The 57,252-nt window shown below is 72.1% G+C and carries 52 protein-coding genes, 1 tRNA gene and 1 riboswitch (1 of these 54 only partly in view); of the genes, 18 read left to right on the top strand and 35 right to left on the bottom strand.

Annotated elements, in window-relative coordinates; genetic code table 11:
- From ABCR83_RS01455 to ABCR83_RS01445, 3 genes are all read right to left on the bottom strand, one after another.
- On the bottom strand, positions 1-231 hold the 5' portion of the coding sequence (locus ABCR83_RS01455; protein WP_462692437.1) for an alpha/beta fold hydrolase. Its footprint begins 654 nt before the window's first position; 231 of the gene's 885 nt are visible here — the first part of the coding sequence; it begins with the start codon at positions 229-231; the stop codon falls past the left edge of the window.
- Positions 232-982: 751 nt separating this feature from the next.
- The gene (locus ABCR83_RS01450) at positions 983-1,240 is read right to left on the bottom strand and encodes a type II toxin-antitoxin system RelE family toxin (protein WP_462692435.1); all 258 of its coding nucleotides are present in this window, start codon (positions 1,238-1,240) and stop codon (positions 983-985) included.
- Entirely contained in the window at positions 1,237-1,545 is a 309-nt protein-coding gene (locus tag ABCR83_RS01445; RefSeq protein WP_462692433.1) for a hypothetical protein, read from the bottom strand. Before ABCR83_RS01445 ends, ABCR83_RS01450 begins: the two co-directional genes overlap by 4 nt.
- Before the next feature lie 190 nt (positions 1,546-1,735).
- Between ABCR83_RS01445 and ABCR83_RS01440 the strand changes: the two genes are divergently transcribed.
- Positions 1,736-3,409 carry an alkaline phosphatase D family protein gene (locus ABCR83_RS01440; protein ID WP_462692431.1) on the top strand — a complete coding sequence of 558 codons (1,674 nt, stop codon included), beginning with the start codon at positions 1,736-1,738 and terminating at the stop codon, positions 3,407-3,409.
- Here the strand turns inward: ABCR83_RS01440 and ABCR83_RS01435 are convergent.
- Positions 3,406-3,987: a dienelactone hydrolase family protein gene (locus tag ABCR83_RS01435; protein WP_462692429.1), complete on the bottom strand. Its 582-nt coding sequence runs from the start codon at positions 3,985-3,987 to the stop codon at positions 3,406-3,408. The two genes, ABCR83_RS01440 and ABCR83_RS01435, sit on opposite strands and share 4 nt — an antisense overlap.
- A gap of 113 nt (positions 3,988-4,100) precedes the next feature.
- On the opposite strand from ABCR83_RS01435, the gene ABCR83_RS01430 reads away from it, so the two are divergent.
- A complete protein-coding gene (locus tag ABCR83_RS01430) occupies positions 4,101-5,159 on the top strand; it encodes a mechanosensitive ion channel family protein (RefSeq protein ID WP_462692427.1) in 1,059 nt (352 codons plus the stop codon).
- A 6-nt stretch (positions 5,160-5,165) separates the two neighbouring features.
- Here the strand turns inward: ABCR83_RS01430 and ABCR83_RS01425 are convergent, their stop codons facing one another.
- The 4 genes from ABCR83_RS01425 to ABCR83_RS01410 all read right to left on the bottom strand — a co-directional run bounded on the left by ABCR83_RS01425 (position 5,166) and on the right by ABCR83_RS01410 (position 9,620).
- The gene (locus tag ABCR83_RS01425) at positions 5,166-6,758 is read right to left on the bottom strand and encodes a Na+/H+ antiporter (protein ID WP_462692425.1); all 1,593 of its coding nucleotides are present in this window, start codon (positions 6,756-6,758) and stop codon (positions 5,166-5,168) included.
- A gap of 166 nt (positions 6,759-6,924) precedes the next feature.
- The gene (locus ABCR83_RS01420; protein WP_462692423.1) at positions 6,925-7,866 is read right to left on the bottom strand and encodes an RluA family pseudouridine synthase; all 942 of its coding nucleotides are present in this window, start codon (positions 7,864-7,866) and stop codon (positions 6,925-6,927) included.
- Between the two features lie 48 nt (positions 7,867-7,914).
- The gene (gene lspA / locus ABCR83_RS01415; protein WP_462692421.1) at positions 7,915-8,511 is read right to left on the bottom strand and encodes a signal peptidase II; all 597 of its coding nucleotides are present in this window, start codon (positions 8,509-8,511) and stop codon (positions 7,915-7,917) included.
- 146 nt (positions 8,512-8,657) lie between these two features.
- On the bottom strand, positions 8,658-9,620 hold the full coding sequence (locus ABCR83_RS01410) for a TraR/DksA family transcriptional regulator (RefSeq protein WP_462692419.1): 963 nt from the start codon (positions 9,618-9,620) through the stop codon (positions 8,658-8,660).
- 445 nt (positions 9,621-10,065) lie between these two features.
- Here ABCR83_RS01410 and ileS point away from each other — a divergent pair, with 445 nt between their 5' ends.
- Positions 10,066-13,212 (top strand): isoleucine--tRNA ligase, encoded by a 3,147-nt coding sequence (gene ileS / locus ABCR83_RS01405; RefSeq protein ID WP_462692417.1) that lies wholly within the window; start codon positions 10,066-10,068, stop codon positions 13,210-13,212.
- 99 nt (positions 13,213-13,311) lie between these two features.
- Here the strand turns inward: ileS and ABCR83_RS01400 are convergent.
- From ABCR83_RS01400 to rsmH, 17 genes are all read right to left on the bottom strand, one after another.
- Positions 13,312-13,385: transfer RNA gene (locus tag ABCR83_RS01400), tRNA-Ala, on the bottom strand.
- Between the two features lie 92 nt (positions 13,386-13,477).
- Positions 13,478-14,683: a DivIVA domain-containing protein gene (locus tag ABCR83_RS01395; RefSeq protein WP_462692415.1), complete on the bottom strand. Its 1,206-nt coding sequence runs from the start codon at positions 14,681-14,683 to the stop codon at positions 13,478-13,480.
- 61 nt (positions 14,684-14,744) lie between these two features.
- Positions 14,745-15,029, bottom strand: coding sequence for a YggT family protein (locus ABCR83_RS01390; protein ID WP_462692413.1), 285 nt, complete (start codon positions 15,027-15,029; stop codon positions 14,745-14,747).
- 85 nt (positions 15,030-15,114) lie between these two features.
- Positions 15,115-15,717 (bottom strand): cell division protein SepF, encoded by a 603-nt coding sequence (locus ABCR83_RS01385; protein ID WP_462692411.1) that lies wholly within the window; start codon positions 15,715-15,717, stop codon positions 15,115-15,117.
- Between the two features lie 118 nt (positions 15,718-15,835).
- On the bottom strand, positions 15,836-16,555 hold the full coding sequence (locus ABCR83_RS01380) for a YggS family pyridoxal phosphate-dependent enzyme (protein ID WP_462692409.1): 720 nt from the start codon (positions 16,553-16,555) through the stop codon (positions 15,836-15,838).
- Positions 16,552-17,319: a peptidoglycan editing factor PgeF gene (pgeF, locus tag ABCR83_RS01375; RefSeq protein ID WP_462692407.1), complete on the bottom strand. Its 768-nt coding sequence runs from the start codon at positions 17,317-17,319 to the stop codon at positions 16,552-16,554. Before pgeF ends, ABCR83_RS01380 begins: the two co-directional genes overlap by 4 nt.
- 9 nt (positions 17,320-17,328) lie before the next feature.
- The gene (ftsZ, locus tag ABCR83_RS01370) at positions 17,329-18,564 is read right to left on the bottom strand and encodes a cell division protein FtsZ (protein ID WP_462692405.1); all 1,236 of its coding nucleotides are present in this window, start codon (positions 18,562-18,564) and stop codon (positions 17,329-17,331) included.
- Positions 18,565-18,804: 240 nt separating this feature from the next.
- Positions 18,805-19,668, bottom strand: coding sequence for a cell division protein FtsQ/DivIB (locus tag ABCR83_RS01365; RefSeq protein ID WP_462692403.1), 864 nt, complete (start codon positions 19,666-19,668; stop codon positions 18,805-18,807).
- 30 nt (positions 19,669-19,698) lie between these two features.
- Positions 19,699-20,793 carry an undecaprenyldiphospho-muramoylpentapeptide beta-N-acetylglucosaminyltransferase gene (gene murG / locus ABCR83_RS01360; protein WP_462692401.1) on the bottom strand — a complete coding sequence of 365 codons (1,095 nt, stop codon included), beginning with the start codon at positions 20,791-20,793 and terminating at the stop codon, positions 19,699-19,701.
- Positions 20,794-20,799: 6 nt separating this feature from the next.
- Positions 20,800-22,182, bottom strand: coding sequence for a putative lipid II flippase FtsW (ftsW, locus tag ABCR83_RS01355; RefSeq protein WP_462692399.1), 1,383 nt, complete (start codon positions 22,180-22,182; stop codon positions 20,800-20,802).
- A gap of 60 nt (positions 22,183-22,242) precedes the next feature.
- Positions 22,243-23,691 carry a UDP-N-acetylmuramoyl-L-alanine--D-glutamate ligase gene (gene murD / locus ABCR83_RS01350; protein ID WP_462692397.1) on the bottom strand — a complete coding sequence of 483 codons (1,449 nt, stop codon included), beginning with the start codon at positions 23,689-23,691 and terminating at the stop codon, positions 22,243-22,245.
- A complete protein-coding gene (mraY, locus tag ABCR83_RS01345; protein ID WP_462692395.1) occupies positions 23,673-24,737 on the bottom strand; it encodes a phospho-N-acetylmuramoyl-pentapeptide-transferase in 1,065 nt (354 codons plus the stop codon). The genes murD and mraY overlap by 19 nt, the downstream gene beginning before the upstream one ends.
- Positions 24,737-26,146, bottom strand: a complete 1,410-nt coding sequence (locus tag ABCR83_RS01340; RefSeq protein WP_462692393.1) for a UDP-N-acetylmuramoyl-tripeptide--D-alanyl-D-alanine ligase — start codon at positions 26,144-26,146, stop codon at positions 24,737-24,739. Before ABCR83_RS01340 ends, mraY begins: the two co-directional genes overlap by 1 nt.
- Before the next feature lie 65 nt (positions 26,147-26,211).
- Positions 26,212-27,900, bottom strand: a complete 1,689-nt coding sequence (locus ABCR83_RS01335; RefSeq protein WP_462692391.1) for a UDP-N-acetylmuramoyl-L-alanyl-D-glutamate--2,6-diaminopimelate ligase — start codon at positions 27,898-27,900, stop codon at positions 26,212-26,214.
- 3 nt (positions 27,901-27,903) lie between these two features.
- Complete coding sequence (locus ABCR83_RS01330) at positions 27,904-29,793, bottom strand: peptidoglycan D,D-transpeptidase FtsI family protein (RefSeq protein WP_462692389.1); 1,890 nt, start codon at positions 29,791-29,793, stop codon at positions 27,904-27,906.
- A 5-nt stretch (positions 29,794-29,798) separates the two neighbouring features.
- A complete protein-coding gene (gene ftsL, locus ABCR83_RS01325; protein WP_462692387.1) occupies positions 29,799-30,317 on the bottom strand; it encodes a cell division protein FtsL in 519 nt (172 codons plus the stop codon).
- Entirely contained in the window at positions 30,317-31,306 is a 990-nt protein-coding gene (rsmH, locus tag ABCR83_RS01320; protein WP_462692385.1) for a 16S rRNA (cytosine(1402)-N(4))-methyltransferase RsmH, read from the bottom strand. Before rsmH ends, ftsL begins: the two co-directional genes overlap by 1 nt.
- Positions 31,307-31,726: 420 nt before the next feature.
- Between rsmH and ABCR83_RS01315 the strand changes: the two genes are divergently transcribed.
- The 4 genes from ABCR83_RS01315 to ABCR83_RS01300 all read left to right on the top strand — a co-directional run bounded on the left by ABCR83_RS01315 (position 31,727) and on the right by ABCR83_RS01300 (position 37,265).
- Entirely contained in the window at positions 31,727-32,284 is a 558-nt protein-coding gene (locus tag ABCR83_RS01315) for a beta-class carbonic anhydrase (RefSeq protein WP_462692383.1), read from the top strand.
- A 148-nt stretch (positions 32,285-32,432) separates the two neighbouring features.
- Positions 32,433-33,431 (top strand): AAA family ATPase, encoded by a 999-nt coding sequence (locus tag ABCR83_RS01310; protein WP_462692381.1) that lies wholly within the window; start codon positions 32,433-32,435, stop codon positions 33,429-33,431.
- Positions 33,431-34,750, top strand: a complete 1,320-nt coding sequence (locus tag ABCR83_RS01305; RefSeq protein WP_462692379.1) for a DUF58 domain-containing protein — start codon at positions 33,431-33,433, stop codon at positions 34,748-34,750. Before ABCR83_RS01310 ends, ABCR83_RS01305 begins: the two co-directional genes overlap by 1 nt.
- A gap of 100 nt (positions 34,751-34,850) precedes the next feature.
- Positions 34,851-37,265, top strand: a complete 2,415-nt coding sequence (locus tag ABCR83_RS01300; protein ID WP_462692377.1) for a transglutaminase TgpA family protein — start codon at positions 34,851-34,853, stop codon at positions 37,263-37,265.
- 97 nt (positions 37,266-37,362) lie between these two features.
- On the opposite strand, the gene ABCR83_RS01295 is transcribed toward ABCR83_RS01300, so the two are convergent.
- The 3 genes from ABCR83_RS01295 to ABCR83_RS01285 form a co-directional block, all read right to left on the bottom strand.
- On the bottom strand, positions 37,363-37,761 hold the full coding sequence (locus ABCR83_RS01295; RefSeq protein WP_462692375.1) for a DUF3040 domain-containing protein: 399 nt from the start codon (positions 37,759-37,761) through the stop codon (positions 37,363-37,365).
- Positions 37,762-38,028: 267 nt separating this feature from the next.
- On the bottom strand, positions 38,029-38,820 hold the full coding sequence (locus ABCR83_RS01290; RefSeq protein WP_462692373.1) for a methyltransferase: 792 nt from the start codon (positions 38,818-38,820) through the stop codon (positions 38,029-38,031).
- A 175-nt stretch (positions 38,821-38,995) separates the two neighbouring features.
- Positions 38,996-39,484: an SAV_6107 family HEPN domain-containing protein gene (locus tag ABCR83_RS01285; protein ID WP_462692371.1), complete on the bottom strand. Its 489-nt coding sequence runs from the start codon at positions 39,482-39,484 to the stop codon at positions 38,996-38,998.
- A gap of 268 nt (positions 39,485-39,752) precedes the next feature.
- On the opposite strand from ABCR83_RS01285, the gene ABCR83_RS01280 reads away from it, so the two are divergent.
- From ABCR83_RS01280 to ABCR83_RS01260, 5 genes are read left to right on the top strand one after another with little or no spacing between them, the layout of a single operon-like run.
- A complete protein-coding gene (locus ABCR83_RS01280) occupies positions 39,753-40,541 on the top strand; it encodes an ATP-binding cassette domain-containing protein (RefSeq protein WP_462692369.1) in 789 nt (262 codons plus the stop codon).
- Positions 40,513-42,648: a YhgE/Pip family protein gene (locus ABCR83_RS01275; protein ID WP_462692367.1), complete on the top strand. Its 2,136-nt coding sequence runs from the start codon at positions 40,513-40,515 to the stop codon at positions 42,646-42,648. The genes ABCR83_RS01280 and ABCR83_RS01275 overlap by 29 nt, the downstream gene beginning before the upstream one ends.
- Positions 42,649-42,683: 35 nt before the next feature.
- On the top strand, positions 42,684-43,295 hold the full coding sequence (locus ABCR83_RS01270; RefSeq protein ID WP_462692365.1) for a TetR/AcrR family transcriptional regulator: 612 nt from the start codon (positions 42,684-42,686) through the stop codon (positions 43,293-43,295).
- Positions 43,296-43,323: 28 nt separating this feature from the next.
- Positions 43,324-43,962, top strand: a complete 639-nt coding sequence (locus ABCR83_RS01265; RefSeq protein ID WP_462692363.1) for a DUF4126 domain-containing protein — start codon at positions 43,324-43,326, stop codon at positions 43,960-43,962.
- The gene (locus ABCR83_RS01260) at positions 43,959-45,470 is read left to right on the top strand and encodes a phytoene desaturase family protein (protein ID WP_462692361.1); all 1,512 of its coding nucleotides are present in this window, start codon (positions 43,959-43,961) and stop codon (positions 45,468-45,470) included. The genes ABCR83_RS01265 and ABCR83_RS01260 overlap by 4 nt, the downstream gene beginning before the upstream one ends.
- 22 nt (positions 45,471-45,492) lie before the next feature.
- On the opposite strand, the gene ABCR83_RS01255 is transcribed toward ABCR83_RS01260, so the two are convergent.
- The 5 genes from ABCR83_RS01255 to ABCR83_RS01235 all read right to left on the bottom strand — a co-directional run bounded on the left by ABCR83_RS01255 (position 45,493) and on the right by ABCR83_RS01235 (position 49,873).
- A complete protein-coding gene (locus ABCR83_RS01255) occupies positions 45,493-46,338 on the bottom strand; it encodes a hypothetical protein (RefSeq protein WP_462692359.1) in 846 nt (281 codons plus the stop codon).
- 39 nt (positions 46,339-46,377) lie between these two features.
- A complete protein-coding gene (gene metF, locus ABCR83_RS01250; protein ID WP_462692357.1) occupies positions 46,378-47,295 on the bottom strand; it encodes a methylenetetrahydrofolate reductase [NAD(P)H] in 918 nt (305 codons plus the stop codon).
- Between the two features lie 126 nt (positions 47,296-47,421).
- Positions 47,422-48,075: a thiamine phosphate synthase gene (gene thiE / locus ABCR83_RS01245; protein WP_462692355.1), complete on the bottom strand. Its 654-nt coding sequence runs from the start codon at positions 48,073-48,075 to the stop codon at positions 47,422-47,424.
- 75 nt (positions 48,076-48,150) lie between these two features.
- On the bottom strand, positions 48,151-48,516 hold the full coding sequence (locus tag ABCR83_RS01240; RefSeq protein ID WP_462692353.1) for an Rv2175c family DNA-binding protein: 366 nt from the start codon (positions 48,514-48,516) through the stop codon (positions 48,151-48,153).
- 79 nt (positions 48,517-48,595) lie between these two features.
- Positions 48,596-49,873 carry an NAD(P)/FAD-dependent oxidoreductase gene (locus ABCR83_RS01235; RefSeq protein ID WP_462692351.1) on the bottom strand — a complete coding sequence of 426 codons (1,278 nt, stop codon included), beginning with the start codon at positions 49,871-49,873 and terminating at the stop codon, positions 48,596-48,598.
- Positions 49,874-50,024: 151 nt separating this feature from the next.
- A riboswitch (TPP riboswitch) is annotated at positions 50,025-50,137 on the top strand.
- Between ABCR83_RS01235 and thiO the strand changes: the two genes are divergently transcribed.
- From thiO to ABCR83_RS01210, 5 genes are all read left to right on the top strand, one after another.
- Positions 50,135-51,358, top strand: a complete 1,224-nt coding sequence (thiO, locus tag ABCR83_RS01230; RefSeq protein WP_462692690.1) for a glycine oxidase ThiO — start codon at positions 50,135-50,137, stop codon at positions 51,356-51,358. Its footprint overlaps the riboswitch before it by 3 nt.
- Positions 51,355-51,576, top strand: coding sequence for a sulfur carrier protein ThiS (thiS, locus tag ABCR83_RS01225; protein ID WP_462692349.1), 222 nt, complete (start codon positions 51,355-51,357; stop codon positions 51,574-51,576). The genes thiO and thiS overlap by 4 nt, the downstream gene beginning before the upstream one ends.
- A 9-nt stretch (positions 51,577-51,585) precedes the next feature.
- Positions 51,586-52,392, top strand: a complete 807-nt coding sequence (locus tag ABCR83_RS01220) for a thiazole synthase (RefSeq protein WP_462692347.1) — start codon at positions 51,586-51,588, stop codon at positions 52,390-52,392.
- Positions 52,393-52,450: 58 nt separating this feature from the next.
- Complete coding sequence (gene pknB / locus ABCR83_RS01215; RefSeq protein ID WP_462692345.1) at positions 52,451-54,412, top strand: Stk1 family PASTA domain-containing Ser/Thr kinase; 1,962 nt, start codon at positions 52,451-52,453, stop codon at positions 54,410-54,412.
- A gap of 32 nt (positions 54,413-54,444) precedes the next feature.
- The gene (locus tag ABCR83_RS01210; protein WP_462692343.1) at positions 54,445-55,314 is read left to right on the top strand and encodes a deoxyribonuclease IV; all 870 of its coding nucleotides are present in this window, start codon (positions 54,445-54,447) and stop codon (positions 55,312-55,314) included.
- 20 nt (positions 55,315-55,334) lie between these two features.
- On the opposite strand, the gene ABCR83_RS01205 is transcribed toward ABCR83_RS01210, so the two are convergent.
- On the bottom strand, positions 55,335-55,967 hold the full coding sequence (locus ABCR83_RS01205) for a sulfite oxidase-like oxidoreductase (RefSeq protein WP_462692341.1): 633 nt from the start codon (positions 55,965-55,967) through the stop codon (positions 55,335-55,337).
- Between the two features lie 186 nt (positions 55,968-56,153).
- Between ABCR83_RS01205 and bfr the strand changes: the two genes are divergently transcribed.
- Positions 56,154-56,642: a bacterioferritin gene (gene bfr / locus ABCR83_RS01200; protein ID WP_462692339.1), complete on the top strand. Its 489-nt coding sequence runs from the start codon at positions 56,154-56,156 to the stop codon at positions 56,640-56,642.
- A 1-nt stretch (position 56,643) separates the two neighbouring features.
- Here the strand turns inward: bfr and ABCR83_RS01195 are convergent, their stop codons facing one another.
- Entirely contained in the window at positions 56,644-56,904 is a 261-nt protein-coding gene (locus tag ABCR83_RS01195) for a (2Fe-2S)-binding protein (protein WP_462692337.1), read from the bottom strand.
- Positions 56,905-57,252 lie beyond the last annotated feature (348 nt).

The raw sequence follows: 57,252 nt of genomic DNA, 5'->3' as shown, positions 1-57,252 counted from the left end.
CTGCGGCGCCGGCGTGGAAACCCCCAACCCAGGCCGGTCCAAGCCGATCAACCGCACCCCGAGCGCATCCACCACCCCCGCCCCGAACCCAAGATGCCGACTGGTGGCCGCCCCCGGAGAAAACAACACCGGCACCCCATCCACCGGCCCCCACTCCGCCCAGCCCAGCCGCCTCCCATCGGGAAGCTCTTCCTCACCCACCCGAACCGGGTCAGCAATGCGCACATTCATGGGCGCATCCTGCCAGCCCGGCCCTCTGCACTGCGAACCCTTTTCCAGTTCCAGTGAGCGACGGTGCCCTGTTGTGCATTGTGCGGGTCAGAACAGATACGAAGTGTTTCTGCACCGCTTCGCGGTTTGGGGGGGGAGGGCAGGAGGGGCTGCGCCCCCTGGGCCCGCCCGCTGCGCGGCCGGAGCGGGGTGGGCCGGAGCGGGGCGGGAGCCCTGGTCCGTTTGCGGTGCGGAGTGCCGGGCTGCGCCCGGTCCCGCTCCGCTGCGCTGCGCGGGGCGAGGTGAGTCTTGGGTTGGGGTGGGTGGGGAGTGCGGGGGCGTGGTGCTTGGTGAGGTGGTTCAGGGTTTAACTGGGATCGATTCCCTGCAGTCAAAGCGGCGTGTCGAGGAGGGTAATGACTCCTTACCGGAAGGTAACTGGGGCAAACCGGGCGAGCGAACACCCTGGCGCCCCCGCCCACACCCCCCGCGCAGCGCAGCGGAGCGGCCCCGGGCGCAGCCCGGCGCTCCGCGCCGCAAACGGACCAGGGCTCCCGCCCCGCTCCGGCCCACCCCGCTCCGGCCGCGCAGCGGGCGGGCCCAGGGGGCGCAGCCCCTCCTGCCCTCTCCCCCCCCCAAACCGCGAAGCGGTGCAGAAACACTCCACACTGATTGAAGCCCAGCCCCCACCACACCCACACCCACACCACACTCACACCCGGCACCGCGTCCTCATTGGTGAGGGGCGGCCCGTGCGGTAACGGTAAGGACGTCACCGCACGGGGGTGCTCCCGATGAGCAAGAGCGTGACGGCGATATTGGTTCCATCGATCTCGTACAGGGCTCGGTATCGGCCGACATGGAGGCGCCAACTGTCCGTACCGCCCAGGCGTACAGCACCAGACGGGTATGGGTCCATCGCGAGGGCGTTGATCGCGTCGGCGAAGGGCTTGACCGTGTCTCCGTCACGCTGCCGGAGGGCACGCAGATCCCGGGCGGTGCTGTTGGCCCAGATCAGCGTGTACCTCACGATGCCGCCTGCTGGTCGAGCATGGCCATGGCCTCGGCGTGAGTCACCGTGCGGCCGTCACTTTCGGCCCGGGCGAGTTCGATGAGATGCAGATCGGCGGCGTCTTCCAGGGCGGCACGAGCAGCAGGGTCGTCACCGGCAGTCTCCACAACAGCCTGCCGCCACCAGTCATTGAGCAGGAGGTCAAGAGCACCGGGGCTGTCGACGCGACGCACATCGTCCCAGAACCGGGTATGCCAGCTTTGGTCAAGGGCGTCGGCGATACCACCGATGGTCCGGGGGATGTCCGGTAGTTCCATGCTCATGCTGCGGCCCTCCTGCCGGATGCCTTCGTGGGCGTGCCCGGCTTCAAATCCTATGGGAAGAGGCCATGGGAATGCGGGCGTCCGAGAGCGCGAGATCATGGCAGCCCGAAGTGCTTTCCAAATTGCCAACCCCTGCATGGGAAGGGCCATCAAAAGGACTGGTTTTGCCAAGCCATTAAGCTGCTCCCCCGTGAGTGATCATCCTCAAACCCCCCAGACCCCCCGCGCACCCCGCATATCCCGCCGCGTCGCCGTCACGGCCGCTGCCGCCACCGCCGCGCTGCTGCCCTTCGCCGGAGCGGCCACCGGAGCGGCCACCGCCCGGGCGGCGGGCAACCCCTTCCTGCACGGCGTCGCCTCCGGCGACCCGCTGCCCGACGGCGTCCTGCTGTGGACCCGTGTCACCCCGGCCCCCGATGCCGTGCCCGGCTCCGGGCGTGGGCCGGCCGTCGAGGTCACCTGGCAGGTGGCGGAGGACGAGGCCTTCGCCCGGGTGGTCGCCAAGGGCACCGTCACCGCCTCGGCCGCCTCCGACCACACGGTGAAGGCGGACGTACGCGGACTGCGCCCGGCCACCGACTACTTCTTCCGCTTCAGCACCGGCGACGGCGTCAACTCCCCCACCGCACGCACCCGTACCGCGCCGGCGGCCGATGCCGCCGCCGACGGCATCCGCTTTGGTGTGGTCTCCTGCGCCAACTGGGAGTCGGGGCACTTCTCGGCGTACCGCCACCTCGCGGGCCGCCGCGACCTGGATGCGGTGCTGCATCTCGGGGACTACATCTACGAGTACAAGTCGGGTGAGTATCCCGCTGCCAAGTATGTCGTGCGGCCGCACAACCCCGCCCATGAGATCGTCACCCTCGCCGACTACCGCACCCGGCACGGCCATTACAAGACCGACCCCGATCTACAGGCCCTGCACCACGCGCTGCCGCTGATCGCCATCTGGGACGACCATGAGTTCGCGGACAACGCCTGGTCGGGCGGGGCGGTGAACCACACGCCGGGTGCCGAGGGCGAGTGGGTGGCGCGGATGGCGGCGGCGAAGCAGGCGTACTTCGAGTGGATGCCGGTACGTCCGTCTGTTGAGGGCACCGCCTACCGGCGGTTGCGGTTCGGCCGCCTCGCCGATCTGCACCTGCTGGACCTGCGATCCTTCCGCTCACAGCAGGCCAAGACCGGCAGCGGGGCGGTCGATTCGGCGAACCGGACGATCACCGGGCGGGCGCAGCTCGACTGGCTCAAGGACGGGCTGGCGGCCTCCGACACCACCTGGCGGCTGGTCGGCAACCCGGTGATGATGGCCCCGGTGGCCTTCGGCGCCCTGCCCGCGCAGTTCCTCAAGCCGCTGACCAAGCTGCTGGGGCTGCCCGGCAGCGGGATCACGGCCAACACCGACCAGTGGGACGGCTATACGCACGACCGGCGCGAACTGCTGGACCACCTCAGTGGGCGCGGCATCCGCAACACCGTCTTCCTGACCGGCGATATCCATATGGCCTGGGCCAACGATGTGCCGAGGCAGGCGGCCACCTATCCGCTGCTGTCCAAGTCCGTCGCCACCGAGTTCGTGGTCACCTCGGTGACCGCCGACAATCTGGACGACACCCTGCACGTCCATCCGCGCACGGTATCCGTGACTGCCGAGACGGCGGTCAAGACCGCCAACCGCCATGTGAAATGGGTGGACATGGACTCACATGGCTATGGCGTCCTCGATGTCACCGCCGAGCGGGCACAGATGGACTACTACGTGCTGTCCGACAAGCGCGATCCGAGGGCGACGTCGTCGTGGACCCGTTCGTACCGGACCCGGTCCGGGAGCCAGCGGGTGGAGCGGGTCAAGTCACCCGTCCGCTAATGGGTTCCGAGGGATTCGAGGAAGCCGAGCGCCGCCGTCCAGGCGGCCTCGGTGGCCTCCGCGTCGTAGTCCAGCAGCTGCTCGTCCGTGAACAGGTGCCCGGCCCCCGGGTAGCGGTAGATCTCCACGTCCGCCCCGGCCCGCCCCATCCGCAGGTACCAGGCGTTGAGCCAGTCGTGCGGTTCGAAGGGGTCGGGGTCGGCGACATGCAGTTGCACGGGCAGCTCGTCCACGGCCACGTTCTCCGGCAGGTCCGAGGTGCCGTGCAGAAGCAGGAGCCCGCGCGCCTTCTCATCGACCAGCGCCAGGTTCTGGGCGATCGCCCCACCCAGCGAGAACCCGGCATAGACCAGACCCCGGTCGGACAGCGGGGCGGCCGCCTTCACCGCCCGTCGCAGCAGCTCCTCCCGGCCGATCTCGTCCTTGATGGACATGCCGTCCTCGACGCCGTCCGCCGTACGCCCGTCGTAGAGGTCCGGTACGAGCACCTCGTGCCCGGCGGCACGCAGCCGCTCGGCGGCGGTGTGCACGGCGGGCCGCAGCCCGTAGGCGGAATGGAACAGAACAACCGACGCCACTGGAGTCACTTCCTTAAAACCGCTGGATCGCGTGGCCCCATCGTGCCAGCTACGGTCGGCAAGGGGAGGCCCGGCAGCGGACCGTCGGAAGGGCTGGAAGGGGCTGAGCAGCTGTGGCAGACGCGCTGCGCCCCCTCGCGGTCCTCGGCGGGGCGGTGATCGTCACCCTCGCGGTCGGCTGGACCGTCGACCTGGCGTTGCGCCGGATGGGTGCCCGGCACCCCGAAACCCCGCTGTGGGATCTGCTGCGCCGCTGCCGGTGGCCACTGCGGCTGACGCTGTGCGCGGCGCTGCTGCTCGGCGGTTACCAGGTCGTCCGGCCGGCCCGGGGGCATAACGGGGCCATCGGGCAGGTGCTGGCCCTGCTGCTGATCGGGTTCTGTGGCTGGCTCGCGGTCCGGGTGGCGGACGCGGTGATCGAGTCCGGCTATGCGCGCTATGCCTCCGGCGACCGGGACCCGGCCCGGCTGCGCCGGGTGCGCACCCAGCTGACGCTCATTCAGCGGATCGTCACGGCGGCCATCGCCGTGCTGGCGGTGGCGGCGATGCTGCTGACCTTCCCCGCCATGCGGGCCGCGGGGGCCTCGCTGCTGGCCTCGGCCGGGCTGATCGGCATCGTCGCGGGCATCGCCGCCCAGTCGACGCTGGGCAATCTCTTCGCGGGGCTGCAGATCGCCTTCGGCGACGTGGTGCGCATCGGTGACACGGTGGTGGTCGCGGGCGAGCGGGGCACCGTCGAGGAGATCACGCTGACCTATCTGGTGGTGGCGACCTGGGACGAACGGCGCATCACCATGCCGGTGTCGTACTTCACCAGCCGCCCGTTCGAGAACTGGTCGCGCGGTACCCCGACGATGACCGGCACCGTCTTCCTCCATCTGGACCACTCCGCCCCGCTGGGCCCGCTGCGCGAGCAGCTGCACACGGTGCTGCGGGGCTGCCCCGAGTGGGACGGGCGGGACTGGAGCCTGACGGTCACCGACACCACGCCCTCGACGATCCAAGTGCGGGCGCTGATGACCGCCCAGGATCCGGACGGCATCTGGGCCCTGCGCTGCGCGGTCCGCGAAGAACTCATCGCCTGGCTGCGCAGCGAACATCCGTATGCACTGCCGCGCATCACCACGGCACCCGCGCCACCCGGTCCGGCGGACACCTCGGACTCCCCCTAAGGATCCCTAAGGACCCCGCAGGCTCCGTACGTCCAGGTGGCGCAGCACCCGGTCCACCACCTCGGGATCCATCCACGGCTCGCTGCGCGCGTCGAGTACCGCGTGCCGCGCGGCCGAGAGCAGATCGCCCTGGATGCGCTGGATGGTGCGCAGCCGCTGGACGCGCTGGGCGTGGGCCTCGCGCCGCTCCTCGTCGACCATCTCGGGGCTGATGCGGGCGCCGATGTCGTAGGCGCGCCGGTACAGCATCTCCATCAGGTCCTCGGAGAGGTCCTCCGCCCGCTCGATCTCCAGCAGCCGGTGCTTGGCCGCCTTGGCGGCGCGGACGGCCAGCTGCCGCTCCAGATCCCGGGTCCAGTCGGAGTCGGCGCGCACCCCGAGCAGCCTGACCAGCCGGGGCAGCGTCAGGCCCTGGACGACGAGCGTGGCGATGATGACGGCGAAGGCGATGAAGAGGATTTCGTCCCGGGCCGGGAAGGGTGATTTATCGTCCGTGGTCAGCGGGATGGCCAGGGCGAGCGCCACGGAGGCCACGCCGCGCATCCCGGACCACCACATCACCAGGGTCTCCCGCCAGCTCGTCGGGATCTCCTCGTCGATGTCGCGGCCCTTGTGCAGCCTCTTGGCCAGCCAGGTGGCGGGCAGCAGCCACATCAGACGCACGCCGACCACGACGGCGATGACGATGCCGCCGATGCCGAGCATCTCGCCCCAGCGGCCCGAGGCAGTGCCGAGGGCGGTGTGCAGCTCGAGGCCGACGAGGCCGAAGGCGACGCCGGTGACAAGGGTGTCGACGATCTCCCAGAAGGTGTGCCCGGCCAGCCGCCCCAGCACATCGTCGGCGTCCGATGCGTACTCGGCGAGGAAGAGCGCGGTGGTCAGCACCGCGAGCACCCCGGAGCCCTTGAACTCCTCGGCCAGGACATAGGAGACGAACGGCACCAGCAGGGTGAGCCCGATCTGGAGCGTCGCGTCGCCGAGGACGTCCATCAGCCGCTTGGTGACCCAGCCGAGCAGCAGGCCGACCACGATGGCCAGCACGGCGGAGAACACCAGCTCGGCGACCGCCTTCGGCAGCGAGAAGCTGCCGCTGACGGCCGCCGCGATGGCCACGTGGTAGAGCACGATGGCGGTGACGTCGTTGAAGAGCCCCTCGCCCTCGAGGATGGAGACCAGGCGGCGCGGCAGCCCCAGGGAGCCCGCGACGGCCGTCGCGGCGACGGGGTCGGGCGGGGCGACGAGCGCGCCCAGCGCCACGGCCGCCGCGAGCGAGATGCCCGGCACGATCGCGTTGGCGACGGCGGCGACCGCAGCGGTGGTGACGAAGACGAGCGCCACCGCCAGCAGGAAGATCGGCCGCCGGTTGGCCGCGAACTGCCGCCAGGAGGTGCGCTGGGCGGATGCGTAGAGCAGCGGCGGCAGCACCAGCGGGAGGATGAACTCCGGCGGGATGGCGATGTTCGGTACGAACGGCAGCAGGGCGAGGACGATCCCGCCCAGCGTCATCAGCACCGGTGAGGGCAGCCCCAGCCGGTCCCCCAGCGGCACCGTGACGAGCGCCCCGAGGAGCAGCACGAACAGCAGGGCCAGCTGGTCCACGGGGCTCTCCGGGCGGCTGGGTGGACGGCAGATCCACTTCAGCCTGACACGGAGCGGCCGGGCGGGCCTGCCGAAGTCCGGTGCGTGCTGCCGCGTGGGCACAACCGGCCGCGGACGGCCCGCGGCTGGCCGGCCGCGCCTCCGGCGGAGCGCTCGGCTCAGCCGCTCACGCGCTGTCCGCGCGCACCGTGTCCAGCGCGTGTCGGAGGTCGTCCGGGTAGGCGCTCTCGAACTCCACCCAGCGTCCGTCCGCCGGGTGTTCGAAGCCGAGCCGGACGGCGTGCAGCCACTGCCGGGTCAGCCGCAGCCGCTTGGCGAGGGTGGGGTCGGCGCCATAGGTGAGGTCGCCGACGCAGGGGTGCCGGTGGGCGGCCATGTGTACCCGGATCTGGTGCGTACGGCCGGTCTCCAGCTTGATGTCGAGCAGGCTGGCGGCCCGGAACGCCTCGATGAGGTCGTAGTGCGTGACGGACGGCTTGCCGTCGGCGGTGACCGCCCACTTGTAGTCGTGGTTGGGGTGCCGGCCGATGGGGGCGTCGATGGTGCCGCTCAGCGGATCCGGGTGGCCCTGCACCAGCGCGTGGTAGCGCTTGTCGACCGTACGTTCCCGGAACTGCGCCTTGAGCAGGGTGTAGGCGCGCTCGGACTTGGCGACGACCATCAGCCCGGAGGTGCCGACGTCCAGCCGGTGGACGATGCCCTGGCGCTCGGCGGCTCCCGAGGTGGAGATGCGGTAGCCCGCGGCGGCGAGCCCGCCGATGACGGTGGGTCCGGTCCAGCCGGGGCTGGGGTGCGCGGCGACGCCGACCGGCTTGACGATCACGACGATGTCCTCGTCGTCGTGGACGATCTCCATGCCTTCCACGGGCTCCGCGACGATCTGCACCGGCGCGGGCGGCGCGGGCAGCTCGACCTCCAGCCAGGCGCCACCGCTCACCCGGTCGGACTTCCCGGCCTCCGCCCCGTCGAGCTGGACCTTGCCCGCGGCCGCCAGCTCGGCCGCCTTGGTGCGGGAAAAGCCGAACATTCGGGCGATCGCGGCATCGACGCGCTCGCCCTCGAGGCCATCGGGGACGGGAAGGGCGCGGATCTCGGGAATGGTGCTCACCCGTCGAGTATGCCGGACGGGTGACCTCGGTCCTTACGCCAGTCCGGGTCAGTCCCGGTGGACGGTGCCGTCCGGGTCCAGACCGCGGAACGAGAGGATCACGATCAGGAGGCCGCCGCAGACGATCGCCGAGTCCGCGAGGTTGAAGACCGGGTAGTGCGCGGGCGCGATCCAGTCCACCACGCCGCCCTCGAGGCCGCCGGGGTCCCGGAAGAGCCGGTCGGTGAGGTTGCCGAAGGCGCCGCCCAGCAGCAGGCCGAGCGCGATCGCCCAGGGCAGGCTGTGGAGCTTGCGCGCGATGCGGATGATCACCACGATCACCGCGGTGGCGATGCAGGTGAAGACGATCGTCAGCGCCTCGCCTATCCCAAAGGCGGCGCCACGGTTGCGGATCACATGGAGCTGGAGCCAGGTGCCGAACACCTCGACGGGGTCGTGGTGTTCCAGCTTGGCCACCACGGCCAGCTTGCTCCCCAGGTCGAGCAGGTAGGCGAAGGCGGCGACCCCGAGCAGCACTCCGATCCGGCGCCTGCCCGTGGTTGCGTCCTTCTCGCCGGCGGCCTGCTCACCGGCCGCCGGTCCGTTCGCCCCATCGGCGCCCTTCGGCGTGCCGGTGGACCTTCCGGTCTGCTCCGCCTCTGTCACGTGAGTCCTTCGCGTTGCTCGGCGTTCTGTACCGCTACCGCTCCCCACCATCATCCGGCATGACAGTGCCGTGCACTCCTGCGACTGATGGGTGCCAGGTGTTCTGCCCGGCTGAGGATGAGGGTACGGCACACCGTGCGGCGAGGTCAGCGGCGTTCCTGCCGCTGCTTGCACTCGACGCACAGGGCTGCCCGGGGGAACGCCTGCATCCGGGCCTTGCCGATGGGCTTGCCGCAGTTCTCGCAGAAACCGTAGGTACCCGCGTCCAGCCGGTGCAGTGCCCGCTCGGTCTGGAGCAGCATCTCGCGGGCGTTGGCGGCCAGGGCCAGCTCGTGCTCGCGGGCGATGTTCTTGGTGCCGGTGTCCGCCTGATCGTCGCCCGCCCCGTCACCCGAGTCGCGCATCAGCCCGCTGACCGCGTCCTCCGCGGCCTGGATCTCGGACCGCAGCCGGAGCACCTCGCTCTGCAGCTCGGTGCGGGCCTCGACCACCTCGGCAGGCGACCAGGGCTCCTCCCCCGGCCGTACCGGGAGCTCTCCGGGGCCGCCCGCGCGGGCTCCCGGCACCTTCTTCGCGGCCTCACCCAGGGTCTTCTTCGCAGCCACCGTCCTGGCTCCCGTCTTCTTCGCGGTTTCCGCCGACGCCGGTCCCTCCGCCACGGCCTTCCTCGCCGGTGCGCGCTTGGCGGGCGCGGCCTTCTTCACGGCCGGTGCGCTTTTCTTCGCAGCAGCTTCCTCCACCCCGGCGGTTTTGGTCACCGTGGCCTTTCCGGCCGCGGCGGCCTTCTTCGGCGGTGCCGCCCGCTGTGCCGTCTTCTTGACCGCCGGTGCCTTCTTCGCCGGTGCGGTCTTCTTGACCGTGCTCTTCTTCGCCGCCGTGCTCTTCTTCGCGGCCGCTCTTTCGGCCACCGTGGCCTTCACCGCCGGCGTGGTGGCTGCCTCGGCCGCCGCGGCCTTACGGCCGGTGGCGGTCTGCTTGGCGGCCGCCGTCTTCTTGGCCGCTTTCTTGGCCGCGGCCTTTTTCGCCGGGGCGGCCTTCCCCGGACCGGCCCCCTTTTTCACCGGCGCGGCCCCCGCGGACGCGACCTTCCTCGAGGACTTCTCCGCCATGGCCGCGATCCCTTCACATTTTACGATCTTGCGCGCGAATCGTGCGGGAACGATAAATCGGCTCAGGGCACTCGGCAACGGGGCACGCCGGTCTCCTGCCTTGTGCCCCGCCCCCGGCCCCGTAACCCGAACCGGATAATCGGGTCGTCCACCGCCGAGTGCGCCCCGTACACTGGCCGGAGCGAAAGGCGTGGATGGGACCAGTAGCGTCGTACGCAGCCATCAGCGACCCGGGGACGGTGCGAGCCCGGGGGCGTGCACGAAGCGAAGATCAGCCCGGAGCCGCCGGAAGAACGCCCCCATGGGTCAGTAGAACCGGCATCGCGACCCCAATGAGGGGGCCTCGGGCCAGGTGCCCGCGGCCAAGGAGGGTGGTACCGCGGGAGCGCAACAGCTCTCGTCCCTCCGACGGACAGCGCACAACCCGTCCCGCCGGAGGAAGCCGATGACGCAGTACCGACAGGTGCCCGCCCAGGTCGACCTGCCCGCCCTGGAGCACGCCGTGCTCGAGTTCTGGCGCGAGCAGAAGGTCTTCGCCCGTACCCTCGCCCAGTCCGAGGGCCGCCCCGAGTGGGTGTTCTACGAGGGCCCGCCAACCGCCAACGGCATGCCCGGTGCGCACCACATCGAGGCCCGGGTCTTCAAGGACGTCTTCCCGCGCTTCCGCACCATGCAGGGCTACCACGTCGGCCGCAAGGCCGGCTGGGACTGCCATGGCCTGCCGGTCGAGCTGGCGGTCGAGAAGGAGCTCGGCTTCTCCGGCAAGCAGGACATCGAGGCGTATGGCATCGCCGAGTTCAACGCCAAGTGCCGCGAGTCCGTGACCCGCCACACCGACGCCTTCGCCGAGCTCACCACGCGCATGGGCTACTGGACGGACCTGGACGGCGCCTATCGGACGATGAACCCGGAGTACATCGAGTCCGTCTGGTGGTCGCTGAAGGAGATCTTCAACAAGGGCCTGCTGGTCCAGGACCACCGCGTCGCCCCCTGGTGCCCCCGCTGCGGCACCGGTCTGTCCGACCACGAGCTGGCGCAGGGCTATGAGACGGTCGTCGACCCGTCCGTCTTCGTCCGCTTCCCGCTGACCTCCGGCCCGCTCGCGGGCGAGGCCTCGCTGCTGATCTGGACCACCACACCCTTCTCTCTGGTCGCCAACTTCGGCGCGGCCGTTCACCCCGAGGTGACCTATGTGGTCGCCACCGACGGCACCGAAAAGCTGGTGGTCGCCGAACCCCTGGTGGCCAAGGCACTGGGCGAGGGCTGGAAGGCCACGGGGCAGAGCTTCACCGGCCGTGAGATGGAACGCTGGACCTATCAGCGCCCGTTCGAGTGGGCCGACATCCCCGACGCCCATTACGTGATGAACGCCGACTTTGTGACGACCGAGGACGGCACCGGTGTGGTCCACCTGGCCCCCTTCGGCGGCGACGACTTCAAGGTCGCCCGGGCCTATGGAATCCCCGTGGTGGTCCCGGTGCGCTCGGACGGCACCTTCGAAGACGGACTGGACGTCGTCGGCGGCCAGTTCTTCAAGAAGGCCGACGAGGCACTGGTGACCGCACTCGAGGCACGCGGAGCGCTCTTCCGGCACGTCCCCTACGAGCACAGCTACCCGCACTGCTGGCGCTGCCACACGCCGCTCCTCTACTACCCACAGCCGTCCTGGTACATCCGTACGACCGCGGTCAAGGACCGGCTGCTCGAGGAGAACGAGAAGACCAACTGGTTCCCCGAGTCGGTCAAGCACGGCCGCTTCGGCGACTGGCTCAACAACAACATCGACTGGGCGCTCTCCCGGAACCGCTACTGGGGCACCCCACTGCCCATCTGGCGCTGCGAGGACGGCCACCTCACCTGTGTCGGCTCGCTGACCGAGCTCACCGAGCTGACCGGCACCGACCAGAGCGGCCTGGACCCGCACCGCCCGTACATCGACGCGGTGACCTTCACCTGCACCACCGAGGGCTGCTCGCACACCGCCGCCCGGGTGCCCGAGGTCATCGACGCCTGGTACGACTCCGGTTCCATGCCGTTCGCCCAGTGGGGTTACCCGTACCGGAACAAGGAGCTCTTCGAGCGGCGCTACCCGGCACAGTTCATCTCGGAGGCCATCGACCAGACGCGTGGCTGGTTCTACACCCTGATGGCGGTCGGCACGCTGGTCTTTGACAAGTCCTCGTACGAGAACGTCGTCTGCCTCGGCCACATCCTGGCCGAGGACGGCCGGAAGATGTCCAAGCACCTGGGCAACATCCTCCAGCCCATCCCGCTGATGGACCAGCACGGCGCCGACGCCGTCCGCTGGTTCATGGCCGCCGGCGGCTCCCCCTGGGCCGCGCGCCGGGTGGGTCACGGCACCATCCAGGAGGTCGTCCGCAAGACGCTCCTCACCTACTGGAACACGGTCGCCTTCCAGGCCCTTTACGCCCGCACCTCCGGCTGGGCCCCCTCCGCCGCCGACCCGGCCCCGGCCGATCGGCCGCTGCTGGACCGCTGGCTGCTCGGCGAGCTGAACACGCTGGTCGGACAAGTCACCGAGGCCATGGAGGCCTATGACACCCAGCGCGCCGGCAAGCTGCTGTCCGCCTTCGTGGACGACCTGTCCAACTGGTACGTCCGCCGGTCCCGGCGCCGCTTCTGGCAAGGCGACGCGGCCGCACTGCGCACCCTGCACGAGGTCGTCGAGACCGTCACCCGGCTGATGGCCCCTCTGGTGCCGTTCATCACCGAGCGGGTGTGGCAGGACCTGGTCGTCCCGGTCGACCCCCAGGCCCCGGAGTCCGTGCACCTCGCCACCTGGCCGGTGGCCGACACCGCGCTCGTCGATCCGGCGCTGTCACGGCAGGTGCTGCTCGTCCGCCGCCTGGTCGAACTGGGCCGGGCCACCCGCGCCGAGTCCGGCGTCAAGACCCGCCAGCCGCTGTCCCGCGCGCTGGTCGCGGCGGCCGGCTTTGAGGCACTGGGCGAGGAACTGCGCGCCCAGATCGCCGAGGAGCTGAACGTCTCCTCGCTCGCCTCCCTCACCGCCGATCCCTCCGGGGCGGGCGGCGGCTCCCTGGTCGACACCACCGCCAAGGCCAACTTCCGTGCTCTGGGCAAGCGGTTCGGCAAGGGCGTCCAGGCCGTGGCCAAGGCCATCGCCGCCACGGATGCCGCCGCACTGTCGCTGGCCCTGCGCGAGGGAACCGCCTCGGTCGTGGTGGACGGCGAGACCGTGGCCCTCTCCCCCGACGAGGTCATCGTCACCGAAACCCCCCGTGAGGGCTGGTCGGTGGCCTCCGACTCGGGCGCGACCGTCGCGCTCGATTTGGAGATCACCCCCGAGCTGCGCCGGGCGGGTCTCGCCCGGGACGCCATCCGGCTGATCCAGGAGGCCCGCAAGAACAGCGGCCTGGACGTCGCCGACCGCATCGCCCTGCGCTGGAAGTCCGGTGACCAGGAGGTCCAAACGGCCCTGACCGAGCACTCCGGGCTCATCGCGGACGAGGTCCTGGCAACGGACTTCGCCACCGGCGAGGCCGATGACACCTTCGGCGCACCGTTCGAGGACGAGGGCCTCGGGCTGACGTTCCGTCTCCGCAAGGCGTAGGGGGTGTCCGATGGGTCGGTGCGGGCCCTGACACACGACAGCGGCGGGGCCGCTCCCTCGGTCCGAGGGGGCGGCCCCGCCGCTTTGACGTCAACGCGCCAAGGCGGGGCGGAATCGAACCGCCTTCCTCCCACATGCCATGAAGGCGCTCTACCAGCTGAGCTCCACGCCTCGACGCCCAGAGCAGTGTACAGATGTGCGAAATGGGCCGGGCCCCTGGGGTGATCCCAGGGGCCCGGCCCAGATAACCGACCGCCTACGGCCGTCAGTTGTCATCCTCGTCGATCAGGAAGCCCCGCATCGGCGAAGGCGCCTGCATCGGCTGCGGGCCCTGCGGTCGCACCGGCGCCATCGGCTGGGTCATGGCCGGCGACATCTGCTGCTGCCCGCCATAGGACGGGCCGGCCGTCGACTGACCGTGACCACCCATGCTGTGACCGCTCATTCCCGCACCGGCCGAGGCCATCGACCCGCTCATCGAGGGGGCCGGCGGCAGCGACGGAGCGCCGGAACCACGCGGCGGGGCCAGCGAGTCGTCCGCCTGGTTCTCCAGCTGACGCAGCTGGCTCTCCAGATAGGACTTCAGGCGGGTGCGGTACTCGCGCTCAAAGCCGCGCAGGTCTTCGACCTTGCGCTCCAGCGTGGCGCGGGCGGACTCCAAGGAGCCCATCGCCACCCGGTGCTTCTCCTGCGCGTCCCGCTCCAGGGCGTCCGCCTTGGCACGGGCGTCCCGCTCCAGACCCTCGGCGCGGCTGCGCGCCTCGCCGACGATCTTGTTGGCCTCGGAACGAGCCTCCGCGATCGCCTGGTCGGCGGTCTGCTGAGCGAGCGACAGCACTCGAGCCGCGCTGTCACCACCCGGACCCTGCCCCGGCTGAGGCAGCTGCGGTCCGCCCATCGGACCACCCTGGCCCATGGGGTTCTGCCCCATCGGACCGGGCTGACCCATGGGGCCACCCTGGCCCATCGGACCGGGCTGGCCCATCGGACCACCCTGGCCCATCGGACCGCCTTGGCCCATCGGCCCGCCGAGCGGGCCACCACCCATCGGACCACCCTGGCCCATGGGGTTCTGCCCCATCGGGCCCGCGCCATGCGGACCCTGGGGACCGTGGCCGTGTCCGCCCGGCCCGGCCGGCAGCTGCGGGGCACCGCCCGGCAACTGCGGCGGGCCGCCCATCTGCTGCTGGTTCGGCGGCACCGGCTGCGGGCCGGATATGGCGGCGGGCACCGGAGCACCGGGCCGCTGGTCCTGCGGCTCGGGCTTGCGCATTCCCTGCTGCTGGTTCTGCGCGGCGGCCCGGGTCGCGGCGGCCAGCTTGGCGCGCAGGTCTTCGTTCTCCCGGAGCAGACGCGTCAGTTCGGCCTCGACCTCGTCGAGAAAGGCATCGACCTCGTCCTCGTCATAGCCTTCTCGGAGGCGGACGGTCGTGAACTGCTTGTTCCGCACGTCCTCGGGGCTCAGCGGCATCTCTTCTTCACCTCAACGTAGTCGTCGGCAATCGGCAAGACCGTATCGTTCACAGCCGCGTTCACAGCCGGCTCACGACGGTGATCAGGATGTAGACGATGATCATCAGTACGAAGAAGGACAGGTCGAGCGCCACGCCCCCGAGACGCAGCGGCGGGATGAACCGCCGCAAAAGCTTGAGTGGCGGATCGGTGACAGTGTAGGTGGCCTCGAGGAGGACCACCATCGCCTTGCCGGGTTGCCACGAGCGGGCGAACTGGAAGACATAATCCATCACCAACCGGAAGATGAGCACAATCAGAAAGCAGTACAGCGCGATGTAGATCACCTGCTGTGCGATGCCCATCTCGCGCTTCCCTCTCCCCTTGCTCATTCCCGAGCTAACGGCCCATTAGGCCGTCGCTCACCCGGTATTGCCCGATAGTGCGTCTCTAGCTCTGGTTGAAGAACCCGCCCTCTGCGATGCGGGCCTTGTCCTCCGCCGTGACATCGACGTTAGCAGGAGACAGCAGGAACACCTTCTGCGTCACCCGTTCGATGCTCCCGTGCAGGCCAAAGACAAGTCCGGCGGCGAAGTCGACAAGTCGCTTCGCATCGGTGTCGTCCATCTCGGTCAGATTCATGATCACCGGGGTGCCCTCACGGAAGTGTTCCCCGATGGTACGGGCCTCGTTGTAGGTCCGGGGGTGCAATGTCGTGATGCGGTAGGGCTCCCGCTCGGACACAACCTTGGGCATGATCACCGGTGCGTTCTTCTCCAGAGAGTGGCGTTCGGATGTGATGGACGACACGGGGGCGATTCGGGCGGGTCGTCCCGTTTCCGCTGTGAGCGGAGTGGGTTCGCGTTGCGCGGGAGGCTGGGCGACCCGAACCGGTTCTTCCGGCTGGGTCTGTTGGGCTTGGTGCTGCTGTCGGCGGCGGTCGGGCTCGGGCTCGGGCTCGAACTGGTCGTCGGGGTCGAACCCCCGGCCGTCGTACCCATCGTCCTCCACGAGGCCGAGGTAGACCGCCATCTTGCGCATCGCGCCGGCCATTCTCTGCGTCCTCCGCTCTGTGGTGGATCGGCTCCTCAACGGCGCTGGATCCACGTGCCATTCCCGCCTTTTGACGGGAATGACCATATTTTGTGCTGTGGTCCGACTCTTGGCGACGTTACCCGAGCCCGGGGCGGACTCCGAGTACCGCTGAGCCGACGCGCACATGTGTCGCACCCGCCGCCACCGCGTCTTCGAGATCCGCGCTCATCCCTGCCGACACCATGTTCGCAGCCGGATGGGCCGCGCGCAGGTCCGTTGCGATTTCCCGCAGCCGCTCGAAGGCCGCCCGGGGGCGGCCCGCGTACGGGCCGGCCAGCGGAGCCACCGTCATGAGCCCCGCCGGGCGCAGCCCTTCGGCCCCCGCGAGGGCGTCGGCGAGCGCCGCCACCCCGTCCGGCGCGACCCCGCCACGACCGGAGCCTCCCCCCGGTTGGGCGTCAAGAGCCACCTGGATCAGGCAGTCCAGTTCCCGGCCCGCGCGCACGGCCGCCGTGGAAAGCGCTGTGACCAATCTGACCCGGTCAATGGAGTGCACCACGTCGGCATAATTCACCACCGATCGCACTTTGTTTGTCTGCAATTGACCAACGAAGTGCCAAGTGAGTGGCAAATCCCGGCATTCCGCGGCTTTAGGAGCTGCGTCCTGATCTCGGTTCTCCGCTACCTGACGCACCCCCAGCTCCGCGAGATGTCTCACATCGCTCGCGGGATAGGTCTTGGTGACCACGATGAGGGTCACTTCTTCACGCTTTCGGCCCACCGCCGCACAAGCGGCAGAGATACGTTCCTCCACCCGAGCGAGGTTGTGGGCCAATTGGGTTCTGCGATCCGTCACTGCTCAGCGTCCAACCAGACATAGCTCGCGAGCCGCCCCGTGGTGCGCTCGCGCCGATAGGAGAAGTGGTCCGCGGACTCCAGCGTGCAAATGTGCGACCTGTCAACGGCCATGACGCCCATTCGGCCGAGCTGGGCGACGACTCCGGCCGCGACATCCACCGCCGGGGTGCCCTGCCGGGTGGTGGCCCATGCCTCGGGCACCGCCCCGGCCACCTCGGCACGCATCCCTTCGGGAACCTCATAGCAAAGGCCGCAGACCGAGGGGCCAAGGTGTGCGAGGATCCGGGCCGGCTCGGCGCCCAGGCCGGTCATCGCCTCGATGACCGCGGGCACCACTCCGGCGACCAGCCCCGGCCGCCCGGCATGGGCCGCTCCCGCGATCCCGGCGACCGGATCGGCCAGCAGCACCGGGGTGCAGTCGGCGGTCAGCACGGCGAGGGTGATTCCCCGGCGGGCCGTCACCACCGCGTCCACCGCGGGGACTTCGGCGGCCCGCCGCCAGGGTCCGTCCACCACGGCCACGTCCTTGCCATGCACCTGGTTCATCCAGACGACCGCCGCCGGGTCGAGACCCAGTGCCCGCGCCGCCCGCTGCCGGTTGGTCCGTACGGCCACGGGGTCGTCGCCGACCGCGCCGCCCAGATTGAGCTCCGCATAAGGAGCGGCGCTCACCCCGCCCCACCTGTCGGTGAAGGCGAAGTGCGCGCCGCTCGCATGTGCCACGTGTGTCACGGAAGGCACCGTGTGCTGTTGGCCTATCACTGGGGGCCGTTACTTCAGGAAGTCGGGAACGTCCAGTTCCTCGGCGGTCGAGTCCTGGTACGGCCGGGCCGGCGGGACCTGCGGCGAGGTGACCGGGGGCGGCGGGACCTCGGCGACCGGGGCCGGGTCGACCGTCGGCTCCTCGGTGCGCGGGGTCACGCTGCCGAGCCCGCCGAACGACGGGCGGGCCGGCTCGGCCGGAGCCGCCGGACGGCTGGACACCGAGGCCGGGGTGCTCTCCTCGCGGCCGCCGTAGGTGGAGCCGAGCACCTTGTCGCGGCTGCCCTTGGCCGGCGGCTGGCCGCCGTCGAAGCCGGCCGCGATGACGGTGACCCGGACCTCGTCGCCGAGGGCGTCGTCGATGACGGCGCCGAAGATGATGTTGGCCTCGGGGTGGGCGGCCTCGCTGACCAGTTGGGCGGCCTCGTTGATCTCGAACAGACCGAGGTCGGAACCGCCGGAGATGGAGAGCAGCACGCCCCGGGCACCGTCGATGGAGGCCTCGAGCAGTGGCGAGGAGATCGCCATCTCGGCGGCGGCCACCGCCCGGTCGTCGCCGCGCGCCGAGCCGATGCCCATCAGCGCGGAACCGGCCTCCGACATCACGGACTTGACGTCGGCGAAGTCGAGGTTGATCAGCCCCGGGGTGGTGATCAGGTCGGTGATGCCCTGGACGCCCGACAGCAGCACCTGGTCGGCGGACTTGAACGCGTCGAGCACGCTCACCTGGCGGTCCGAGATGGACAGCAGCCGGTCGTTGGGGATGACGATGAGGGTGTCGACCTCTTCGCGCAGGCCCGCGATGCCGTCCTCGGCCTGGTTCGCCCGGCGGCGGCCCTCGAAGGTGAACGGGCGGGTGACCACACCGATCGTCAGGGCGCCCAGCGAGCGTGCGATGTTGGCGACGACGGGGGCGCCGCCGGTGCCGGTGCCACCGCCCTCGCCGGCGGTGACGAAGACCATGTCGGCCCCCTTGAGGACCTCCTCGATCTCCTCGCGGTGGTCCTCCGCGGCCTTGCGGCCGACATCGGGGTTGGCGCCGGCGCCGAGGCCGCGGGTGAGCTCCCGGCCGACATCGAGCTTTACATCGGCGTCGCTCATCAGCAGGGCCTGTGCATCGGTGTTGATCGCGATGAACTCGACGCCCTTGAGACCGACCTCGATCATCCGGTTGATGGCGTTCACGCCACCGCCGCCGATGCCGACGACCTTGATGACTGCGAGATAGTTCTGCGGTGCTGCCACGTCGAAGGCCTCTCGCCTCGAGTTACGTATGCCTGGAGGTCGGTTCGCAATGCCAACCCGAACCCTAACGTTGAAGTTTAGGGTTACCCGTGTCACTGTTCCCTGGGTTCTCGGGACATGACACTAAGTCGACAAGTGGTGCGTGTTCAACGAACACGCCGAACCTCCCGTTTTTCTTTTCACCCTATGTGATCACCCATAGGCGTAGCCAACCAGGGTGCTGGCACGGCGGACCCCTCGTCAACTCCCCGACGCCGCAGGGGCGCTGGGAGCGCTGACGTCGAAGTGGTTCGCACCGTGCGCCGCCTTCATCAGTGCGGCGAGCGCACGGGCCTTCGCATCGCCCCGCTCACCGCTGCCCCAGACGACCGTCCGACCGCCCGTCAGCTCCACCGTGATGGAGTCGTACGAGCGTACGCGAACGGTCACGGTGTCCTTGCGGACCGCCGGTGGCAGGGAGGCCGCGACCCGGACGCCCTCGCCCTCGAGCCGTTCGCGGCCGAACCAGCCAAGGCTCGACGAGTTCCCGGGCGCCTCCAGCGTGAGCCGGGGCACCCGCTGCGGAGGGTGATCGACTGTGGCGAACCGCACGCCTTTACCGTCGATTTCGACAAACTTCCCGTCTTTTTCGAGGATCGCCCTTGGCTGTCGTTCGGTCACTTTGAGACTGATCGCGTGTGGCCAGGAGCGCGACACTTCCACCGTCTCGATGCGCGGCAGCCGGGTGCGCAGCCGGTCCGCGATGGCGTCGGTGTCCACCGACACCAGGGGTTCGCCGAGCGGTACGGCCGCCGCCGCCCGTACTTCGCCGGCGGTCAGCACCTCGGTGCCATGCACCTCCACCCGGCCGGCCCGGAGCCAACTGGAGCCATAGAGCGCCCAGCTGACGGCCGCGCCCAGGAGCACGGCCGCGATCCCCCAGACCAGCAGCCTGCGGCGGTGGGGCAGGCGGGGGCGGAAGCGGGCCAGGAGCCCGCGGGACTTCCCGGCCTTCGCGGGTTTCCCGCCGCCCTTGGCCGGCCGGGAGGGGCCGGACGCCGACGGTTTCGACCTCGGCTTACGGCTCTTCTCGCCACCGCGCCGGGCGATAGTCGGTCCGGCCACGCTCCCAGCCTCCTGCCTCTACGGGCCCCGTCAGCCCGATCTGCGTGCGGCAATCGCCTCGTACACCATGCCGACCAGCAGCTCGTCGGCGTCCCGGCGCCCGAACTCGGCGGCGGCGCGGGACATCTCGTACAGCCGGTGCGGATCGGCGAGCACCGGAAGCACGTGGTTCTGCACCCAGGCGGGGCTCAGCTCGGCGTCGTCGACCAGCAGACCACCGCCGGCCTTGACCACCGGCTGGGCGTTGAGCCGCTGTTCGCCGTTGCCGATGGGCAACGGGACATAGGCGGCGGGGAGCCCGACGGCGGACAGTTCGGCGACGGTCATCGCGCCCGCCCGGCAGAGCATCATGTCGGCCGCGGCATAGGCGAGATCCATACGGTCCACATACGATACCGGGATGTATGGCGGCATTCCGGGCATGTTGTCCGCGTGCGGCAGGTCGTTCTTCGGGCCGACCGCGTGCAGGATCTGGACGCCGGAGCGCTGGAGCACCGGGGCGACGGTCTGGACGACCTCGTTCAGCCTGCGGGCGCCCTGCGAGCCGCCGGAGACCAGCAGCGTCGGCAGGTTGGGGTCCAGACCGAAGGCCGCCCGCGCCTCGAAGCGCAGGGCCGCCCGGTCCAGGGTGGCGATGGAGCGGCGCAGCGGAATGCCGATGTAGCGGGCATTGCGCAGCTTGCTGTCCGGGGTGCTCACCGCGACCGAAGCGGCATAGCGCGAGCCGATCTTGTTGGCGAGGCCGGGGCGGGCGTTGGCCTCGTGGACGATGATCGGCACGCCGCGCCGCTTGGCGGCCAGATAGCCGGGCAGCGCCACATAGCCTCCAAAGCCGACCACACAGTCCGCCTTGGTGCGCTCCAGGATCTGCTCGGCGGCCTTGATGGTGCCGCGCAGCCGCCCGGGGACGGTGATCAGCTCCGGTGTGGGCTTGCGGGGCAGCGGTACGGCGGGGATCAGCCCCAGTTCATAGCCCCGCTCGGGCACCAGCCGGGTCTCCAGGCCCCGCTCCGTGCCGAGCGCCGTGATCCCCACGGTCGGGTCCTGCCTGCGCAGGGCGTCCGCGAGGGCGAGCGCGGGCTCGATGTGGCCGGCGGTCCCCCCGCCGGCGAGTACGACATGCACCGAAATTCACCGCTCTCCGGACGGTCGCTTCTTGACGCGCCGTCTCATCGTCTTCCATCTCACCCCAGGCTGCCGCATGGCCAGCGCCGCCCGCGCACCGGGTTCGTCGCGCGCGAAGGCGATCAGCAGCCCGATGGCGAACATGGTCGGCAGCAGGGCGGACCCTCCGTAGGAGAACAGCGGGAGCGGAACACCGGCGATCGGCAACAGGCCGAGCACCGCACCGATGTTGACCACGGCCTGAGCCATGATCCAGGTGGTCACCGCTCCCGCGGCGTACCTCACGAAGGGTTCCTCCGTGCGTCCGGCCACGCGGATACCCGCATAGCCTAGAGCCGCGAAGAGGGCGAGCACCGACAGCGTCCCTGCCAGGCCCAGTTCCTCACCGGTGATGGCGAAGATGAAGTCGGTGTGCGGCTCGGGCAGTTCGCCCCATTTCTCCACGCTCGCACCGAGTCCGGCACCGAACCAGCCGCCGTTGGCGAGGGCGTAGATTCCGTGTACGGCCTGCCAGCACTGGTCGTTCGGGCCGGGGTCGGTGGCGCCGATGCAGGCCAGCCGGGACATCCGGTTGGCGCTGGTCTTGATGAACAGCATGGCCAGCAGGACGGTGACGCCGAACACCCCGGAGAACAGCCGGGTGGGGGCGCCCGCCACCCACAGCAGGCCGAGCAGCACCGTGGTGAGGACGACGGTGGTGCCCATGTCGCCGCCCAGCATGATCAGGCCGAGCAGGACGAAGGTGACGGGCACCAGGGGCACCAGGAGGTGCTTCCACTGGGTGAGCAGCTTCTTGGCGTATTTGCGGGCCAGCAGGTCGGAGCCCCAGAGCACCAGCGCGAGCTTGGCGAATTCGCTGGGCTGGGCCTGGAAGGGGCCGCCGAGGGAGATCCAGTTGGTGTTGCCGTTGATGGTCTCGCCGATGCCCGGCACCTGGACCAGGACGAGCAGGAAGACCGAGCCGGCCAGCAGGGGGTAGGCGAGGGCGCGCAGCAGTTTGACCGGCGTCCGGGCGGCCACCAGCAGCAGCACGGCGCCGATGGCGGCGGCGAGCAGCTGCTTGCGGAAGAAGAAGGTGGGGGACAGTCCGCTCTGCAGGGCTTTGATCTGGGAGGCGGAGTAGACCATCACCAGGCCCAGCACGGTGATCAGCAGTGAGCCGCCGAGCAGCAGGTAGTAGGCGGTGAGCGGCCGGTCCCAGGCGCGCTTGGCGCGGCGGTGCAGGGTGCGCAGCCCGCCCAGTACGGTGCCGCGCGGCGGGCGGGGCGGCCGCGGGCCGCGGGCCGTGCCACCGCCCCCCGCCGGGCGGGGGGCGCGTACCGCGCGGGGTGTGGAGCCGCGCAGGGCCAGGCGCGCGGGGGGCAGGCCCGCGGTGTCGTCGGCGTACATCCGGGGTGTCCCCTCCGCTGGTTCCCGTGCCGCCCGGCCCGTGGCGCGGGGACCGTGCGGCTACTGTTGCGCGCCGCGGCCCGAGGGCAGTTCCCGGACCGCCTGGGCGAAGGCTTCGCCGCGCTTGTTGTAGTTGGTGAACATGTCCATCGAGGCGCACGCCGGGGCCATCAGGACGGTGTCTCCCGGCTTGGCGAGCCGCGCCGCCTCCTGGACGGCCGCGGCCATCGCCCCAGTGTCGGTCCGGGCGAGGTCCACCACCGGGACATCCGGTGCGTGTCGCGTCAGTGCCTGCTTGATCAGGGCCCGGTCGGCGCCGATGAGGACCGCGCCGCGCAGCCGCCCGGCCGCCTTGGCGACCAGCTCGTCGAAGGTGGCGCCCTTGGCGAGGCCGCCCGCGATCCACACGATCGACTCATAGGCGGCCAGGGACGCCTCGGCGGCATGGGTGTTGGTGGCCTTGGAGTCGTCCACATAGGCGACCCCGTCGACCTCCGCGACCAGGGCGATACGGTGGGCGTCGGGCCGGAAGGCGCGCAGTCCGTCGCGTACCGCCCGGGGTTCGACGCCGAAGGCGCGGGCCAGGGCGGCGGCGGCGAGGGCGTTGGCGATGTTGTGCGGGGCTGCCTTTCCCGACCGGGGAGCGATGTCGGCGACCTCGGCGAGTTCCTGGGCGCTCTGCTGCCGGTCGGCGACGAAGGCCCGGTCGACCAGGATGCCGTCGACGACGCCGAGCTCGGAGACGCGGGGGGCGCCGAGGGTGAAGCCGATGGCCCGGCAGCCCTCCTCGACATCGGCCTCGCGGACCAGGTGTTCGGTGACCCCCTTGTCGGCGGCAGCCGCGTTGTAGACACAGGCGACCTGGTTGCCCTGGTAGATCCGGCCCTTGTCGGCGGCGTACGCCTGCATGGAGCCGTGCCAGTCGAGGTGGTCGGGGGCGATGTTGAGGACGGCCGCGGAGTGGGCGCGCAGCGAGGGCGCCCAGTGCAGCTGGTAGCTGGAGAGTTCGACGGCGAGGACGTCGTACGGCTCCGGGGAGAGCACCACGTCGATGATCGGGGTGCCGATGTTGCCGACGGCGGCGGTGCGCAGGCCCGCGGCCTCCAGGATGCAGGCGAGCATCCGGACGGTGGTGGTCTTGCCGTTGGTGCCGGTGACGGCGAGCCAGGGGGCCGCGCCCTCGCCGCGCAGCCGCCAGGCGATCTCCACATCGCCGACCACCTCGACGCCCGCCTCGGCGGCGGCCGCGAAGAGCGGGCTGTCGGGCTTCCAGCCCGGCGAGGTGACCACGAGTTCGGTGCCCTCGGGGAGGGTGTGGGCGTCGCCCAGGCGGACCTCGATGCCCCGCAGGGAGGCGGCGCGCTCGCGCAGTGCCGCGCTGTCGCCGCCGTCGACGACGGTGAGGTGCGCGCCGAGGCCGGCCAGGGCGCGGGCGGCGCTGATGCCGCTCACGCCGAGGCCGGCGACGGTGATGTGCTTGCCGTGGAAACTCACTTGATGGCCAGCCATCCGGCGTAGAAGATTCCGAGTCCGACGGCCACGCACAGGCCCTGGATGATCCAGAACCGGACCACCACAAGGACTTCGCTCCACCCCTTGAGTTCGAAGTGGTGCTGGAGCGGGGCCATCCGGAAGACCCGCTTGCGGGTGAGGCGGAAGGAACCGACCTGGATCACCACGGACATGGTGATCAGCACGAACAGTCCGCCGAGGAGGGCGAGCAGCAGCTCGGTGCGGGAGCAGATGGCCAGCCCCGCGAGCGCGCCGCCCAGGGCGAGGGAGCCGGTGTCACCCATGAAGATCTTGGCGGGCGAGGTGTTCCACCACAGGAAGCCGAAGCAGGAGCCCATCAGCGCCGAGGCCACCACCGCCAGGTCGAGCGGGTCGCGCACCTCGTAACAGGCGGCGCCGGAGGTCAGCGAGTTGCCGCACCACTGGCCGTGCTGCCAGGTGCCGATGAAGACATAGGCGCCGAAGACCATCACCGACGCGCCGGTGGCCAGGCCGTCCAGGCCGTCGGTGAGGTTCACGCCGTTCGACATCGCGAGGATCATGAACAGCGCCCAGACCACGAAGATCACCGGGCCGACCGACCAGCCGAAGTCCTGGGTGAAGGACAGCCGGGTGGAGGCCGGGGTCTGCCCGCGGGTGTCGGAGAAATTCAGCGCGAGCACCGCGAAGGTGATGCCGACGATCAGCTGGCCGGCCATCTTCGCCTTGGCCCGCAGGCCCAGGCTCCGCTGCTTGACGATCTTGATGTAGTCGTCCAGGAAGCCGACCAGGCCCATGCCCGCCGTCAGGAACAGCACCAGCAGGCCCGAGGTGGTGGGCTCCTTGCTGGTGATCACCTTGGTGACGGCATAGGCGACCAGCGTGGCCATGATGAAGGCGATGCCGCCCATGGTGGGCGTGCCCTTCTTCCCGGCATGGCCGCGCGGGCCGTCGTCGCGGATGAACTGGCCATAGCCCTTGCGGGCCAGGAACTTGATCAGCAGCGGGGTGCCGATGAGGGTCAGGAAGAGCCCGATGACACCCGCGAAGAGGATCTGGTTCATCAGCCGGTGACCTCGCCCTCACCCGCGAGCAGCTGTTGCGCCACCTGCTCCAGGCCAAATGCCCTGGATGCCTTCACCAGTACGACGTCCCCCGGTCGCAGCTCCCTGCGCAACAGGTCGACCGCCGCCTGTGCGTCGGACACGTGCACCGACTCCTCACCCCACGAACCCTCGTTATAGGCGCCCATCCGCAGCCAGGCCGCTTCCCTGTCCCCGACTGCCACGAGCTTGCTGACGTTGAGCCGGACGGCGAGCCGCCCGACCGCGTCGTGCTCGGCGAGCGACTCGTCGCCGAGCTCGGCCATCAGGCCGAGGACCGCCCACGTGCGCCGCCCGGTGCTTCCCATGGCGGCCAGCGCACGCAGCGCGGCTCTCATGGATTCGGGGTTCGCGTTGTAGGCGTCGTTGACGATCGTCACGCCGTCCGAGCGCTCGGTGACCTCCATCCGCCAGCGCGAGACCTGGCCCGCCCCGGAGAGCGCGGTGGCGATCTCGGATGCGGGCATGCCCAGCTCATGGGCGACGGCGGCCGCGGCGAGCGCGTTCGACACGTGGTGCTCACCGTACAGCCGCATGGTCACTTCCCCGCACCCGGTGGGGGTGTGAAGCGTGAAGGAAGGCTGTCCGGCCGCGGTGAGGCGGACGTTCTCGGCGCGGACGTCCGCGTCCGCGGCCTCGCCGAAGAGGACCGTACGGGCCTTGGTGCGGGTGCTCATGGCCCGTACCAGCGGGTCGTCGGCGTTGAGCACGGCGACGCCGCCGTCCTCGGCCGGGGGCAGTGCCTCGACCAGCTCGCCCTTGGCCAGCGCGATCTGCTCGCGGCCGCCGAACTCGCCGATGTGGGCGGTGCCGACGTTGAGGACCAGGCCGATGCGCGGGGGCGTCAGCTCGGTGAGGTAGTGGATGTGGCCGACCCCGCGGGCGCCCATCTCCAGGACCAGGTAACGGGTTTCGGCGTCGGCGCGCAGCGCGGTGAGCGGCAGGCCGATCTCGTTGTTGAAGCTGCCCGCCGGGCACACGGTGGGGCCGAGCCGCTCCAGCAGCTGGCCGATCAGGTCCTTGGTGCTGGTCTTGCCGGCCGAGCCGGTGAGCGCGACGGCGGTGGTGCCGATCCGCTCCACCACGGCGCGGGCCAGGGCGCCCAGCGCCCGCTCGACGTCCTCGACGACGATCGCGGGGACGCCGACCGGACGGGCGGCCAGCACCGCCGCCGCGCCCGCCTCGACGGCGCGGCGGGCGAAGTCATGGCCGTCCACCTGCTCGCCCGCGAAGGCGGCGAAGAGGCCGCCGGGCCGCACCGCACGGGAGTCGATGACCACCGGGCCGGTGACGGCGCGTCCCGGGTCCGGTATGTCGTGCTGCTGTCCGCCGGTGATCTCGGCGATCTCGGCGAGGGACAGTGCGATCACCGGTGGTCACCTCCGGCCGTTCGGTCGGGCTTCCGGGTGGAGGGTTGTGCGCGCATGGCGGTCTGTCATCCCTGGTCGTTCCGGTGAGGGGTCGACGAACGAGGCCGCGCGGTCTCGATGGCCTCGCGCAGCACCTGACGGTCGTCGAAGGGGCGTACCGCTCCGGCGATGTCCTGGCCCTGTTCATGGCCCTTGCCCAGGACGAGGACGGTGTCGCCGGGTTCGGCGCGGGCGACGGCGGCGGCGATGGCGGCGGCCCGGTCCTCCAGCAGGAGGACGGTACCGCGCTCGTCGGCGGGCACCTCGGCGGCGCCCGCGAGCATGGCGGCGAGGATCGCGAGCGGGTCCTCGGAGCGGGGGTTGTCGGAGGTGAGCACGGCGGTGTCGGCGAGCCGGGCCAGTGCCGCGCCCATGGGGGCGCGCTTGGTCCGGTCGCGGTCGCCGCCGCAGCCGAGGACGGCGTGCAGACGGCCGGTGGTGACCTTGCGCAGGGCGCGGAGAACCGATTCGACGGCGTCCGTCTTGTGCGCGTAGTCCACCGCGGCCAGATAGGGCTGGCCCGCGTCGACGCGCTCCAGCCGGCCGGGCACGCCGGGGACCGCGGCGACTCCGTCGGCGGCGGTCTGCGGGTCGATCCCGGCGGCGGCCAGCGCGACGACGGCGGCCAGCGCGTTGGCGACGTTGAAGGGCCCGGCCAGCGGTGCCCCGGCCCGTACCGACCGGCCCTCGGGGCCCAGCACGGTGAAGGTGGAGTCGAACGGGCCGGTCCGGACGTCCGTGGCGCGCCAGTCGGCCTCGGGGCGGCCCTCGGCGGAGAAGGTGATCACCGGGACCTCGGACTCGCCCGCCGCGAGGCGGCGCCCGTACTCGTCGTCGATGTTGACGACGCCCAGGCGGCTGCGCTCCTTGGTGAAGAGTCCGGCCTTGGCCCGGTAGTAGTCCTCCATGCCGGAGTGGAACTCCATGTGCTCCGGGCTGAGGTTGTTGAAGACCGCGATGTCGAAGACGCAGCCGTCGACCCGGCCCAGTACCAGGGCGTGGCTGGACACCTCCATGGCGACCGAGCGGACGCCACGCTCTCGCATCACCGCGAACAGGGCCTGCAGGTCGGTGGCCTCCGGGGTGGTGCGCTCGGATTTCAGCCGCTCGTCCCCTATGCGGGACTCGACGGTGCCGATGAGGCCGGTCGGCCCGTCGGCGGCGCGCAGTCCCCCTTCGATGAGGTAGGCGGTGGTGGTCTTGCCGGAGGTGCCGGTGATGCCGATCTGCAGCAGGTCGTGGCCGGGCGCGCCGTAGACCGTCGCCGCGAGGGCGCCCATCCGGGCGCGCGGGTCCGCCACGACCAGCACCGGCAGGCCGGTGGCGGCGGCGCGCTCGGCGCCCGCCGGGTCGGTCAGCACGGCGGCCGCACCGAGTCCGGCCGCCTGGGCGACGAAGTCCGCGCCGTGGAAGCGGGCGCCGGGCAGCGCGACATAGAGGTCGCCGGGGCGCACGGCCCGCGAGTCATGGGTGATGCCGGTGACGGCGGCCGCGGATTCCCGGGGTGCGGCGATGCCCAGCTGACCGGCCAGCTCCGCGAGCGGTACGGGGCGGACCCGGGTGGGGCGCGGCGCTCCCGGGCTCCGGGCGGGCGGGGTGGTTTGGGACTGATCAGCGTGGGGCACGGCGGTGAGCGTACCGGGCGCACCCGCCCCGTCGCGAAGCGAGGGGCGTGCCTGGCCGTGGTTCCCGGGTCCGGGAGTGATCGTCGTCACGCCCTAGTAGTTCACCGGAAGCCGAGGTGCCTCGCTGCCGGACGGCGGCACCTGGAGGGTCTTCAGTGCGAACTCCATGACCTGCCGGTAGACGGGGCCGCAGATCTGGCCGCCGAAGTAGCTGCCGCTGGTGGGGTTCTGGATGGCGCAGTAGACGGTGATCCGCGGCTGGTCGGCGGGGGCGAATCCGGCGAAGGAGGCGGTGTAGCCGTGGTAGCGGCCGGTACGGGGATCCACCCGGTTGGCCGTGCCGGTCTTGCCCGCCACCCGGTATCCGGGGATCTTCGCCTTCACTCCGGTGCCCTCCCGGTCGTCGATCACGGATTCCAGCATCGTGGTGAGCTGCTTGGCCGTCTTCTCGCTGATCACCCGGGTCCGTGGCGGGGTGGGGGCGGGCGTGAAGCGGCCGTCCGGGCCCTTGGCGCCGCGCACCAGGGTTGGCTGGATTCGCTCGCCGCCGCCGCCGATCGTGCTGTAGACGGAGGCGGCCTGCACGGCGTTGAGGGAGAGTCCCTGGCCGAAGGGGATGGTGAACGGCTGGGAGAGGCTCCACTTCTGGGGCTGGGCGAGGATGCCGGGGGTCTCGCCGGGGAAGCCGAGGCCGGTGGGCTGTCCCACGCCGAACCGGTGCAGATACGAGTAGAGCACCTGGTTGGCCTGTTCCCGGGTCTTGCCGAGCTGCTCGCTGGCGAGGATGGTGCCGATGTTGCTGGACTTGGCGAGCACCCCGTTGAGGGTGAGGTGCCAGGTGCCGTGGTCGATGTCGTCGGCGAAGGAACGGTCGGCGCGCGGCAGCCGGTTGGGCACCTCCACATGGGTGTCGGGGGTCGCGGCGCCCTCCTCCAGCACGGCCGCCATGGTCATGACCTTGCTGGTGCTGCCGGGTTCGTAGGCGTCCATCAGCGCCGGGTTGCCCATGGCGGCGCGGTCGGCGTGGGCGAGGTCGTTGGCGTTGTAGCCGGGGGCGTTGGCCATGGCCAGGATCTCGCCGGTGCGGGTGTCCTGGACGACCACATAGCCGCGGTCCGCCTGCGAGGTGCGCACCTGCTCGGCGATGGCGTTCTGGGCGGCCCACTGGATGTCCCGGTCGATGGTCAGCTCGACGTCGGAACCGGGCACGGCCGCCTGTTCCTTGACGTCCCCGGTGGGCACCTGGCGGCCGCCCGACTGGGCGAAGACCCGCTTGCCGTTCTTGCCGGCCAGCGCCGTGTTCAGCTGGGCCTCCAGCCCGCCGCCGCCCTGGCCGTCGGCGTTGACGAAGCCCAGCAGCCCGGCGGCGAGATCGCCATTGGGGTAGATGCGCTTGCTGTGGGCCTCGCGGTTGATGCCGCTGAGCAGATGGAGGCCGTTTCGCTTGGGTGCCTTGGCGGCGGCCTTCTTCTTCAGCTCCCTGATCTGGTTCCAGACCTGCGGGCTCTGTTGCCGGGCCAGCACCACATAGCGCGACTTGGGGTTGGCGGTGAGCTTCTGCTCCAGGGCGTCGGCGCTCTCCCGCAGGACCGGCGCGAGCAGCTGGGCGAGCTCCCGGGGCGCGTCCTGTTTCTTGAGCCGCTCGGGGGTCAGCAGTCCCGGGTCGGCGGTGATGTCATAGGCGTCGACGGTGGTGGCCAGGTCCACCCCGCCGCGGTCGGTGATGGAGCCGCGCGCGGCGGCCAGCGTGACCGGGATGTAGCGGTTGACGTTGGCCCGGGCCGCGTAGGCGCCGGCGTCGACGGCCTGCACCTGCAGCAGCCGCCCGGTGAACGCCAGGATGACGAGCGTGAGCGCGAAGCCGATCAGCCGCAGCCGGGGCCGGGGGCTGCCCAGCCGCAGCGGCTGGGTTCCGGCCCGGGGGCGCGCGGCGGGATGTGCGGGCCCGGGGACCGGGCGGCGGGGCTGCCTGGGCGCCGTCACTTACGTCACCTGCCTGGGAGTCCGGAGGAGGGGGCGGGGCCGGGCGGCGCGCTCTGCACCGCCGTGGGGAGATGGGGTACGGGCGGCGCCGCCGCCGGGGCGGGCACGGCGGGCGGCGGGGCCGGGGGCCGGAACGCGGCGGTGTCCGCCTCGGGGTCGCCCCCTGCGGACGGCGCCGGGGCCGGCACGCCGCGGACCGTCCCGTCCGGGTTGAGGAAGACGGGGCTGCCGCCGGGGACCAGGCCCAGCTCGCGGGCGCGGCGCTCCAGCGCGTCCGGCGCGGCGAGCTGGTTGACCTCCTGCTGCAGCTCCTGCTGCTCGTCGGTCAGCTCGGTGGTCTTGTGCTGGAGGCGGCTGAGTTCGAACGAGCCTTGGTTGAGCGAGGAGTTGAGCAGCAGCAGCGAGATCAGGCCGGATCCCAGCAGCACCACGACCAGGAGGACAAACGGGGTTCGCCGGGCCCCCATGGGCCCCACCGGCAACAGCCGCCCGAGGCGGGCGCCCCGGCTCCGGGCGGCCGCCATCACGCGACGTCCTCGCGGATGCGCTCGGCTCCGCGCAGCCGGGCGGGGGCGGCCCGCCGGTTCTCGGCGATCTCCTCCTCGGTGGGCAGCTCCGCACCGCGGGTGAGCAGCTTCAGGCGCGGCTGGTAGCGCTCGGGGACCACCGGCAGCCCGGGGGGTGCGGTGTTGGCGGCCCCCGCCGCGAAGACCTGCTTGACGATGCGGTCCTCCAGCGACTGGTACGACAGCACCGCGATCCGGCCACCGACCGCGAGCGCGGCGACGGCGGCCGGGATGGCCTGCTCCACGCTCGCCAGCTCGCCGTTGACCTCGATGCGCAGCGCCTGGAAGGTGCGCTTGGCCGGGTTGCCGCCGGTGCGCTTGGCGGCCTGCGGCAGTGCCTGGCGGATCAGCTCCACCAGCCGGGCGCTGTTGCCGAAGGGCTCCTTCTCGCGCTCCCGGACGATGGCCGACACGATCCGCTTGGCCTGCTTCTCCTCGCCGTACGCGCGCAGGATGCGCACCAGTTCGCCGGGCGGATAGGTGTTGAGCACCTCGGCCGCGCTGATGCCGGTCGTCTGGTCCATGCGCATGTCCAGCGGGGCGTCCTGTGCGTAGGCGAAGCCGCGGCCGGCCTCGTCGAGCTGCATGGAGGAGACCCCGAGGTCGAAGAGGACGCCCTGGACGCGCGGGATGCCCAGCCGGGCCAGCACCTCGGGGAGCTGGTGGTAGACGGCCCGTACCAGGGTGGCGCGGTCGCCGTGGGGGGCGAGCCGCCCACCGGCCAGCGCGAGTGCGGTGGGGTCGCGGTCCAGGGCCACCAGCCGGACGCCGGGGAAGGTCTCGAGCAGTGCCTCGCTGTGTCCGCCCGCGCCCAGGGTGCAGTCGACGACGGTCGCGCCCGGCTCGGTGAGCGCGGGGGCGAGCAGGTCCAGGCAGCGCTGGAGCATGACGGGGACGTGTCGCGCGCCCGGGGGTCCGGGGGTGTCCCCCGCCGATGCAGTGGTCATGCGCCCTTCTGAGTCACGGGGAGGCGCGGCGGCACTCACCGCCGGGTCCCCGCCCGCTCGAAGGGGAGGCGGCCGGCCGGGCACCGGGGAAGCGATGCCGGGGAGACCGGAGCGGGAGGAGGCCGAGGGGTGCGTACACGTCGCGCACGTGCGGGTTTCTGGTTCCGAGGGGAGCGTCGGGCCTCCCACTTCGCGCCACTTTAGTCCACTCGTCCCTTCGGTCAACCAACCGACCTGCGCGTCCCGCCATGGTGTGGGGCGGGGCGGCGGACAGCCGGAAAGGATCACGGAAAGTGAGGGAGTCGCCCGGATGGCGGCATGCCGGAAGGGTGTGCCTTGCCTCACAGGACGGCCGCATTGACCTGGAATTGTCCCGTCCTGGAGAGACCCCCGGACAGCCGGCCGATTACCGTCATCCGTATGTCGATACCCGCGTCTCCCGCGCCCCAGAGCCCGCACCCCGACTCCGGCCGCACCGAGCCCACGGTCACCGACCATCTGGTCGAGGCCAATGCGGAGTACGCCGACGCCTTCACCGACCCCGGCATGGACGCCCGTCCGGTCCTCAGGGTCGCGGTCGTCGCCTGCATGGACGCCCGCCTCGACCTGCACGCCGCGCTGGGCCTCGAGCTCGGCGACTGCCACACCATCCGCAACGCCGGCGGGGTGGTCACCGACGACATCATCCGCTCGCTGACCATCAGTCAGCGGGCGCTGGGCACCCGCTCGGTGGTGCTGATCCACCACACCGGCTGCGGTCTGCTCGACCTCACCGAGGACTTCCGGCACGAGATCGAGGCGGAGGTCGGCCAGCGCCCGGCCTGGGCGGTGGAGGCGTTCAAGGACCTCGACCAGGATGTGCGCCAGTCCATGCAGCGGGTGCGCACCTCGCCGTTCCTGCCCCACCGGGACGATGTGCGCGGGTTCGTCTTCGATGTGACGACCGGCCGGCTGCGGGAGATCGATCCGCGACACTGATTGTCCGCAGGCGGTGTCACGACACGGCCCGGGCAGCCAGAATGCCTAGTGACGCCGCCCGCCCCCGCGGGACCTCGGCGTCCTGCTGTGGGGTGGGCCGGTCCGTTACCCAGGACCACGGCCCGAAGGACGGGCCGAGGAGGGCCGGGTGACGACCTATGACGAGCGGGCGAGCCTCAGTGATGTGACCGCCACTACGGAACGGATCGGCAGATCCGTGGAGGGCGTGATCGAGGGCAAGCCGGAGGTCGTACGGCTCGCACTGACCGTGCTCCTCGCCGAGGGGCATCTGCTGATCGAGGACGTGCCGGGGGTGGGCAAGACCATGCTCGCCAAGGCGCTGGCCCGGTCCGTCGACTGCTCGGTGCGGCGCATCCAGTTCACCCCGGACCTGCTGCCGTCCGACATCACCGGGGTGAGCGTCTACGACCAGCAGCAGCGCGACTTCGAGTTCAAGCCGGGGGCGATCTTCGCGCAGATCGTCATCGGCGACGAGATCAACCGCGCCTCGCCCAAGACCCAGTCCGCGCTGCTGGAGTCGATGGAGGAGCGCCAGGTCACCATCGACGGGCACACCTATGAACTGCCCAGCCCCTTCATGGTGGTGGCCACCCAGAACCCGGTCGAGATGGAGGGCACCTATCCGCTGCCGGAGGCGCAGCGCGACCGGTTCATGGCCCGGGTCTCGATCGGCTATCCCAGCCCGGAGGCCGAGCTGCGGATGCTGGACGTGCACGGCGGGATCTCCCCGCTGGACGACCTCCAGCCGGTCGCGCACGCCCACGAGATCGTGAAGCTGGTGGACGCGGTGCGCACGGTGCACGTCGCCGACGCCGTGCGGCGGTACGCGGTGGAGCTGGTCGCCGCGACCCGGCACCATCCCGAGCTCAGACTCGGCGCGTCGCCCCGGGCGACGCTGCACCTGCTGCGCGCCGCCAAGGCGGCCGCGGCGCTGGCCGGCCGGGAGTTCGCGCTGCCCGACGATGTGCAGTCGCTGGCCGTGGCGGTGCTGGCACACCGGCTGCTGCCCACCGCGCAGGCCCAGTTGAACCGGCGCACGGCCGAGCAGGTGGTCCTCGACATCCTCCAGCGCACCCCGGTGCCCGACCCGTTCGGCCGGCCCTCGCCGGGCGGGCGGCGACTGTGATGGACCCCGGCACGGCGGAGACCGAGGGCGGCCTGCGGGCCGCGTTCGGCGGACTCACCACCCGGGGCCGCTCGTTCCTGGCGGCGGGGGCCGCCGCGACCGCCTGCTCCTACGTCCTGGGCCAGTCCGACCTGCTGCGGGTAGGACTGCTGCTGGCGGTGCTGCCCCTGGTGTGCGTGCTGGTGCTGTTCCGCACCCGGCACCGCGTCTCGGGCAGCAGACGGCTGACCCCGGTGCGGGTGCCGGCCTCCGCCGAGGCGCGGGTGTGGCTGGACGTCGAGAACGTGACCCGGCTGCCCACCGGGCTGCTGCTGCTCCAGGACCGGGTGCCCTATGTGCTGGGCCCGCGCCCGCGCTTCGTACTGGACCGGATCGAGGCGGGCGGGCGGCGCGAGGTGTCCTACCGGGTCCGTTCGGACCTGCGCGGGCGCTATCCGCTGGGGCCGCTGCAGCTGCGCCTGACCGACCCGTTCGGGATGTGCGAGCTGACCCGCGGTTTCAGCACCTACGACACCCTGACCGTGGTGCCCCGGGTGGTCCCGCTGCCGCCGGTGCGGCTCGGCGGCGAGAGCGCGGGGTTCGGGGACGGCCGGCACCGCGCGCTCGCCCTGGCGGGCGAGGACGATGCCATTCCGCGTGGCTACCGGCACGGCGACGACCTGCGCCGGGTGCACTGGCGCTCCACCGCGCGCTACGGCGAGCTGATGGTGCGCCGCGAGGAGCAGCCGCAGCGCTCGCACTGCACGGTGCTGCTGGACACCCGGGACACCGCCTATGCGGGCGCCGGACCGGACTCGGCGTTCGAGTGGGCGGTGTCGGGAGCCGCCTCGGCGGCCCTGCACCTGCTGGAACGGGGCTTCTCGGTACGGCTGTTGACGGACACCGGCAGCTCGGTGCCGGGGCCGGGCGGCGCCGGCGGCCACACCGGTTCCGCCCATGACCCGTCGGACACGGCCGGGTTGCTGCTGGACGTCCTGGCGGTGGTCGGCCACTCCCCGGGGGCCGGGCTGTCCCCCGCCTATGACGTGCTGCGCGGCGGAGGCGAGGGGTTGCTGGTGGCGTTCTTCGGCGAACTGGACGAGCAGCAGGCGATGGTGGCCGGGCGGATGCGGCAGCGCAACGCCCCGGCGGTCGCCTTCGTCCTGTCCCCGCCCGCGTGGACCGGCGACGCCCGCCCCCGGCACGGCGGCGAGCAGGCCCTGCGCCTGCTGCGCGAGGCGGGCTGGACGGCGCTGCCCGTCGCCCCCGGCGACAGTCTGCCCGACCTGTGGCAACGGGCGGGCGCGCCGGGGAACGACGGGACGGGGACGGCACCGTGAGCGAGCGAAGCGAGGGACGCGGCGCGAACGAGCGCAGCGAGCGAGCCGGAAGAAGGTGCGTGCCCCGCGAAGGCGGGCCGGAGCGAAGCGAGGGACATGCATGAGTGGCGCCGCGCGGCTGGCGGTGTGTGCGACGGTGGCGACGGTCGCCGCGGCCTGCGCCATGCTGCCTCTGGTGGAGCGGTCCACCTGGCTGGTGCAGGCCGCCGTGCTGCTGACCATTCAGGCCGCGGTGGGGGCGCTCGCCCGCCGGGTGCCGCTCGGCCGGTTGCTGACGGTCGGCGTGCAGGCGGTGGTCACCCTGCTGGCGCTCACCGTGGTCTTCGCCCGGGAGCAGGCGATCGCCGGTCTGCTGCCGGGCCCGGACGCCCTGCGGGAGTTCGCCCGGCTGCTGCGGGACGGTGCGGACGACGTGGGACGGTACGCCATCCCCGCGCCCACGACCCCGGCAATCCAGCTGCTGCTGGTCGGCGGCGTGCTGGTGGTAGGGCTGGCGGTGGACGCGCTGGCGGTCACCTTCCGCAGCGCAGCGCCCGCCGGGCTGCCGCTGCTGGCGCTCTACTCCATCGGGGCCGGGCTGGCCCGGGGCAGCGCCGACTGGCTGTGGTTCCTGGTCGCGGCGGCGGGCTATCTGCTGCTGCTCCTGGCCGAGGGCCGGGACCGGCTTGCGCAGTGGGGCCGGGTCTTCGGCGGCGGCTCCCGGGACGGCGCCCGGGCGAACTCCGCGGGTCTCGGCCCGGCGGGACCGGGGCGGGCGCCCGCCCCGGTCCGTACCGGCCGCCGGATCGGGGCGCTCGCGCTGGGCATCGCGCTGGCCGTGCCCGCCGTGCTGCCGACGATCGAGGGCGGGCTGCTGGAGCCGCGCGGGCGCGGCGGCGGCCCGGGCGGTGAGGGCGGCACCATCTCGGCGGTCAATCCGCTGGTTTCGCTGCAGAACAGCCTCAACCAGCCGGAGAACCGGGAGGTGCTGCGGTACCGCACCTCCACGGAGACCACCCAGGACCTCTATCTGCGCATCGTCTCGCTCGACCGGTTCGACGGCGCGTCCTGGCGGTCCTCGGAGCGGCATGTCACCGATGTGCCGGACCGGCTGCCCGCTCCCGCCGGGCTGGCCCCCGGGGTGCGTACCGATCCGGTGAACACCTCGATCGCGGCCGCGGGCACCTACCGGCAGAACTACCTGCCCCTCCCCTACCCGGCGGACCGGGTGCGCATCGGTGGGCAGTGGCGGTACGAGCCGGAGGGCCGGACGCTGGTCGGCGACCACGGGCAGAACACCGGGGGTGTGCGCTACCAGGCGTCCAGCCTGTGGGTACAGCCGACGGCCGCACAGCTCGCGGCCGCGCCCGCGCCGCCGGAGCGGCTGCTGAGCGAATACACCAGGGTGCCGTCCTCGCTGCCGAAGGCGGTGGCGGCGACCGCGCGCCGGGTGACCGCGGGGGCGGCGAACCCCTATCAGCAGGCGGTGAAGCTCCAGGACTGGTTCTCGGTCGGCGGGGGCTTCCGCTATGACACCTCGGTGCGGTCGGGCAGCGGCAGCGATGCCATCACCAGGTTCCTCGAGGACAAGCGGGGCTTCTGCGTCCACTTCTCGTTCTCGATGGCCGCCATGGCCCGGACCCTGGGCATCCCCGCGCGGGTGGCGGTGGGCTTCACCCCGGGCACCCCGCAGTCGGACGGCTCGATGTCGGTCGGTTCCAAGGACGCGCACGCCTGGCCCGAGCTGTATTTCGAGGGCGTGGGCTGGACCCGGTTCGAGCCCACGCCCAGCCGGGGCACCCAGCCCGAGTACACCGTCCCCGAGGCTCCCTCCGGCTCGGTTCCCGACGCACCGAGCCCGTCGCCCAGCCGGGCGGCCGCGCCGTCTTCGGCGCCCTCGGCGAGCGACGGCTGCACCCCGCAGCTGAAGCGGCTCGGCGACTGCCCGGGCCCCGCCCGGCCGGTGGACTCCGGCAGCCCCGGTAGCGGGTCGTCCGCGGGCCCGGCGGCGGCCGTGGTGTCGACGGCGGCGGCCGTACTGGCCGCGCTCCTGCTGCTCATCGGGCCGCTGCTGTGGCGGACCCGGGTCCGGGCCCGGCGGCTCGACGGCCCGGAGCCGCGCACCGCGCAGGAGGCCACCCGGCACACGCTGGCCGTCTGGCGGGAGCTGACCGACTCCGCCTGGGACTACGGCATCCCGCCCGAGGAGTCCCGGACCCCGCGCCAGGCCGCGGCGAGGATCGCCCGCATCGGCGAACTGGACGGCCCGGCGGCCGAGGCCGCCGACCGGGTGGCCAGGGCGGTGGAGCAGGTGCTGTACGCGCCGCGGCCCCGGACGCCCGCCGGGCTGACGGACGAGGTCAGACGGGTACGGGCGGGGCTGCGCGGCTCGGCGGGCCGGTGGGCGAGGCTCGGGGCCCTGCTGGCCCCGCGCTCCGCGGCCCGGGCCCTGCGGGGCGCCTTCCGGCGCTGGTCGGGGGTGGGGGCGCGATGGGGAGCCGGCAGGTTCTTCCCCCGGTCCCGCCCGTTGCCGTAGCCGGGGCTCCGCCCCGTTCCGCCCCCGTGACCGGGCGCGGAACCGGAGCGCCGGGCGGGCCGGAAATCCCGGCCCGCCCGGCGCTCAGCGTCTTCGCTCAGTGGCCCTGCTCATCGCGGCGGCGCTGCCAGCGCTGCTCGATCCGGTCCATCATGGTGCGCCGCTGACGGGCCTGGCGCCGCGCCGGGCCGCCCGCCGGGCCCACTCCGCGCTGCCCATCCGGTTTCGGCGCCTTGCGCCACCCCGTCACCACCAGCACCGCGCAACCCAGCATGACGAGGAAACCCACCACGCTGATCCAGATCCACTGGAAGACCATTCCGGCCATGAGGAGCGCGATGCCCACCAAAAAGCCCGCGATCGCCTGGTAGACCCGTCGCCGGGTGTACGTGCGCAGGCCGCTTCCCTCGAGCGCTGTCGCGAACTTGGGATCTTCGGCGTACAGCGCTCGCTCCATCTGCTCGAGCATGCGCTGCTCGTGCTCCGAGAGCGGCACGGAGTCCTCCTACTCGTCGGCCGCGGGGGGCGACCGGGGTGCGACCCTTTCAGGATAGGCAGGGAATCGCCCCCATGAAACCCGCCCCTCTGCGCCAATTCGCCCACCGGCTGCGGTGTGGCGATCGATGACGTCGGGACGTACATTCCCTGCCCGCCGACCCGTCATGCCGGACGGTGCCTCCGATCATACGGGGCGAACGCCCTGATCGGGTGGCCCCCATCGGACCGGACCGGGCCGGACGGGCGGGGAGAACGCCGGGAACTTTCAGCCGCGCTCGGCCAGGACGTGCAACTGGGTGGCCACCGCATGGAATGCGGGCAGCCCGGCGGCCGCGGCCTCCAGCCGGAAGAGCGCCTCCAGGGCACCGGGCTCGGCGTCGACCAGCACGCCCGGCACCAGGTCGGCGAACACCCGGACCCCGTGCACCGCGGTGACCTCCAGCCCGGCACCGGTGACCAGCTCGGAGAGCTGGTCGGCGGTGAAACGGTGCGGAACCGGGTCACCGGCGCCCCAGTGCCCGGCCGGGTCGGTGAGGCACTGGCGCGCCTCGGCGAAGTGCCCGGCCAGGGCGCGGGCCAGCACGGCGCCGCCGAGGCCGGCGGCGAGCAGGCTGACGGTGCCGGACGGGCGGAGCGCCTCGGCGACATTGCGGACGCTTTCGGCGGGATCGTCCACATACTCCAGGACGCCATGGCAGAGGACCACGTCATAGCCGCCGCGCTCGACCACGTCGAACAGCCCCTGGGTGTCGCCCTGCACTCCGCGCACCCGGTCGGCCACGCCCGCCTCGGCGGCCCGCCGCTCCAGCGCGAACAGCGCATTGGGGCTGGGGTCGACGACGGTGACCCGGTGGCCGAGACGGGCGACCGGGACCGCGAACTTGCCGCTGCCGCCACCGGTGTCGAGGATCTCCAGCGCGCCACCGCTCTCCGGGCCGGCGGCATCGGCCCGGCGGTCGAGGGCGTCCCGCAGGACCTCCCAGACCACGGCGGTACGCAGGGACGCCCGGGGGCGCGATGGGGTCTCCCCACCCAGGGCAGGGGAAGGCTCTGACACGGCGGGTGGCTCCTCGGCGCGGTGTCGCCACCGCCTGGACGGCGGTGGGCGGATGACTGACGTCGGTGCCCCCAGCCTAATGGGCGGCGCAGCGCCTCCGGCGCGCCCCTCGCCACCCGGCCGCGCCTTCCCGACCACGGCTTATGGCCAGGTGGCGGCGGGCGGTGGCACCGCGTCAGCCCGCGCGGCTGCCGGGCTCGGCCGGGGGCTGCCGGGGCAGCCTCGGCTGGAGCGCCAGCATCCGCTCGACGATCCGCAGGAACATCCCGGCCTCCCGCACCAGATCGTCCGCCTCGCGGCGGCCGGCGGCGGAAGCTATGCCCGCCTCGGCCCGGGCCCTGCGGGCCGCGCCGGAGGCGAACAGGGCGCTCCACTCGGTGAGTTCGGGAGCGACCTCGGGGAGCACCTCCCAGACGCTGCGGATGGCGCGCCGCCTGCGCGCGGTGGTCTCGGGGCGGCCGCGGACGGCGAGCACGGCGGCCGCCGCACGCAGGGCGGCGAGGTGCGCGGTGGCATAGCACTCATGCGGCGCGTCGAGCGCGGTGGCCTCGGCCAGGCCGTGGCGAGCCTGGTCGAGCAGATCGAGGGCCGCGGGCGGGGCCGCGGCACGCTGCGGCACCGGGTGGCCTGGCACAGGACGGACGTCGCTCGCACTTCGGGCCATGACGAACCTCCTTCGTCAGGGCGGCCGACCGTGCGACGGCCGGACCGCCATGTCTGTGCCCATCCTGGGGCACACCACTGACAATCGGCCCTGACCTGCGCGAATGCGCTCAGCAGGGAGAACCCGGCAGTCGCCGACCCCCGGTTGACGGCCTCCGGGCGCCATGCCGCATACTTTTAGACTGACCGGTCAGTGCAGATTGGCTGACGGTCATGGATCGAGAACGGATCAAAACGGCTCAAGAGGACGGATCAAGGGAGGTCGTCGCGTGGACAGCACCCCGCACGGGGCCGCCGTCGCGGCCCAGGGGCTCGGCGTCAAGGGGCCTCGCGGCTGGGCGTTCAGTGGCGTGGACATCGATGCCGCGCCCGGCTCGCTGGTCGCGATCGAAGGCCCGTCCGGCTCGGGCCGCACCTGTCTGCTGCTCGCACTCACCGGCCGGATGCGGGTGACCGCGGGACGGGCCGAGGTCGCGGACCTGCCGCTGCCCGCGAAGATGGCGGCCGTACGGCAGGTCACCGCGCTCGCCCACGTGCCCGGCGTCGCCGAGCTCGAGGCCTCCCTGACCGTCGCCGAGCACCTGCGGGAACGCGCGCTGCTGCAGCGCCGGTTCAACGGCTCCCCGCGCGACCTGATCCGCCCCCGGGCCGAGAAGGCGGCCACCGCCCGGGCCCGTATCGACGCGGCGCTCAGCGCCGCCGGACTGGACCTGCACACGCTGCCCAAGGGGGAGCGGACGTCCGTACGGGACCTGGAACGGCTGGAGTCGCTGCGGCTGTCGGTGGCCCTCGCGCTGGTCGGCGCACCGCGGCTGATCGCCGTCGACGACACCGACCTCAAGCTCTCCGACGCCGAGCGCGCGCAGGCCTGGGCCCTGCTGCGGTCGCTGGCCGACGGCGGGACGACGGTGCTCGCGGTGTGCAGCGAGGCCCCCGCGGACGTCCTCGCCGTCCGGACCGGCAGAGCAAACGACAGCGACAACGACACCGCCGACGACAACGCCGACAACGACAAGGAGGTGGCGGCGGATGCGCTCGCCGAAGCTGGCCGCCCTTGAGCTCAGGAAGTTCGGCCGGGGCAGGCTCCCGCGAGCCGCGTTCGTCGCGTTGCTGCTGCTGCCGCTGCTGTACGGCGGGCTGTACCTGTGGTCCTTCTGGGACCCGTACGGGCGGCTCGACAAGGTGCCGGTGGCGCTGGTCAACGACGACCGGGGCACCACCGTGAACGGGGAGAAGCTCACCGCCGGCGACACCATCGCCGACGGGCTGCACGACAGCAAGACCTTCCAGTGGCACCGGACCAGTGCCGCCGAGGCCAAGAAGGGCCTGGAGAACGGCACTTACTACCTGTCGCTCACCATTCCCGGGGACTTCAGCAAGCGGGTGGCCTCCAGCTCGGGCAAGACCCCGCAGACCGGAGCGCTGCAGGTCCGGACGAACGACGCCAACAACTACATCGTCGGCTCGATCTCCCGTACCGTCTTCGCCGAGGTCCGGGCGAGCGCCTCGCGCAAGGCGTCCCGCGGCTTCTACGACAAGATCTTTGTCTCCTTCTCCGACCTGCACGACAAGACCAGGCAGGCGGCGGACGGCGCCGACCGGTTGGGCGACGGCATCGGCAAGGCGAAGAAGGGCGCGGGCGACCTCAAGAACGGACTGGACCAGGCCAAGGACGGCAGCGGGCGGCTCCAGGAGGGGGTCGGCGAGCTGCACGACGGGGCGGGCACCCTGGACGCCAAGTCGCAGGAGCTGGCGGACGGCGCGGCCAAGGTCGCGGCCGGCACCCAGCAGCTCGCCGACAAGGTGAACGGCGCGGCGGCCGAGGGCGGCGCCTATGTCAAGCAGCACGCCCGGGAGATCGGCAAGGACGCCGGGAAGGTCGCCGACGAGGCCCGGACGCTCCGGCAGCACCTGGGCGACCTGCCCACCGCCGCCACCACCGAGAAGCTGGCCACCGGCAGCGCCGCGGCCGCGGCCGATCTGACGAAGGCATACCAGGCACTGTGCGAGAAGGCCGGACAGCAGCCCGCCGACTACTGCCCGACGCTGCACAAGGCGGTGTTCGCCGCCGAGCAGTCGGCGCTGGGCGCCAAGGAGCTCAACACCCTGGTCCAGAACAAGGACGGCGAGCTCGACCGCTTCCCCGAGAAGCTGGAGAGCCTGCAGACCTACGCCCGGAAGCTGGCCGACGCGGCGCCCACCCTGGCCGACGGCATCGACGGCGCGGTGCGCGATGCCAACGCCCTCAACCACGGCGCCCAGCAGGTCGCCACGGGCGCGGGCAAGCTGCACGACGGCGCCGGACAGCTGAACTCCGGCCTGGGTACCGCCAAGGACAAGCTCGGTGATCTCGAGGGCGGGATCGGCAAGCTGCGCGACGGCGCCGACACCCTCCAGGGCGGCATGTTCAAGCTCTCCGACGGCTCCGCCAAGCTCTCCGACGGGCTGCACGACGGGGCCGCGAAGATCCCCGACTACGACCGGAAGGACCGGGACGCCCGTACCGAGGTGATGGCCGATCCGGTCAAGCTGGCCTCGCAGGCGATGCACAAGGCCCCCAACTACGGCACCGGTTTCGCCCCGTACTTCCTGCCGCTCTCCCTCTGGGTGGGCGCAATGGTCGCCTATATGCTGATGCAGCCGCTCAACCGGCGCGCCCTCGCCGTCGGCGCCTCGGCCTGGCGGACGGCCCTGGCGGGCTGGCTGCCGGTGGTCGCGGTGGGCGTGCTGCAGGTCGGCGCGCTGCTGGCGGTGCTGCACTGGGCGGTCGGCCTGCAGCTGGAGCGGGCCGCCGGGACGGTCGGCTTCCTGGTCCTGGCTTCGGCCTGCTTCGCGGCGATCGTGCAGTGGCTCAACGCCCGCTTCGGACCGGCCGGCCGCATCCTGGTCCTGGTGCTGCTGATGCTCCAGCTCACCTCGGCGGGCGGCACCTATCCGGTGCAGACCAGCCCCGGATTCTTCAACGCCCTGCACCCCTTCCTGCCGATGAGCCATGTGGTGCTGGGGCTGCGCCACCTGATCACGGGCGGCACCCTCGCGCCGGTCTGGCAGGCCTGCGGAGTGCTCGCCGCGTTCACGGCCGGCGCGCTCGCGCTGACCGCCTGGGCGGCACGGAGCAAGCAGGTGTGGTCCGTTGACAAGCTGCACCCGGAGCTGAGCCTGTGAGCGAGAGCACCCCGCGGGCAGGGAGAATCACCCCCATGGACAGCAGCAGTACGCGCCGCCGGAACACCCGGCGGAAGCTCTTCGAAGCAGCCGTGACCCTCATCGCCGAACAGGGCTTCTCCTCCACCACGGTGGACGAGATCGCCGAGCGCGCGGGAGTCGCGAAGGGCACGGTCTACTACAACTTCGCCAGCAAGAACGTGCTCTTCGAAGAGCTGCTGCGGGACGGGATCGAGCTGCTGACCGTCTCCCTGCAACAGGCCGCGGACGAGACGGCCGAGCGGGGCGCCGGCCGGATCGACGCGCTGGACGCGATGATCCGGGCCGGGCTGGACTTCATCGTGCGCTATCCCTCGCTCATCCAGCTGTTCGTGGCCGAGCTGTGGCGCACCAACCGCGCCTGGCAGTCGACCCTGATGCAGGTGCGGCAGAAGGCGATCGCGGTGATCGAGTCCGTGCTGCGGGAAGCGGTCGCGGACGGCGAGCTGAGCGCGGAGATCGACATTCCGCTGACGGCGTCCGCGCTGTTCGGGATGGTGCTCGTCGCGGCGCTGGACTGGCAGTCGTTCCAGCCGGAGCGGTCGGTGGACGAGGTGCACTCGGCGCTGTCGCGCCTGCTGCAGGGGCGGGTCGGCGGCGACCGCTGAGGTCACCGCCGACGTTACGATCGCCTGCATGTCCGTACTCCCCCTGGTCTTCACCAGCGGCTGGGCCAGCGGGATCAACGCCTACGCCGTGGTCCTGCTGCTCGGTTTGCTGGGCCGCATCGGCGTCACCGACCAGGCGCCGGACGCCCTGCAGCGCCCGGAGGTGCTGATCGCGGCCGGGCTGCTGTTCCTCTGCGAGGCGGTGGCCGACAAGATCCCGTATGTGGACTCGGTCTGGGACGCGGTGCACACCGTGATCCGGCCGCTCTCCGGCGCGGTGGTCGGCGCCCTGCTCGCCGGGCAGAGCGGCTCGCTGCCGGACCTGGCGGCCGGCGCGGTGGGCGGCTCCACCGCCCTGCTGAGCCATCTGGTCAAGGCGGGCACCAGGATGGCGGTCAACACCTCGCCCGAGCCGGCCAGCAATATCGTGCTGAGCCTGGTGGAGGACCTGGGCGTCGCGGGCTTGGTCGTCTTCGCGCTGTTCCACCCACTTGCCGCCGCCGTCATCGCGGGCACCCTGCTCGCGCTGGGGATCGCACTGGTGGTCGTGGTGTGGCGGCGGATCCGCGCCTTCCTGCGCCGCAGGAGGCAGCGGCGCGGGGCCCGGCGCCGGGCGCCGGCCCCCGGAGAAGCCCCCGGAGAAACATCAGTGAGGTCATCGGCATGACACGGATCGTGGTGATCGGCGCCGGGATGGGCGCGATGGCGGCCGCCGCGCGGCTGGCCGTCGCGGGCCACCGAGTGGCGGTGTACGAGCGCGGGGACACGCACGGCGGCGCCGTCGGGCGCTTCGCCCGGGACGGCTTCGTCTTCGACACCGGGCCGGGCCTGCTGCACCTGCCCGCCGTCTACCGCGATCTGTTCGTCAAGACCGGCAAGGAATCGCTGGAGCAGAGCATCGAGCTCTCCCAGGTGGATCCGGCGAGCAGCCATCTGTTCGCGGACGGCACGGCAGTCGCCCTGCCCAACGCCTCCCGCGCGGGCGTCGTCCGGGCGCTGGACGAGGCGATCGCCCCGGGCGCGGGCGAACGCTGGAGCGAGCTGGTCAACCGCGCCCGCGAGGCGTGGGAGGTGACGCGCCGCCCGCTGCTGGAGGAGCCGCTGCGCGCGGGGAGCGGGATCGACGACCCCTATCCGGCCGTGCGCAGGCGGGGGTTGCTGCGCCGCGCCGCGCCCCGCACCCTCGAGGCCGTCGCGGAGCGGGAGTTGGCGGACCCCCGGCTGATCGCCCTCCTGGAGAGCCATGCCCTGGCGTACGGGCTCGACCCGCGCACCGCCCCGCCGAGCGCCACGGTCCTGCCGTACCTGGAGCAGACCTTCGGCAGTTGGTATGCGCACGGCGGCATGCGGGCTCTCGCCGACGCGCTGTATGCGCGCTGCATCGCCCGCAGGGTGGAGTTCCACTTCGGGGCGGAGGTCACCGGTCTTCTGGAGAAGGACGCCCCCCATGGCCTCAAGGGCGAGGGGGGCACCCCCGGCGCGGCGGGGGTGCGGCTGGCCGACGGAAGCGTGGTGGAGGCCGACAGCGTGGTCGCGGGCGTCCCGTCCGGCGCGCTGGAGGCCATCGCACCCGGCCATGGGGACATCTCGGTCCCGCCCGGGAGGTTCACCGTCTTCCTGGCCCTGCGGGGCGCCCGCCCCGAGGGCGTGGCGCATCGCACGGTGATCCACCCACCCGACCGCGCCGCGGAGTTGGCGGCGGTGTTCGGCCCAGCGGGGGCGGCGTACCGGCCGACGGTGACCGCGCTGCGCCCGGACGACCTCTCCGTGCGTCCGGACGACAGGCACGAGGCCGTGACGCTCACCGCCACCGTCGCCCCGCACGGCCGCGTCGACTGGGCGGACGAGCGCACCGTCGAGGGCTTCACCGAGCGGATGCTGGCCGCCGCCGAAGCGGCGATCCCGGGGCTCGGGCAGCGGCTGCTGTGGCGGGAGACCCGCACTCCGCTGGATGTCCGGGCGGCCACCGGCGCCGAGGGCGGCGGAGTGCCGGCCCCCGTGCTGGCGGGCGCCGGGGGCGCGTTCCTGCGCCCCGGCAATGCGACCCGGCTGCCCGGTCTGCACCGGGTCGGCGGCTTCGCCCATCCCGGCGGCGGGCTCGCCCATGCGGGGATGTCCGGAGCGCTGGTCGCCGGTCTGATCGTGGAGGGGACGGACTTCCGCGGCTCGCGGTGAACCCGGTGCCTGTCCCGGGGCATCAGTAGCGGTACTGCCCGTCGTAGTCGCCCCCGGGCGCGGGCTGCTGCTGCGGGGGCGGCGGGAGATCCGTGTCCCGCTGCTGGGGCACCCAGACACCACCGGGCGGGGTGTCCATGTCGTAGTGCTGCGGCGCATAGGTGTCGCCGGGGTGGTACGGCTGCTGCTGCACATACGACTCGTACTGCTGCTGCCCGTATCCCTCATAGGGCTCGTAGGTCTGCGGGCGGCTGCCGATGTAGGGATCGGAGTACGCGGCGTACTGCCCCTGCCCATAGTCGAATTGGCCGCCGAAGACGGTCGTCTCCTCGGCCGCGGCGGCGTACTGGCCGTAGCCGGATCCGTAGTCGGCGTGTTCCACGGTCGGCTGCTCCGGCACGTTCGGCATCAGGCCGGCAGGGGCGGCAGCAGTGTCGGGGGCGTCCGGGCCTTCGGCGAGCGGCGCCGGCGGCGGGTCCGCAGGGGCGGCGCTCCGCGGAGCCGGCTCGGCGGCGCGGGCCGCGCCGCGCTCGCCCTTGCCCCGGCGGCGTCCCGCCCGCGACCCGCCGGCCGCGCGGCCCGCGGCCTCGGCCCCGGGCGTGGCCCCGGCGGGCGGACGCCGGATCGCCCAGCCCTCGGAGAAGCCGCGCCGGAAGGAGAGCGTCACATACACCTGCCCGACCGCGAAGGCGGCCGCGCCCGCGATGATGACCGCCACCGAGGGGATCGCCACACCGGCGACGACGCCGCTGAAGCCGAAAAAGGCGAGGAGCCGCCAGCGCAGCCGGGCCTTGTACTGCAGCAGCACCTCGCTGAGCAGCCAGAGCGCGACGACGCCGAACGCGAAGTAGAGGACCGTCCAGCCCATTAGCGCCCCTCTCGTCCGGCCACCGTTCCCGGCAGGCCGTCAGGACCGCTGGTGCAGTCCCAGGTTCTCGTAGATTTCCAAGGTGGCCGTGGAGTGGTTCAGGGTAATGAAATGCAGCCCGGGAATCTCCTCGGCCATCAACCGGGCACACAGGTCCGTCGCGTACTCGATCCCGATCGAGCGTACAGCCGCCGGGTCGTCCTCCACCGCACGGATCCGTTCGGCGAGCGCCGCGGGGAATGCCGCATTGCTGAGCTGTGCGAACCGTTCGATCTGACGCACGTTGGTGACCGGCATGATCTCGGGGATGATCGGGGTGTCACAGCCGGCCGCCGCCACTCGGTCGCGCAGCCGCAGATAGTCCTCCGGGTGGAAGAACATCTGGGTGATGGCGAAGTCGGCGCCCGCCCGGCACTTGGCCACGAAGTGGCGGATGTCGGAGTCCCAGTCCGTGGAGCGCGGGTGCATCTCGGGGAAGGCCGCCACGCCCACACAGAAGTCGCCCGACTCCTTGATGAGCCTGACCAGTTCGACCGCGTGGTCGAAGCCCTGCGGATGGCGCACCCACTCGCCCATCGGATCCCCGGGCGGATCGCCGCGCAGCGCGAGCATGTTGCGGATGCCCACGTCGGCGTACTGGCCGATGATGTTGCGCAGCTCGGCCAGGGAGTGGTTGACCGCCGTCAGATGCGCGACGGGGGTGAGGGTGGTGTCGGTCGCGATGCGCTCCGTCGCCCGTACGGTGCCCTCGCGTGAGGAGCCGCCGGCGCCGTAGGTCACCGACACAAAGGTGGGGGCGACGGCTTCGATCCGGCGGATGGCGTTCCACAGGGTCCGTTCGCCCCTCTCGGTCCTCGGGGCGGCGAATTCGAAGGAATACGAGCGCTCGCCGGAAGCGAGCAGTTCACGCACGGTGCGTGCGCGATCAGTCCTGGTGGAAGCAGTGCCAAGGGCCATACCGGTCAAGTTAACCAGCGGTGTGGCGACTCCCCCAATCCGCTTCCGGGATATGCCCTTTTCATCCGCCGTTTCATCCGCCGCCCGTCCGCCTTTCGGACGGCTCGGGCATGGCTCGGGCATGGCTCAGGCGGCGAAGGCCCGGATCCGCTCGGCGAGCGAGGCCGCCGCCGCTCCCGGGTCGTCCGCCTCGGTGATCGCCCGGACGACGACGATCCGCCGGGCGCCCGCCTCCAGCACCTGGTCGAGGTTGCCCGCGTCGATTCCGCCGATCGCGAACCACGGCCGGCCGGACTCGCGGGACGCGGCGTGGCGCACCAGGGAGAGCCCCGGGGCGTGCCGCCCGGGCTTGGTCGGGGTGGGCCAGCAGGGGCCGGTGCAGAAGTAGTCCACACCCGGCTCGGCGGCCGCGGCGTCCACCTCGGCCGGGGCATGGGTGGAGCGGCCGATCAGCACCCGGTCGCCGAGTATCGCCCGGGCGGCGGGCACCGGCAGATCGCCCTGGCCCAGGTGCAGCACCTGGGAGCGGGCGGCGTGCGCGACATCGGCGCGGTCGTTGACCGCGAGCAGCCGGTTGTGGCGGCGGGCCGCGGCGGCGAAGACGGCGAGGTGCTCCAGCTCCTCCCCCGCCTCCAGGCCCTTGTCGCGGAGCTGCACGATGTCCACTCCGGCGGCGAGCACCGCGTCCAGGAACTCCGGCAGGTCGCCCTGGCGCTTGCGCGCGTCGGTGCACAGGTACAGCCGGGCGTCGGCGAGCGGCGGGCGCGCGGTGGCGGACATCGGGTTTCCCCCCGGGTCGGCGGTGTGCGGCCCGGACAGCCGGGCCGCACACCGCACATGGTTGCTAGGGACGGGTCAGACGGCGAGCGCCTGGGCGCGGCGCTTCACCTCCGTGCCGCGATTCTCGCGCAGCGCCTGAGCGGGGGTGCCGGGCAGGGTCGGGTCCTCGGTGAACAGCCACTCCAGCATCTCCGCGTCGGTGAAGCCGTCGTCCTTGAGGAGGGTCAGGGTCCCGGTCAGGCCCTTGACGACCTTGTTGTCCTTGATGAACTCGGCCGGCACCTGGAGCGCCTTGTTCTCACCACGGCGCACGGCGATCAGCTGGCCCTCCTTGACCAGCTGCCGCACGCGCGTCACCTCCACGTCGAGCATCTCGGCGATGTCGGGAAGGGTGAGCCAGGCGGGGACGAGTCCATCGATCTTTGCGTCAATCTCGGTCACGAGGACAAGCCTGCCATCCGGGACTGACAGCCGGTAGCCGGGTTGACCCTGCCGGGTGCGAACCCCTGGCGGGGCGGCCTCAGGAGGTGGCCGCCTTCAGCGGAACCGACGCGTCCGCCGCCTTGGCCCGGTCGATGGCGGCACCCCGCTCGATGAGCTTGCGCCCCTGCGCCAGGTCCCGGGGGCGTCCCACCGCCAGCAGCGCGACCAGGACGCCCGCCCGCAGCCAGCACACCGTCCAGGCGGTACCGGCCGGATCGCCGCGCCAGACCAGCTCGTCGGCGTCCGAGTGGTGTCCCGCGTACTGGACGAAGCGGCCGAACTGCTCCGACCAGAAGTACGGCACCGGGTCGTACACCGGCCCCTCGGCCGGACCGTGGACGATGTTGGCCGCGACCGTCCGCGGGCCCTGCAGGGCGTTGTCCCAGTGGTGCACCAGCAGCCGCTCGCCGTACCGGGCGGAGGGGAAGGACGCGCAGTCGCCGACCGCGTAGACGTCCGGCAGCGAGGCGCGCAGCCGGTTGTCGGTGACCACCGAACGGTCCGCCGCGAGCTCGATGCCCGAGCCGGCCAGCCAGCCGGTCGCGGGCCGGGCGCCGATGCCGACCACCACCACATCGGCGGGCAGCCGCCGGCCGTCGGCCAGCAGGACCGCGCCCGCCTCGATGGCGGCCACCCGGGCGCCGGTGAGCAGCCGGGCGCCGCTGCTCGCGTACCAGTCCGCCATGTGGGCGGCGACCTCGGCCGGCAGGGCACCCGCCAGCGGCCGGTCCGCGGCCTCCACGACGGTCACCTCGCACCCCGCCTCGCGGGCGGCGGTGGCGAACTCCGCGCCGATCCAGCCGGCTCCCACCGCGACCACCTCGCGCCGCTCGGTCAGCAGCGGGCGCAGCCGTTCCGCGTCGTCCAGGGTGCGCAGCAGGTGGACGCCGGGCGCGCCTTCGCTGCCGGGCAGTTCGACAGGTTCCGCGCCGGTGGCGACGACCAGCACGTCATACGGCACGGTGCCGCGCACCGTGTCCAGCTCGTGGTCGGCGGCGCGCAGGCCGGTGACCTCACGGCCGAGCTGCAGTTCGATGCCGAGGGAGGCGAAGTCGACCTCAAAGGCGGAACCTTCTGCCTTGCCGAGCAGCACGGCCTTGGACAGCGGGGGCCGGTCGTAGGGCTGGTGGGGCTCGGCGCCCAGCAGGGTGACCGCCCCCTGCCAGCCCTGTTCGCGCAGGGCGACGGCGGTCTGCACCCCGGCCATGCCGGCGCCGACGATGACGACGCGGCCGTGCGCCGCGGCGCTGCTCGTGTCCCGGCCCTCCCAGGCCTCGGAGGCAGAGCCACTGGGGGTGTTCGTCTGCTCACTCACCCGATCACTGTATGGCGGCGGCCGAGGTCTTTCGGAGCACCGGGTGACGAGACCTCCGACACAGCTGACACAACGTCATGACGGTTGGCCGCCGTCGGCGGACCCGCCGCCTTCCGGCCGGTCCGCGGGCCGTACTAGGGTGGCCGCTGCAACAAGCACTCGCGGGAGCCCGGACGGACCGGGCTGAGAGGGAGGCTGGACGGCCTCCGACCGTACGAACCTGATCCGGGTCATGCCGGCGAAGGGAGGGGCTGGATGCCCATGCATGCTTCTGATCCGCCTGCCGATCCACTTTCCGATCCACGGGATTCCACCGGCTCGTCGGGGACGTATGACGTCCTGGTCATCGGCGGCGGGGTCATCGGCCTGGTCACGGCCTGGCGCGCGGCCCAGCGCGGGCTGCGCACCGCGGTCGCCGACCCGGCGCCCGGCAGCGGCGCCACGCGGGTCGCGGCGGGGATGCTGGCCGCCGTCACCGAGCTGCACCACGGCGAGCAGGCGCTGCTCGCCCTCAACCTGGCCTCCGCGCGGCGCTATCCGGAGTTCACCGCCGAGCTGGAGGAGGCCGGCGGACAGGACACCGGCTATCGCGCGTGCGGCACGCTGGCCGTCGCGCTGGACGCCGACGACCGGGCCCAGCTGCGCGAACTGCACGCCCTCCAGCTGCGGTCCGGGCTGGACGCGCAGTGGCTGACGGGGCGTGAGTGCCGTCGGCTGGAGCCGATGCTGGCACCCGGAGTGCACGGCGGGCTGCGGGTCGACGGCGACCACCAGACCGATCCCCGGCGGCTGGCGAGGGCCCTGCTGGCCGCCTGCGAGCGGGCCGGGGTGGCCTTCCACCGCTCGGCGGCGGTGCGCGCCCTGCTGTCCGGCGGCCGGGCCGCGGGCGCGGAGCTCGCCGACGGCAGGCTGCTCCGGTCCGGCCAGACGGTGCTGGCGGCGGGCAGCTTCAGCGGGCGGCTCGCGGGCCTGCCCGAGGAGGTCCTGCCGCCGGTGCGCCCGGTCAAGGGGCAGCTGCTGCGGCTGCGGGTGCCCGGCGGGTACCGGCCGTTCCTGTCCCGGACGGTACGGGCGGTGGTGCGCGGCGGCCCGGTCTATCTGGTGCCGCGCGAGAACGGTGAGCTGGTGGTCGGCGCGACCACCGAGGAGCTGGGCTGGGACACCACCGTCACCGCGGGCGGCGTCTATGAGCTGCTGCGCGACGCGCATGAGCTGGTGCCGGGCATCACCGAGCTGCCGCTGGTGGAGACCCTGGCCGGGCTGCGCCCGGGCTCTCCGGACAACGCCCCGCTGCTCGGCCCGACCGCCCTGCCGGGCCTGCACCTGGCCACCGGTCACCACCGCAACGGCGTGCTGCTCGCCCCGCTGACCGGGGATGTGCTCGCCGAGGTGCTGACCACCGGACGGCTGCCGGAGGCGGCCCGTCCGTTCTCCCCGCTGCGCTTCGCGCCCGCCCGCCCCGCACTCCAGGAGCAGTCCGCATGACCGGCACCGTGCAGGTATCCGTCAATGGTGAGCACCGGACCGTCCCCGGCGGGACGACCCTGGACGGCCTGCTGGCCGCGCTCACCGGGCCCGTCGGCGGCCGCGGCGGGGTGGCCGCCGCCGTCAACGAGACCGTCGTACCGCGCGCCCAGTGGCCGTCCACGGCGCTCGGCGACGGCGACCGGATCGAGGTTCTCACCGCGGTGCAGGGAGGCTGATCAGCTCAGATGGCAGACGATTTGCTCACCATCGCGGACACCGTCTTCACCTCCCGGCTGATCCTGGGGACGGGCGGGGCGCCCAGCCTGGAGGTGCTGGAGCGGGCGCTGCTGGCCTCGGGCACCGAGCTGACCACGGTGGCGATGCGCCGGCTGGACTCGAGTGTGCGGGGTTCGGTGCTGTCCGTACTGGAGAAGCACGGCGTGCGCGTGCTGCCCAACACCGCGGGCTGCTTCACCGCCGGCGAGGCGGTCCTGACGGCCCGGCTGGCCCGTGAGGCGCTCGGCACCGACTGGGTCAAGCTCGAGGTGATCGCGGACGAGCGCACCCTGCTGCCCGATCCCATCGAGCTGCTGGACGCCGCCGAGATCCTGGTCGACGACGGCTTCACGGTCCTGCCGTACACCAATGACGACCCGGTGCTGGCCCGCAAGCTCCAGGACGTGGGCTGTGCCGCGATCATGCCGCTGGGCTCGCCGATCGGCTCCGGCCTGGGCATCCGCAACCCGCACAACTTCCAGCTGATCACGGAGCGGGCGAGCGTCCCGGTGATCCTGGACGCCGGGGCGGGCACCGCCTCCGACGCGGCCCTGGCGATGGAGCTGGGGTGCGCGGCCGTGATGCTGGCCTCGGCCGTGACGCGGGCGCAGGAGCCGGTGCTGATGGCGGAGGCCATGCGGCACGCGGTGGAGGCGGGGCGGCTGGCGCACCGGGCCGGGCGCATCCCGCGGCGGCACTTCGCCGAGGCGTCGTCGCCGGTGGCGGGCCGGGCGGTGCTGGATCCGGAGCGGCCGGCCTTCGGCGGGATCGGTTGAGCCCGTCCGGAGGTACGCACTCACGGCCCGTCGCCGAGGGCTCGTAGACTCAGGGACCGTGGACACGACCCTGCCCGACCCCCTGGTCGACCAGCTGCTCGACGGCCGCTACCGCATCGAGGCGCGGGTCGCCGCCGGTGGCATGGCCACGGTCTACCGGGCCCTGGACACCCGGCTCGACCGGGTGCTCGCCGTGAAGGTGATGCACCCCACCCTCGCGGTGGACGCCGCCTTCGTGGAGCGCTTCATCCGCGAGGCCAAGTCGGCGGCGCGGCTGGACCACCCCAATGTGGTCAGCGTCTTCGACCAGGGCACCGACGGCGGATACGTCTACCTCGCGATGGAGTACGTGGCGGGCTGCACCCTGCGCGATGTGCTGCGCGAGCGCGGGGCGCTCCGGCCGCGGGCCGCGCTGGACATCGTCGAGCCCGTGCTGGCGGCGCTCGGCGCCGCACACCGGGCCGGGCTGGTGCACCGGGACATGAAGCCCGAGAACGTGCTGATCGGCGACGACGGGCGGGTCAAGGTCGCCGACTTCGGCCTGGTGCGGGCGGTGGGCACCACCACCACGACCAGCACCGGCTCGGTCCTGGGCACCGTCTCCTACCTCGCCCCCGAGCAGATCGAGCACGGCACGGTCGACACCCGCACCGATGTCTACGCGTGCGGCGTGGTCCTCTACGAAATGCTCACCGGCATCAAGCCGCACGCCGGCACCAGTCCGGCCCAGGTGCTCTACCAGCACCTGCACCAGGATGTGCCGCCGCCGTCCGGCGAGGTCCCGGACCTGGCCCCGGAGCTCGACGACGTGGTGACCGCCGGCACCGCCCGCGACCCGCGGCTGCGCCCGGACGACGCGGTGGGGATGCTCGGGCTGATCCGGGCGGCGCGCGCGGCGCTCTCCCCCGAGCAGCTGGACGCCCGCCCGCCGCGCGCCACCGACTCTCCCGGGGTGTCCGAGGACCGTACGAGCGTCCTGCCGAGCCCGGCGGTCTCCCCGTCCCCGCGCCCGCTCACCGCGGACGAGCGGCTGGACCGTACCGCGCGCATCGAGCGGCCGCCCGCGGTGCCCCCGCAGGCGCCGCCGCCCCTCGCCTCGCCCTGGCGGCGGCTGCCGGGGCCGCTGCGCCGGCTGCGCCGGCGCACGGTGGTGCTGGTGGCCGCCGCCGTGCTGGCGGTGCTGGCGGGCGCGGGCGTCTGGTACATCAACTCCGGCCAGTTCACCTCGGTCCCGGCCGTGCTGGACATGACACAGCAGAAGGCGGAGCAGGAACTCGGCAAGGCCGGGCTCCAGGTGCGGACCAAGCAGGCCTTCAGCGACACCATCGAGCGCGGCCATGTGATGGCCACCGATCCCGGTCCGGGCGAGCGCATCCGCAACACCGGCCGGGTGACGCTCACCGTCTCCCGGGGTCCGGAGCGGGCCGAGGTGCCCAATGTGGCCGGGATGCCGCTGGACGAGGCGAAGAAGAAGATCCAGGGCGAGGGGCTGACGGTCGGCGATATCAGCCGGCAGTTCAGTGACGAGACCCCGCAGGGCTCGGTGCTCTCCTCGGACCCCGCCCCCGGCACGGAGCGCCGCCCCGACTCCCCCATCGCGCTGGTGGTGAGCAAGGGCCGGCCGCGGGACGTGCCGGATGTGAGCGGCCTGACGGTCGACGAGGCCCGGGCCGCGCTGCGCGAGCAGGGTCTGGAGATCAAGGTCTCGGACACCCAGGTCTACTCCGTCAAGGACAAGGGCGAGGTGGCCGAGCAGTCGCCCGCCAAGGGCAGCCGGGCGGCCACGGGCGACACTGTCACCGTGACCGTCTCCAAGGGCAAGGAGATGCTCGTCGTCCCGGATGTCACCGGAAAGAGTGAGTCCGATGCCAAGAAGCTGTTGACCGACGCCGGGTTCGCGGTGCGGGTGGACCGGCCGTTCCTCTTCCCCCGCGACTCGGTCGAGAGCCAGTCGGTCAAGGGCGGCGACAAGGCCGCCCGGGGCGACACCATCACCATCCGGCTCAAGGGCGCCCTCTGAGGCGCCTGAGCAGTCCGAGAATTCCGGGAGTCATGAGCACCACGCCACGCAATCCCGTCGGCGGTCACGTTCCGGTGGCCGGCGGCCTGGCCAGGACCGGCCTGCCGTACGCCCGCGAGATGGGCGCCGAGGCCGTACAGGTCTTCGTCGCCAACCCGCGCGGCTGGGCGACCCCGCCCGGCGACCCGCGCCAGGACGAGGCCTTCCGGGCCGGCTGCGCGGAGGGGTCGCTGCCGGTGTACGTCCACGCCCCGTACTTGATCAATTTCGGTTCGCACACCGAGGCGACCGTCGACAGGTCGGTGGCCGCACTGCGGCACTCGCTGCGCCGGGGGCGGGAGATCGGCGCGCGCGGCGTCGTGGTGCACACCGGCTCGGCCACCGGGGGCAGGCCTCGCCGGGCCGCCCTGGCCCAGGTCCACGAGCGGCTGCTGCCGCTGCTGGCGGAGCTGACCCACCCGGACGATCCCCGGCTGCTGCTCGAGCCGACGGCCGGGCAGGGTTCCTCGCTCTGCTCGTGGATCGCGGATCTCGGGCCGTACTTCGAGGCGTTGGAGCGTCATCCGCGGCTCGGTGTCTGCCTGGACACCTGCCATCTCTTCGCGGCCGGCCACGATCTCGCCGGGCCCGGCGGGATGAAGCAGGCGCTCGACGAGCTGGTGACCGTGGTGGGCGAGGGCCGGCTGGGACTGATCCACGCCAATGACTCCAAGGACGTGGTCGGCGCGTTCAAGGACCGGCACGAGAACATCGGTGCCGGGCACATCGGCGCCGAGCCCTTCGCGGAGCTGTTCACCCATCCGGCGACGGTGGGCGTGCCGCTGACGATCGAGACCCCGGGCGGCAAGGCGGGACACGCCGCCGACGTGGCGCGGCTGAAGGCACTGCGCGGTACCGCCTGAGACCGCTTACGACCAGGCTGTCAGAGTTCGGGGCCCTCCCCCGGCTTCTCCTGGTAGGAATAGCGCTGTTCCTGCCATGGGTCGCCCACGTTGTGGTAGCCGCGCTCCTCCCAGAAGCCCCGCCGGTCGGTGGTCATGTACTCCACCCCGCGCACCCATTTGGGGCCCTTCCACGCATAGAGGTGCGGGACGGCCAGCCGCACCGGGAACCCGTGCTCGGCGGTGAGGAGTTCGCCGTCCTGGTGGGTGGCGAAGATCGACTGCTCGGCGGTGAAGTCGGACAGCCGCAGATTGGAGCTGTAGCCGTACTCGGCCCAGACCATCACATGGGTGACATCCGGCGCGGGCGGGGCGAGTTCGACGATGGTACGGGCCGGCACGCCGCCCCATTCGGCGCCGAAGACGCTGTACTTGGTGACGCAGTGCAGATCGGCGGTCACCGTCGCATACGGCAGGGCGGCGAACTCGTCGTGCGTCCAGCAGTGCTTGGCGCCGTCGGCGGTCGCACCGAAGACCCGGAACTCCCAGCGGTCCGCCCTGAACTTCGGCACCGGGCCATAGTGCGTCACCGGCCAGCCGCGCTGGATCCGCTGCCCCGGGGGCAGCCGCAGATGTTCCCCCTTGCGGCTTTCGGTGTCTTTCGAGGGCCCCATGGGTCAATGGTGTCAGACCCCGGGGGATGTTCATGACCAGGGGTGGCACTATCCGGACAACTCCCACTAAGTGTGCACTTACTGGACGGTATCCGGGGCCGGTGCGAGGATGCGCGCAATCTGCCGGACCCCCTCCCCCACGGCCTGGACGGCCATGGGCGGCACCCCCTGGAAGGAGCCTCTGCGATGCAGGGCGACCCCGAGATCATCGAGTTCCTCAATGAGCAGCTGACGGGCGAGCTGACCGCCATCAACCAGTACTTCCTGCACGCGAAGATGCAGGAGCACCTCGGCTGGACCAAGATCGCCGAGCACACTCGCGCCGAGTCGTTCGACGAGATGAAGCACGCCGAGGTGCTGACCGACCGGATCCTCTTCCTCGAAGGACTGCCCAACTACCAACGGCTCTTCCACGTCCGGATCGGCCAGACGATCGCCGAGATGTTCCAGGCGGACCGGCAGGTGGAGGTCGAGGCGATCGACCGCCTCAAGCGGGGTGTGGAGGTCATGCGGGCCAAGGGCGACATCACCTCGGCCAATATCTTCGAGTCGATCCTCGCGGACGAGGAGGACCACATCGACTACCTCGACACCCAGCTCGACCTGATCGAGAAGCTGGGCGAGCCGCTCTATCTGGCCCAGTTCATCGAGCAGTCGAACGGTGGCGCGAACTAACCTACGCCGCGAGGTCCCCGGCCCGTACCGCCGGCGTCAGCACCGTGACCTCGGCGCTCAGCACCCCGGACTCGCCGCGGTCGGCCAGCTCGCGGCGCGGGCAGGCGCCCCGGCCGAGCAGGGCCTGGATGCGGCGCACGCAGCTGCCACAGTCGGTGCCCGCCTTGCAGGCAGAGGCGATCTTGCGGGGCGTGCACGCCCCCTGATCCGCGTGCTCACGCACCTGCTGCTCGGTGATGCCGAAGCATGAGCAGACGTACACGCGGTCACCGCCTCGCCGGGATGGATCACGGGATGGATCAAAAGCATGGGATAGATCAAAAACAAAGGTAACCCTTACCTTACCCGGCTCGCCCGGGGGACCACAACGCCGTGGGGGGCGGGGGGCCCCGCCGCGCGCCCCCCCCCCGCCGCCCCGTTCTCGCCCCGCCCCCGGCCGCCCCCGGGCGCGCCCGGGCGGGCGGCCCCGCCGCCCCCCCCCCCCCCCCCCCGGCCCGGCCCGGGGGGGGGGGGGGCCCCTCCGGCGCCCCCCCGTCTCTCCCGGCGCGGGGGGTCGGTGCGGGCGCGGCCCGCCGCCCCCCCCCCCCCCCCCCCCCCCCCCCCCCCCCCC

It is taken from the genome of Streptomyces xingningensis, assembly GCF_054957865.1.
This window is presented reverse-complemented; position numbering and strand designations above follow the sequence as displayed.

Bases quoted from the DNA above. Each gene is read 5' to 3' on its own strand.
- ABCR83_RS01395 (WP_462692415.1), bottom strand. From the start codon at position 14,683: ATGCCGCTGAGCCCCGAGGACGTGCGGAACAAGCAGTTCACGACCGTC.
- rsmH (WP_462692385.1), bottom strand. From the start codon at position 31,306: ATGACCACTGCATCGGCGGGGGACACCCCCGGACCCCCGGGCGCGCGA.
- ABCR83_RS01285 (WP_462692371.1), bottom strand. From the start codon at position 39,484: ATGGCCCGAAGTGCGAGCGACGTCCGTCCTGTGCCAGGCCACCCGGTG.
- ABCR83_RS01220 (WP_462692347.1), top strand. From the start codon at position 51,586: ATGGCAGACGATTTGCTCACCATCGCGGACACCGTCTTCACCTCCCGG.
- ABCR83_RS01275 (WP_462692367.1), top strand. From the start codon at position 40,513: ATGCGCTCGCCGAAGCTGGCCGCCCTTGAGCTCAGGAAGTTCGGCCGG.
- ABCR83_RS01260 (WP_462692361.1), top strand. From the start codon at position 43,959: ATGACACGGATCGTGGTGATCGGCGCCGGGATGGGCGCGATGGCGGCC.
- ABCR83_RS01385 (WP_462692411.1), bottom strand. From the start codon at position 15,717: ATGGCCGGCGCGATGCGCAAGATGGCGGTCTACCTCGGCCTCGTGGAG.
- mraY (WP_462692395.1), bottom strand. From the start codon at position 24,737: ATGAACCAGATCCTCTTCGCGGGTGTCATCGGGCTCTTCCTGACCCTC.
- ABCR83_RS01410 (WP_462692419.1), bottom strand. From the start codon at position 9,620: ATGGCGGAGAAGTCCTCGAGGAAGGTCGCGTCCGCGGGGGCCGCGCCG.
- ABCR83_RS01315 (WP_462692383.1), top strand. From the start codon at position 31,727: ATGTCGATACCCGCGTCTCCCGCGCCCCAGAGCCCGCACCCCGACTCC.
- thiO (WP_462692690.1), top strand. From the start codon at position 50,135: ATGCATGCTTCTGATCCGCCTGCCGATCCACTTTCCGATCCACGGGAT.
- ABCR83_RS01205 (WP_462692341.1), bottom strand. From the start codon at position 55,967: ATGGGGCCCTCGAAAGACACCGAAAGCCGCAAGGGGGAACATCTGCGG.
- thiS (WP_462692349.1), top strand. From the start codon at position 51,355: ATGACCGGCACCGTGCAGGTATCCGTCAATGGTGAGCACCGGACCGTC.
- ABCR83_RS01305 (WP_462692379.1), top strand. From the start codon at position 33,431: ATGGACCCCGGCACGGCGGAGACCGAGGGCGGCCTGCGGGCCGCGTTC.
- thiE (WP_462692355.1), bottom strand. From the start codon at position 48,075: ATGTCCGCCACCGCGCGCCCGCCGCTCGCCGACGCCCGGCTGTACCTG.
- murD (WP_462692397.1), bottom strand. From the start codon at position 23,691: ATGGCTGGCCATCAAGTGAGTTTCCACGGCAAGCACATCACCGTCGCC.
- ABCR83_RS01390 (WP_462692413.1), bottom strand. From the start codon at position 15,029: ATGGGCATCGCACAGCAGGTGATCTACATCGCGCTGTACTGCTTTCTG.
- ileS (WP_462692417.1), top strand. From the start codon at position 10,066: ATGACGCAGTACCGACAGGTGCCCGCCCAGGTCGACCTGCCCGCCCTG.
- metF (WP_462692357.1), bottom strand. From the start codon at position 47,295: ATGGCCCTTGGCACTGCTTCCACCAGGACTGATCGCGCACGCACCGTG.
- ABCR83_RS01300 (WP_462692377.1), top strand. From the start codon at position 34,851: ATGAGTGGCGCCGCGCGGCTGGCGGTGTGTGCGACGGTGGCGACGGTC.
- bfr (WP_462692339.1), top strand. From the start codon at position 56,154: ATGCAGGGCGACCCCGAGATCATCGAGTTCCTCAATGAGCAGCTGACG.
- ABCR83_RS01255 (WP_462692359.1), bottom strand. From the start codon at position 46,338: ATGGGCTGGACGGTCCTCTACTTCGCGTTCGGCGTCGTCGCGCTCTGG.
- ABCR83_RS01445 (WP_462692433.1), bottom strand. From the start codon at position 1,545: ATGAGCATGGAACTACCGGACATCCCCCGGACCATCGGTGGTATCGCC.
- ABCR83_RS01265 (WP_462692363.1), top strand. From the start codon at position 43,324: ATGTCCGTACTCCCCCTGGTCTTCACCAGCGGCTGGGCCAGCGGGATC.
- ABCR83_RS01270 (WP_462692365.1), top strand. From the start codon at position 42,684: ATGGACAGCAGCAGTACGCGCCGCCGGAACACCCGGCGGAAGCTCTTC.
- ftsW (WP_462692399.1), bottom strand. From the start codon at position 22,182: ATGTACGCCGACGACACCGCGGGCCTGCCCCCCGCGCGCCTGGCCCTG.
- ftsL (WP_462692387.1), bottom strand. From the start codon at position 30,317: ATGGCGGCCGCCCGGAGCCGGGGCGCCCGCCTCGGGCGGCTGTTGCCG.
- ABCR83_RS01210 (WP_462692343.1), top strand. From the start codon at position 54,445: ATGAGCACCACGCCACGCAATCCCGTCGGCGGTCACGTTCCGGTGGCC.